Raw genomic sequence first — 48,973 nt, 5'->3', positions numbered from 1 at the left:
CCAACGAACAAGCCTTCGAGCTCCTCGGTTTTAGCAAATGCAATACTATGTACAAGCCCGTGAAGTACACCAAAATGCTCTCTCACTGCAGAAGCAAGAGTATCGATCTCAGCATCCACTGTCACATTGCAAGGCAATACGACGGAATTAGGAATCGTATCCGCCAGTTTGCGTACACGCTCTTCTACTCTTTCATTTTCAAAGGTAAAAGCCAGACGCGCTCCTTGCGCCGCCAAAGACTGGGCGATAGCCCAAGCAATACTTCGATCGTTGGCAACCCCCATAATCAGTATATTTTTACCGTCCAATAGTTGAGTCATACAACAAAAGTCCCCTCTCTTAATAAAATGAGGCTTGTCAACCTTACTTCTTTCTCAAAGTACCCCATTTTTCCTAATATTTCAAGAGAAAACCATTGTCTGAAACTTAAAATAACCATCTCATCGTTTTGCATCAATTTGTCTTGAGTTCACTTAGGGGAGCAGTTCTTACCTACTTACTATAAAGAGTGCATCAAATCTCAAAGGATGCTTGGTTTAACACAGTAACCTCTGCTTGTTGACTTAGATCCTTCATAAGTTTAAATAGAGCCTCATCTTTCTTCTTGGCCTCGATCATAACATCCAACCTCGGAGTAAGAGGAGCTATGGATCTCAGAAAAGCTAGCAGCGCCGGCGCATCAATAAAGTCGGCATGACTTCGAGGATCTTTGTCGTTCTTCGGACTGGACACATGGATTTTGGGTGGCAGTGGTTGATCGGAACCCTGTGCTTTTTCATTACGCCATGTTTGCAAAATGCGCGGCCAAAGCTCAGCAGCATTCCCCTTCCCCTCTTCATGATTCACCTGATGATGGTGGATATCCAGCACCATGGGTGCTCCCACTTCTTCGCATATTTGCAGTGTCTCTAAGGCGGTGAAGGTTTTATCATCATTTTCCAACGTAATTCTATGGCGAATCCGATCGGTAAGGTTAGTGAATCTTTCTATAAATCGCTTCGATGCCGTTGCTTTATTGCCGTAGGTGCCTCCTACATGTATGTTGCATTTAGCCGACTCATCCAGTCCCATAGCCTCCAGCATCCCGACATGTCGATCCAAATCAGCTAAGGAGTTGTGAAGCACTACCTCTCTCGGGGTACTTAACACCGTAAAATGATCCGGATGAAAACTGAGTCGCATAGCATGCTCACGAGCATAGCTTCCGAGTTCAATAAAGCTGTCCCTCAGCACCGGCATCGGGTCCCAGCCCTCAAGCGACTCATGACCAATGAGAGGAATTAGTTTAGAGGAGCATCGATACATAGCGATATCATAAGCGCGGTTATGTTTTAGTAATCTGAGCGTATTATGGATATTTTCCATGGCAATGCGTTCCAGCTTGCGAATCGCAGCTGCCTTATCCCCCAGCTTATTGAAATTTGTGGCCGTCATGGTCTTGGAAGGGGACGCATTGGATACGAGCATCGACATGGCAACATAGCCAAGACGAACGATCATGAGCCTATTCACGCTCCTTGGGAATGAATTCAAGCTACAAGCTAGGTTGCCCTTAACTCGGAGGAGCTATGAGGTTGACGGCTTGACCCATTTTTGGCAGCATGTTTTCTCTTGAATGAACTTATCATGAGACAGTTACCTCTTTGTCCAAAAAGAAAAACATCTCTCCTCATTAAAGGAAAGATGTTCCTATTACAGTATAGATTATGGATGATTCAGGCCAAAAAACATTTCGTGAGCCAAAGCGGTTTGAACTCTTGCTTCTTCCTCCGTTAATCTGCGAACAAGCTCCATTTCGACTTGAGTAACTTCCTCACCTTGAAAGTTGATCTCCGCGATGGACGCTACGATTTTTACGATAGCAATGGCTTTATTCTCAGGTGAATAAGCAATGACCATCTGTCCCGTTGGAAATACGCGAAATCCGCTCTTAACCATTTTGCCCCGACCGTACTCCAAAAGCTCATACAGCTCCTGATCGGATTTGAATTTGCAGACAGAATTGAATTCAGTTTGAAATCCCATACGTGGCCCTCCTGTTCAAGGATAAATGATAATATTGCTTAGCATACTTATTCTACGTCAAAAGAATACTGCAGCCGTTGTTTCTCTGCGTGCCGCTGCAATGCCAACGTAATGAGATCGTCCAGCAGCTGCCTATAGGATTTGCCAGTCTCTTTCCACAACAGAGGGTACATACTGTACGGAGTAAAACCAGGCATCGTATTGATTTCATTAATATATACAAGATTGTCTTCTTTCCTTAAGAAGAAATCTACACGGGACAAGCCTGACCCATCAACAGCCTGAAAAGCGCGGATAGCGAGTTCACGGATATGATCCGATAGCTCCTGCGGAATTTCTGCTGGAATGACCATGGATGATTTTCCATCAATATATTTGGCTTTATAATCATAAAATTCATTGGACGAGACGATTTCGCCTACAACCGATGCTTTAGGATCATCGTTACCCAGCACTGCCACTTCGACTTCACGTGCGTCAATGTTTTCCTCAACAATTACTTTGCGGTCGAACTGGAACGCTGTCTGGATAGCTGCAATCAGTTCATCACGGTTTTGGGCTTTACTGATGCCTACGCTGGAACCAAGATTAGCAGGTTTAACGAAACAAGGATAGCCGATCGAGATTTCGATTTCCATTAAAAAGAACGCTTGGTCCTTTTCCCATTGAGTTTTCGTGAAATGACGGAACACACATTGAGGCAATCCTTCTTGGGCAAACACTTTTTTCATCATGATTTTGTCCATGCCAACGGAAGAAGCTAGTACGCCTGCTCCAGCATAGGCGATATTGGCCATTTCCAACAGCCCTTGAATCGTTCCGTCTTCGCCAAAGGTACCGTGAAGCAGCGGAAGAACGACATCGATTTGTTGCGATGATCCGCCAACTGCTGGTGAAGCCGATGCAACAGAGCTTATCGCTGCCTTGTCTCCAGGCTGAAGAGAGGCGAAGAACGGTTGGAGCGCGAAGGACTGGGCTTGCTCCGCCCCATCCTGAAAGGTCAGTGCTGCAACGTTCGGAACGGGTCCGTTGAGCATTGGCCCGGAGCGCCATTCTCCCTGCTTTGTTATGTAAAAAGGTTGAATTTCGTATTTGTTCATATCGAATGCTTGGATTACGGCCATCGCTGTCAGTAGGGATACTTCGTGCTCCCCCGACTTTCCTCCGTAAACTAAGCCAACGCGAATTTTGTCTTTCATAATAACCTCCGAATGGATATGTCATTCAATGCATAGTAAAATTGCTAATCTCGAGGAACAATATCGTTTACAGGAGATCGGCAATATGAAGAAACTTGTATTGGGTCCGTTCCGTCCAGGCTACTGAATCTTTGTAGCTCCAATAACGGTGGAAACTGTTCGTGGTATGGGCATTCACCAACGGCATGCCGTTCTCGTCCTTAGCCGTGACAATCGTGCTGTGCTGGTAGCGTCCGTTGCCATCCCAGTCATAGCTTATAACGTCCCCAAGCTCCAGCATTTCGGCTTGAGGCACTTCCTCGGCAGCGAGACCGTTGCGATTGATCATTAAATAGCGCTGCAATCCGTGTGCGACTGCCCAGCTATAGCTCCAATGCTCTTGACCGTTGTAACGGCCTTTGTACCACCATCCAGCATCCCTTTTCCCAGTATAGTGCATTGGTGCCCCGCCTGCAAAGAGGCACTGGGATATATAGTTGCTGCAGTCGACTTCAAATTCAATGTAGGCAGGGTTTCCTTTGTCCCACCACGTGTCGGCATATTGTACGGCTTTGGCTCTATCGTAGACTGATTTTCTAGCTCCCGGCTCCAGATAAGGAAGGATATTATAATTCAAATAAGGAATAGATAGTGATTTCGTTCCCCCATGATCGGCGAAATATTCCTCAGGTTCATGGAAACCGTCTTGAATCGATAAATTAGGAAAGAACGGTTCCGAGCGCAGCGATTCAATGTTAACTATGTACCATTTGCCATCCATTTCTTCAAGGTGAACCTGCTCGTATTCTATCCGTTGTTCCTCATGATCCCGGGTTCCAATGGAACCGATCGAGGTTCGGCGAAGCCTTACATTCGCAATGACTTTCCCCGCTTGCTCTTCAGCATGCAAAATGGAGAGGCGGGTTTCGCTTTTGACATAAAAAAAGTTCCGGTCCTGGTCCAAATGCGCCGTTCGAGCCAACCTCTTAATCTGAGCCTGCAAATAGGCTCTATCGATTACAAAAGGCATCAATGGCTCAACAGAATAATCCATATCCATCTGATTTTTGTGATGAACATAATCATAGAGCGTTGTTTTCCATGACATGCGGGCTACCTCCATTTATATGTAATGGCTGACTGAAATCCACCGGACTAGAGCAAACCATAAGAGCTAGAGCTATTACCTCACGTGTAGCTTAAGATCGAGTAGGTGTCTAAGCTAACCATTTAGGGATCTCCAGATAGAGGTATTGGAAGATATTATGGCATTTAGACATTCCATTTTTTGGAGGCTGCCCCGGTATGAACAACAACAAGCCTAGTGCTTTGAATAGTTATCCAAAAGACAGGAGGGACATGCTCTGACGCACCTGTTTATCACTCTCAATATATGAGCAATTGGTGCCAAAAATGATTGAATTTGACCTTTACGTAGGGCCTTTCAGCATGTATACTTAATGTATAGCAATTATGAAATCACGTTTCATCAAGTGAAACATTCTTGGTTTCAGCTTACTTTTAACTACCTAAGGAGGAATAACACTCATGGCTAAAAAAGACCATTATTCGGTCCGCAAAGCGCTTGACGTAAAAGGTAAAACATACCAATACTACAGCCTGCCTGGACTTGAAGAGCAAGGCCTTGGCAACATCTCCCAACTTCCATTCTCCATTAAAGTGCTTCTGGAAGCAGCAGTCCGCCAATTCGACGGAAGAGCTATCACTCCTGAGCATGTTAAGCAAATTGCAAACTGGGCGAAAGAGCGTGAAGAGAAAGAAATTCCTTTCATTCCTGCACGTATCGTTCTTCAAGATTTCACCGGCGTACCGGTTGTCGTTGACTTGGCAGCAATGAGAGACACAATGAAAAAATCCGGCGGAGATCCTAAACGGATTAACCCACTGGTACCAGTTGACTTGGTTATCGACCACTCCGTTATGGTTGATGCATTCGGTACTCCAAGCGCTTTGGACACGAACATCAACATTGAATTCGAACGTAACGAAGAGCGCTACCGTTTCTTGCGTTGGGCGCAAACAGCATTCGATAACTTCCGTGCTGTCCCTCCTTCAACAGGTATCGTTCACCAAGTAAACTTGGAGTACCTGGCTTCCGTAGCAGCTACCAAAGTTGTAGACGGCGAAACAGAAGTATATCCTGACTCTCTCGTAGGTACGGACTCCCACACCACCATGATCAACGGTCTTGGTATCGTAGGTTGGGGCGTTGGCGGTATCGAGGCAGAAGCAGGTATGCTTGGTCAACCTCTATACTTCGTAACACCTGAAGTTATCGGCTTCAAATTGACAGGAACATTGCCAGAAGGCGCAACAGCAACTGACTTGGCTCTGACAGTTACTCAAATGCTTCGTAAAAAAGGCGTTGTAGGTAAATTCGTTGAGTTCTACGGCCCAGGACTAAGCAACATCAGCTTGGCTGACCGTGCTACAGTAGCTAACATGGCTCCTGAGTATGGCGCAACCGTCGGTTTCTTCCCAGTTGACTCCGAGTCCTTGAACTACTTGAGAGGTACTGGCCGCGAAGAAGATCAAATCGCTTTGGTTGAAGCTTACTATAAAGCACAAGGCATGTTCCGTACGGACGAAACGCCAGATCCTGTATTTTCCGATAAAATCGAACTTGACCTTTCCTCCGTTGTACCTAGCTTGGCAGGTCCTAAGCGTCCTCAAGACCGCGTAGAGCTGACAGCTATGAAGGAATCGTTCAACTCAATCGTTCGCACGCCAATTGAAAAAGGCGGATACGGCTTAAGCGACGAAAAAATCGCAGAAGTGGTTGACGTTAAACATCCAAGCGGCGAAGTAACTAAAATGGGTACTGGCGCTGTTGTTATCGCAGCTATCACAAGCTGTACGAACACTTCCAACCCAAGCGTTATGCTAGGAGCAGGTCTTGTTGCTAAAAAAGCGGTAGCTCGCGGTTTGAAAAAACCAGCTTACGTAAAAAGCAGCTTGACTCCAGGTTCCCTTGTTGTTACTGAGTACTTGAAAAATGCAGGCTTGCTGGAATCTCTTGAAGCTTTGGGCTTCCACGTAGCAGGCTATGGCTGTGCAACCTGTATCGGTAACTCCGGTCCATTGCCTGATGAAGTAGGTCAAGCAATTGCCGACAACGATATGACGGTAGCGGCTGTATTGTCCGGTAACCGTAACTTCGAAGGCCGCGTTCACGCTCAAGTAAAAGCTAACTACCTGGCTTCCCCGCCGCTAGTTGTTGCTTATGCTTTGGCAGGAACGGTGAACATCGACCTGGCTAACGATCCAATCGGATACGACCAAGCTAACCAACCGGTTTACTTGAAAGATATTTGGCCATCTAAAGATGAGATCCAAGAAGCGATCTCTACTGCAATGAGCCCTGAGATTTACCGTGATAAATACTCCAACGTATTCCGTGCTAACGAGCGTTGGAATGCGATCGACGTACCGGAAGGCGAGCTGTACGAGTGGGATGAAAAATCCACTTATATCGCTAATCCTCCGTTCTTCGAAAACTTGGGTGCAGGTATCTCCGATGTCTCTGACATCAAAGGTGCAAGAACCCTGGCATTGCTGGCAGATTCCGTAACTACGGACCATATCTCCCCTGCTGGTAACATCAAAGCGGATAGCCCTGCTGGTAAATTCTTGATCGAGCATGGCGTGAAGAAAGAAGATTTCAACTCCTACGGTTCCCGCCGTGGTAACCATGACGTGATGATGCGCGGTACATTCGCGAACATCCGTATTCGTAACCAAGTGGCTCCTGGTACCGAGGGTGGCGTAACAACTTACCTGCCAACGGGTGAAGTGGAATCCATCTATGATGCTTCCATGAAATATCAAGAACAAGGCACTAACCTTGTTGTTATCGCTGGTAAAGAGTATGGAACTGGAAGCTCCCGTGACTGGGCTGCTAAAGGTACATTCCTGCTTGGCGTTAAAGCCGTTATCGCAGAAAGCTTCGAACGTATTCACCGTTCCAACCTCGTGGGCATGGGCGTATTGCCGCTTCAATTCCATGAAGGTCAAGGATGGAAAACGCTCGGTATCACAGGTACTGAAACTTTTGACATCTCTGGCTTGAACAACGATGTACAACCAGGACAAAGTGTCACTGTAACAGCTACACGTGAAGATGGAAGCAGCTTCTCCTTCGAAGTTAGCGTTCGTCTGGACAGCATGGTGGATGTAGACTACTACCGTAACGGCGGTATTCTGCAAACTGTATTGCGTCAAATCATGGCTTAAGTCTCAGCCTAATTTAGCTACAGGAAAAAGCCCCCTTCGGGGCTTTTTTTGCGTGCTAATTTCAGCCCCTCAACAATGGAGGACCTCTGCCTAAATTTTATAAGATTTATTCATTATCCATCTAAAACGGTCGATATAATAGTGAATGTATTTTTTACATATTAGACACCAGAGGAGATCGAAACATATGTGGCTGAAAAAAACGCTAGCTCTATCCGTAGGCAAAAAGCTATACCTCTCTTTTGCCCTGATGCTAGCCCTTTTAATGGTAATGGGATTCACAGGCTTGAATAAAATGGCGCTGGTACAAAACAAAACGGATGAAATTACAAATTCATGGCTTGAAGGCGTAGAAACGATTAATAATATTAACTTTTTGACGGAGCATGTACTCTCCTCGCAGTTCGCCATTATGAGCGAACCGGATTCCAAACAAAAAACGCAGCTCATTCAAAAATCGGACCAATCCTTCGAGTCCATTGATCAAGCTTTCGCTCGGTACCGTACTAGCTTCGTCAGTGAGGAGGATCAAAAGCTGTTCGACTCCCTGGAGAACGAGTGGAAAAATTATCGCAAGGTTTATAATGATGCTATAAACCTCTCATCTGAAGTTAATCTTATTACGGGTTCCGGGAAAAGAGGAGATGAAATCAATGCTATCATCGCTAAGTCCCAGGAGCAGTACTCAAAAATGCAAGAAAAAATAGATCTTCTAGTCAAGCTCAATCATGACGGTGCCATACAGGCTAAAAATGAGAGCCAAGCTATCTATAGTTCGGCCCTAAACGGTTCTCTAGCGATCATTGTTTTATCTGTTTTATTAGGAGCCGGGTTGGCCTTTGTCATTACACGAAATATTTCCAAGCCGGTACGGCTCGTTTCCGCACAGCTGCAAAAAATATCAAGCGGCGATCTGACCATGGAGAAAGTACATATAAAAAATAAAGATGAAATCGGATTGCTGGTCTCTTCTTTAAACCTGATGGTCGATAATCTTAAAGGAACCATTCTGAACATTCAGGATACTTCCTCTATCGTTGCAGCCTCTTCAGAGCAGCTATTAGCAAGCTCGGAGCAAAGCGCACAAGCGAGCAAGCATATTGCCTCATCCATTCAAGAAGTCGCTCACGACGCCGAGAATCAGGTACAGAGCGGAGAGGAATCCAGCCGGGCTATGGAAGAAATGGCTGGCGGCATTCAACGCATTGCAGAAACAAGTTCGGAGGTGTCCGAATTGTCTCTCGAGGCATCGCATCAAGCAGATCAGGGCAATCAATCGATTAAAGACGTCATTCTGCGAATGGAAACAATCAGCGAATCCGTAGGCCAGGCTGGAGAGGACATTAAACAGCTTGCACAGCATTCCGATAGCATTGGGAATATTGTTAGCCTTATTGGAGATATTGCGGCTCAGACCGGCCTTCTGGCCCTTAATGCCGCTATAGAATCAGCAAGAGCCGGTGAGCACGGGCGCGGATTTGCTGTTGTTGCCGGGGAAGTAAAAAAATTAGCGGAGCAATCCACGAGATCCGTTCAGGAAATCAGCAGCATTATTGAGCAAATACAGACGGATACATTGAAAGCTGTCGGCACGATGAACAAAAGCTTGGCAGAAGTTCACGGAGGCATGGATGCGGTGCAAGGCGCCAATCAAAAGTTCCAGCGTATTGTTCAAGCATCTCAAATGGTTTCAGAGAAAATTCAAGAAGTCGCCGCTGCCGCGCAGCAGATGGCGGCAAGTTCGGAAGAGGTGTCGGCGTCTGTTACCGAAATGGGCAGCATCGCCAGACACGCAGCAGCAACTTCCCAAGCGGTTGCTGCATCAACGGAGGAGCAGTTAGCCTCTGTCGATGAAATCGCGTCTTCAGCCCATGCCTTAAGTAAAATAGCGCAGGATTTGGCGGACTCCGTAAGCCAGTTTAAATTGAATCATACCAAGTAATCTCCCTTCGGAGATTGGGGCTTGTAAAGATTTCCCCAAAAATAAAAAAACGCAGCAGCCGATGGAAGCCTATCCACCGCCTGCTGCGTTTTTTCATTTATATAACCATCTTCCCCATGCGTCGAGCGGCTTCCATAAGAACCGGCGCATGCTCCTTCATCTTCTCCACAGTGAGCCGATTGGATGGTCCGCTTACCGCAAGCGCGGCAACCAGACGATGGGCGCCATTCAAGATAGGAACAGCGACCGCCGCAGCACCAGGTTCCCGCTCTTCAACACTCGTTGCGAAGCCGAGCATCTTAGCTTCCTCCAACTGCTGCATAAAAGCTTTTTGATCCAGACCGGTCGGCCATCCCGGGCTTGTAAGCAGTGCCTCCTGGGCATCAGGTTCTGCAAAGGCAACCAGAATCTTACTCGAAGCGCCGACATACAGCGGCATTCTGGCACCGATAGGAGCGACACGACGAATAGCCTGGTTGCTCTGTACAGCTTGTACACGCACACGCTCCAAACGATCGCTGACATAGAGGCTGATCGTCTCGTCGAGCTGGTCACGAAGCCGTTCCATTTCCGGCAAGAAGATTTGTGCAGGATCATCGCTATGCGTCAAATTGGCGGATAACTCCCATATGCGGAAGCCAAGCCGATACTTTTCCGAGGACGGATCACGGATAATGAAGCCCTTGCCTTCCAAGGAAGCCAAAAGCCTATGTACCGTGCTCTTATGCAGAGATACACGTGATGCAATTTCCGTTAAGCTCAAATCCGACGAATCTGCAAAGCAAAGCAATATATCCAACGCGCGCTCTACCGCGCGTACCGTTAATTTGCCATCTTCCATCTGCTATTCCCTCATCTTTCGGTTTCACTTGATGAAACTTAGTTACGTATAGTATAACTCATATCCCTTCGTATCGTAAAGTATATAATTCATCCATTACAGAATTCCAATAAGGAAATGTTCATACTCCTAAAAAAAACAGCCTTGAACCAATTACTCAAGACTGTTCATCATGCATGATTAATACCTATTTGTCGAACGTATTCGAGCGGTATTCTTATCCCTAGCATCTTCATTCTTATCTTCATATTCCGACAACCACAGCATCCCCATAAAAATGGCAAACATAACAACAACCAGAATGGTTCCTTGCAGCAGCCACTCCTGAATCAGACAATAGATGATTAATGGAATACTAAGCATTAATAAGCAATATAACGTCATTCCTACCTTCTTCGCTGTTGTCCGCTTCACCATTTCTCCCCCATTTGCTAATGATTGTTATATTGTATTCATACAAACAAGCTTTAGGACGATAACGGTTCAAGTAATCCAATCTTTCGCGTAGGGTTTACAGACGTTAAATATCATGAAATATTTATCATATTAACCAATATGATGAAAATTATCGTTGCTATTGTTACATCCATATTACAGCTAGTTTACATTTTTCGCGGGCGATTGACGGTCATAGCGTTCCCATTTTACTATATAAATAAGAGTAAAATCATGAATGTCCATCTATTTCTCCATATGGCAAATGAGTTACTCATCACCCAAGTCATCTTAGTCTACAAAGGAGGGATTTCGATGGAACCGAACCCTATGTCTCCTGTTCCTATAACTACTACTGCCGCTCAAATTGAAATCGCTGTCAAGCAGCCCTCCATTGCCAAACGCAGGGTCAAAAGCATCTTGATTATTCTTCTTTCGGTTCTGCTTCTCTTTGTTAGCTTGGTCATGGCTTTTCATGCCTATATTGCTTGGACATTGGCACGACCGCATATTGATCCGCTGCGATCCAACCCAGCCGCCACTATTGGCGTTTCCTATCAGGATATTCAGTTTCCAAGTCTTAACGGCAGCTCCGTTCTCGACGGATGGTATATTCCTGCAGTCGGGTCTAAAGCCTCTACCAAAACGGTAGTTTTCTCTCATGGGTACGGCGGAAACCGTGAAGAAATATGGGTCCCTCTCTATGATTTAGCCAAAGAGCTGCACCAACAAAATTATAATGTCCTTATGTTTGATTATGGTTTTGTACAGCCTAAAGAAAGTGTAACCGGGGGCATTCGTGAATCTCAGGAGCTGCTCGGTGCCGTTAAATATGCAAGAGAGCACGGAGCTGAGCAGGTGTATGTGTGGGGCTTCTCTATGGGAGCGGGAACCGCCTTGCAAGCTGCTTTGCTAAGCGACGACATCGATGGAATGATTCTGGACAGCACGTTCATACTAGAGCCTGATACGGTATATCACAACATGAAGCAGGTTGCCGATCTGCCGAAGTTTCCTACTCAGCCGCTCGTCTATTTATTTTTCCCGTTAATTAACGGGGTGAGCCTTAATCAAATTCCATACAATCAGGTAAAAGAAACAAAGTACAATATCCCTATTTTCTTTATTCACGGCAAGCAAGACTTGAAGGCACCCTATGAAATGGCTCAAGAAATTTTTAATAACCAGCCGCGAAATTCCGGCTCTCAATTGTGGTTATTACCCCAAGATAGTCATGAATTGATCTACAGGGCGCATCCCAAAACGTATTTAAGCCTTACCATGGGCTTCTTAAGGACCTTATCCTCCTCTCATGACCAATTGCAGGCTATGCAAAAATAAGCTGAAGTATAATAAAAACCCCCTCACTTGCGATATTGACAGCAAGGAGGGGGTTTGTGATTTAAGGGTATTATTGTTTAAGAAGCGATAGAAACTCAGCGCGAGCTGCAGGGTCCTTGCGGAACAATCCGCGAACTGCCGAAGTGACCGTCTTGCTGCCTGGTTTCTTGACGCCGCGGGCACACATGCACAAGTGTTCCCCTTCAACGACTACCATGCAGCCATGAGGAGCCAGCTCCTCATCGATGATGTCCGCTATTTCCGATGTAATGCGCTCCTGCACCTGCAATCTGCGGGTGATGGCCTCAACAAGTCGAGCGAACTTGCTAAGTCCGGCGATTCTGCCGCTAGGCACATAGCCGATATGAATTTTTCCGAAGAACGGAGCCATGTGATGCTCACATTGGCTGTAATACACGATATCTTTTACAATAACAAGCTCTTCGTGCTTCTCATCAAACGCTACGCCGAGAATGTCTTTGTAATCGGCTTCATAACCTGCGAAAATTTCCTCGTACATCCGGGTTACCCTAGCGGGGGTATCGAGCAGTCCTTCGCGATCGACGTCTTCACCGATCAGACGCAATATTTCACGGATGTGACCTTCTACTAACGCCCGGTTTTCTGAAACTCGGGTGTTTTTGTATTCTTTTGCCGGCATGCTTGTTTACCCTCCTTAAGAGCCTCGCTGTTTGCGAAGCTTGCTCCGTAAGATATTCCTTAGTGCTTGTACATCTCGCTCTCATCTGTATTCTGTGTATAGTAAAATGAGCATAAGTGCCAGGGCTTCAATAAGCCCTCTTGTTACTTTCTTTTGGTCTTGCCTGCAAAATTCTGGTTTTTCATCATTTGCTGAGCTTTTTGCAGCTGTTGTTTATTCATGTTGTAGCCCATTTTTTTAGCCATTTCTTGAAGCATTTGCGGGTTATTCTGCATGCTTTCTAGCTGTCTGCGCAAATAGTAGACCCCGGCGAAAAATCCCCCCACAGCCCCTACAATTAAAGTTACAATTGGAATAACATAGTTCCACCACATCGTTGCTTTCACCTCATAAGGAAGTTATCATTGTCCATAATAGCAAATACTAGGCATTCATACAAATACATATTTTATCCTCTCATTGACTACATAAGGACCTGGTCAATAAAAACGGTTGTATATTTAGCCAAGTCTACCTCTTTGACATCCAGCTCACGGTCCGCCATATCCGATTTGACCACGCGAATAACTGGACGACCAGGCAGCCCGCGATGTTGTCCTACGACAACTCCAGTTTCCTTATTGGAAAGCTTCACAGACGCTCCGGTAGGGTATACGGATACGGTACGCAAAAAGTGGATGACAATTTCGCGGTCCAGTTGGGTGCCTGCAAGAACCATCATATGCTCACACGCTTCATGCGGCAGCATTCGGCGTCCCTTAGATACATCGAACAACAAATTGTCGTAAGTATTCGCAACAGCGGCAATCTTCGCATAGAGATGGATTTGATCTCCCGGAAGCTGTCTCGGTGTGCCCTCTCCATCCATTCTCTCATGATGCTGAAAGGCTACGTGAGCGATGAGCAGACTTAATTCACGTTTGTTCTTCAGCATCTCAAATCCGCGCCATGTATGATGCTTGCGCAAATCTTCCGATTCGTCATCGGCAATCGCTTCGATTTTACCGATATCGTGAAGCATAGCCCCGATCGCCAGTTCGCGCAATTGCTGGCTAGGCAGCCCCATATGAATGCCGATTAAGACGGACATCATGCATACGTTAAGCGCGTGCACATACATTTCGTTATCCTTGGTTCTGATATCGGACAGCTGGATCAGTACCTCTTTGTTCTTCATGATTTCATCAAGCAGATTGTCAATGCTGCCGTTGATAGCACGTGTATTCACTTCTTTTCCCGAACGGATCGAATCGAACGTTTCGCCCATTCTTTGCATGACGGCACGCTTCGTTTCTTCCGAAACCATGTCGACAATTTCGACATCTTCAAACTGCGGATCTTTGATATAGAGCATTGTGACGCCGATTCTTTTTAAGGTCGTGATCATGTATACCGTGAGCTGTACGCCCTCGGATAGCAGGATGGCACCATTTCCCGAAAAAATCGTCCTGCCTAAATACTGTCCCGGCTCGATGCTGTCGATATGTATGTATCTCATTGTTCTCTCCTAAGAGTTTTCCGAAGGAAAACTTTCTTCGTAAGCGTAGACTGAGTTTTCCGTAGGAAAACTTTAGAGTGTCGAAAACCTGTAAAACTTGAAATATTGCTAGTATAATCCGGTGAGGTATGCCCCTCCATCCGCTGTTGAAACCCTTGAATTTGATTAGACTTTAGTGGTATATTCACAGGTTTCAAAGGCGGACGTAAACTCTTCCGAGGCACACCTCACCTCCCTATATAGCATATTTCCCGAAGAAAACAGGTTCTCTGAAAAACTCCGTTTTCCGTAAGAAAACCTTCTTCAACTAGGGTTTAAAAGTTTCCCATCAGAAAACTTTCTTTCATTATACCGCATAGCCTTCATGCTGCAGTAGATGTATTTTCACATTCAACCCGCCACCATACCCGACCAAGGAGCCGTCTGCGCCAATGACGCGATGGCAGGGAACGATAATCGGGACAGGATTGCGGTTATTAGCACCGCCTACTGCGCGTACGGCTTTCTCGGATTGAATGGCTTGTCCGATATCCTTGTAAGAACATACTCGGCCATAAGGGATTCGCGTTAACGCTTCCCAGACCTTCACTTGAAACGGAGTTCCACGTAAATCCAATGGAATTTCGAATACAGTCCGGTCTCCTGCAAAATATTGCTCCAGCTGATGCACCGTTTCTGTCAGCACAGGTGTATAGGTTCCCTTCCACTGTGTTGTCCCGTACCACCGTTCGGACCACTTCTTCAGCTTCGGCTCCACATCAGCAAATGTACCGAATTCAATATGGCAAAGTCCTCCACCTTCTGCTGCCAACACTAGAGGCCCAATTGGCGATTGGATTTCAATGTAGTTTATGTTCAAGTCGGACATAGGCTTTATTCAACTCCTTTAAGACAACCTCATCTTGTTCCCGCTCCAATGCATGCGATACAGCTTCATGTGCCGCATCGCCACCTATACGGCCGAGTGCCCATGCCGCTGCTCCTCGAATCTCAGGGCGTTCGTCCCGCTGCAGGAGACGGCTCAGAACAGGAACAGCCTCCTGCTCCTTGAAATGGCCCAACGCAAAAATTGCATTGCGCTGGATCGGCTTCTTACCGCGCCATGAGGCCGCGCTTGTACCGAACCGCTCCTTGAACTCACGATTGCTTATTTCAAGCAGCGGAAGCAAAAGCGGCTTCGCCTGTTCAGGATCCGGCTGGAACTCCGGATGATGGTTCCAATTCTTTCCTTTATTCTTCGGACATACGATTTGGCAAGTATCACAGCCGTACAGCCGGTTGCCGATCTTCTCCTTGATCGAGTCGTCTTCTACATGCCCTTTGGTCTGCGTTATGAAGGAGATGCACAGCTGCGAGTTCAATTGCCCCGGACCGACAAGCGCTCCCGTAGGGCAAGCATCGATACAGAGCGTACAATCTCCGCAGCTTTCGGTAACCGGTGAATCCGGCGGCAGCGGCAGGTTCGTTATTATGTCGCCCAAGTATACCCATGAACCGAATTCAGGGGTAATAATGGAGCAATTTTTACCGCTCCAGCCTATTCCGGCACGCTCTGCTACAGCCCGGTCCACCAGAACGCCGGTATCTACCATGCTCTCCATTCTGACGTCAGGAACCCGCTCACGAATCCATGCCTCCAGCCGCTGGAGCCGATTGCGCAGTACATGGTGATAGTCCATCCCCCAAGCAGAGCGGGATAGCATCCCTCTGTACGCTCCTGGCTCCGATCTTGGAACATACGGAAGTTTGGAGGGGTACGCTACCGCAATTGAAATAATCGAACGGGGCCCGGCCAAGGTTAAAGAAGGCTCCGTACGCTTCTCAATGTCTGGCTCCTCAAAGCCGGACTCGAAGCCTTGCTCCCTATGCTTAAGCAAAATCGTTTTTAATTCGACAAAGGGCTCCGCACTTGCGATGCCAATTTTATCAATGCCAAGATGCGACGCTGCCTCCTGCATGTCACGCTTCAGCTGATGCCAGTCCATGTTGCTCCACTCTGCCGCGTCCATCGGCATTGGTCTCACCTCTTTTGCTGTCTATCACAGGTTATAGGTACTTCCATTTGGCTAGAGGCCATACGATCCATTCCGCTCGTCCCTCCACCTGATTCAAAGAAACAGCCCCAAAGCTGCGGCTGTCATAGCTCGCATGGCGATGGCGGTTGTCCCCCATGACGAAAACATGCCCAACTTCCACCTTATACGGATCGAATCGGCCGTCTTCTATCAGCGTGTCCGTATAAGCCTCTTCCGACTCTTCACCGTTCACGAATAACTTACCTTGCTTGATATATACTTCATCGCCTGCAACGGCTACAACTCTTTTTACTAAATACTGGTGCTCCGAATCAATTCCGTCCGGCTCTCTTACGACAACGACATCACCCCGTTTGGGGCTGCCGATCCAAAGAATCGTTTTATTGATAAACAGCCACTCGCCTTCCTCTATGGTAGGCTGCATCGATGCGCCTTTTACCGTGGAAAGATGAAATCCATATTGATGGATCAGCAGAACTATGAGCAGTGCCACAACAACGGATTTCATCCATTCCCAGACTTCGGCTAAGAATCCGGCAGAATGGTCGACCGATAACGAATCGCCAGCCATCTCATGCTCCGTCTTTTTCTGAGAGAACAAGCCCATGCTACGCCTCCGTTCCTTCATCCTTCCACTTTTCCCATTGGCGATAGTAATCAAGCACCCATTCCTCATGAAAAGGCGCTTGGCCTTGTTGGATTCGCAGCAGCAAATCCTGAAGCCCTTGTTTGACTTTAGCATCTACAATAGAGGAGTAATGATAGCAAATTTTATGCCGTTCATACTCTTCTTGGTCTACAATATGCACGGCGCCTCCAGGCATCCGTATGACGTCCAGATCATAGTCTATATAAGTGATGACGTTGCCGTTAACATAAGGAGGAGAAGCGATGTTGCAGTAGTAGCGCACACCGGAATCCTCAAGTAATGCAACAACATTAAACCACTGCTTCGGAATGAAAAAAGATACTCCCGGAATGCGGCTGACCCATTCCTTCCCATCCGCTTCAATAATCTTGGTCTGGCTGTTGATAAGGACCAACATCGACTCCGTTTTATGCGGTTCATGAAGAAGAGATTCGGGTACACGCGCATTTTCCAGCCATGTCCGATGCAAATGCCCATCATGCTTGAAGCTTTTTATTATATAGGAAGAAAATGTCGCCATGAGGTCCAAACCCTTCTATTTTAACGTACGGTCGACCGATGTCCTTCAAAACCGAAATTCACCGGATGTTCGTCATGAAAGCAATCTTTGTTATAGCATAAACTTATGTTCGACGGCTTTCAAGAGCCTTCCCTCAAATGGAGATCGGTTCCCTTAGTTGCCTGCTGAAAACCGTCTATACCAACGGCTTCATAAAAACAAAAAGGCACAGCCTTTGCTTAACGCAAGCGGGCTATGCCGAAGATTTCCGTGCTGTATTCATTGCTCATTCTCGTCGGCGTTCTAGCCGTTCACTATACTCAAGCGATGCGTCGTCCGTGAAAAGTCTTCCGCTTGGTACCCTGCCGATTCATATACCGGTAAAACCATCTCATTGTGCACGTCCACCGTAATCAGGATGCGGCGTACTTTTCTTTGAACAAACCGTTGTCTCATCGATTCGATTAAAGCCTTGCCGATTCCTCTGCGTTGGTATTCCTGGCTGACTGCGATACGGTAATAATAGCCGTTATGGTTGTCAATCGTTCCTACAATGACACCCACCATTTGATCGTTTTCAATAGCGATAAGCACCAATTCACTATCCCACGAAAGCTGTCTGGCAAATGCCTCCATGGTTTCGTCATAACAGGCTTCTGACAATACGTTCTTGAACAGTTCGGTAACGGATACGTAATCGGACAATTGAAAGGAACGAACCAGCATCTTTGAACTCTCCCCGCGGCTTGATATGGTTATATTTAAAAATACGACAAATCTCGCAAAATTCCTTCTAAATTTTCGAGAAAAACTCAATATTTCTTCATAAAATATTAAAAAAGCCTTGAAAGCGCTATTTTTAAAGCGTTTTCATTCGTTTTTCTCCCTATTTCGCCTTTTTTATAGGGTATTTTGTAGCTTAATCTCTATTGACAGAGAAGGAAATAATAAGTATTATCATTGAGAATGATTTTCATTATTATTGTGATTAAGGGGAGATTTGTCTTGTTTTTTACCAAAACCTTCGGTCTGAAAAAACAATCTGTATGGCTTCTATCCTTACTCAGCATGATTCTACTTCTAGCTGGCTGTGGCCAAAGCACTACCAATAAAGATGGCGCAAGCGGAGCTCCCGCTGCATCTACTAGTCAACCGGATAAAGCCGTCAGCACCTCTTACACCGTGCAGCACGCAATGGGAGAAACCAAGATTACCGGCAAGCCGTCAAGGGTCGTTGTTCTGACCAATGAAGGGACTGAAGTGCTGCTGTCGCTTGGCATTAAGCCTGTCGGAGCCGTTAAATCGTGGTCCGGGACTCCTTTCTATGATCATATTAAGAAAGACCTGGAAGGCGTCGAAGTCGTCGGCGATGAAAATCAGCCTAACCTGGAGGCAATCGCCAAGCTTAAGCCCGACTTGATCATCGGTAATAAGCTGCGCCAAGAAAAAGTGTACGCTCAATTGTCGGCTATCGCACCGACCGTATTCTCCGAAAAAATAAATGCCGACTGGCAAAAGAATTTCAAACTTTATGCAGAAGCCTTGAATAAAAAAGCCGAAGGTGACCAACTGCTTAGCAAGCTGGACCAACGTATCGCAGAATTCAAAACCAAAGCCGGCGATAAGCTGAATATGAAGGTATCCCTGGTACGTTTTATTCCTGGCAAAACCCGCCTCTACTTCAATGATACATTCGCAGGTTTCATGCTTAAGAAAATTGGCTTCCAACGGCCTCAAGCACAAAATAAAGAAACGTTCGCAGATGAAATCAATAAAGAACGTATCCCTGATATGGAAGGCGACATTTTGTTCTACTATACTTGGGATAATGACAAGCAAGAAGCGAGTCAAGTCGAGAAGGAATGGACTAACGATCCGCTGTGGAAAAACTTGAACGTAGTGAAGAAAGGCAGCGTATTTAAAGTTAGTGACGACATTTGGAACTCATCCGGCAGTATTATCTCCGCTAATTTAATGATGGATGACTTGGAGAAAATCGTTCTAAAGAAATAAGCCGCATGAAAAAGAGGGACATTGCGCCCAATGTCATTAAGTTAAGGCGCAGGGCCAAAATCAAGAAAAAGAGCAGGCTATCGAAAAGATAGCCTGCTCTTTTTTGTGCGAATTTTCAAATAAGACTTGACAAGTAGTTGAAAGTATGTGGCGAAGCCCCTTGAAAAAACGAGGAGGTTTCGCTAATGGATACGTACGCGAATTCGCTTAAAAAAACGCTGACATCCCTCATACGAGAAATGTCAGCTGCACCAGCACCTTATGTCAAAAATCCTGAAAAGGATTTTACCCGTAAGAAAAAGCTGCCCTTTGAAACGGTTATGCAGCTCCTGATCTCCATGGGAGGCAACAGCATCTATAAGGAACTCTTGGAATCGCAGGGCTATGACGTAAACACTGCAACCACTTCTGCTTTTGTCCAACAAAGAAATAAAATCCTGCCGTCTGCTGTGGAATTCTTGTTTCACGCATTTACGCAATCGTATGCGGATATCAAGTGCTACCGAGGGTATCGATTACTTGCCGTTGACGGCTCGGATTTGCATATCGCAACGGACTCTGAGGAAACGGACACCTATTTTCAAAGTCAACCGAACACGAAAGGCTTTAACCTTCTGCACTTGAACGCAGCCTATGACTTGTGCAACAGACTTTACGTGGATGCCCTTGTTCAGCCACGAAGGTTGTGGAACGAGGGAAGGGCGCTGGCTACTATGGTTGACCGTTCCCCCATCAAGGGCAAAACCATTGTGATTGCCGATCGCGGTTATGAAAGTTACAACAATTTCGCGCATATTGAACGCAAAGGTTGGAACTATGTTATACGGGTAAAGGATTTGGACTCCAATGGTATTCTTTCGGGTTTGCGTTTGCCTACTAGCGGAGCGTTTGATTGGGACGTTCATCTGACCCTCACCAAAAAACAAACCAAAGCGGTTAAGGCTCGTCCCGAGATGTACAAGTTCGTCCCTTCCACGTCTACATTTGATTTTTTGGATTTGCAGGAGAACTTGTTTTACCCGATTTCCTTTCGGGTTGTTCGTTTCGTCTTGCCCAGTGGCGCTTATGAAACCGTCATTACGAATCTTTCTGCCGCTGATTTCCCACCCGATGAAATCAAGTCCATTTATAACATGCGATGGGGCATTGAAACTTCTTTTAGGGCATTAAAATACACCGTCGGTCTGACGCATTTTCACGCAAAGAGACAAGAGTCCATCGTCCAAGAGATTTTCGCAAGAATGATCATGTACAATTTCGCTGAAATGATGACCTCGCACGTCGTCATTTCGAAAATGGATAAACGGCACTCCTACCAAGTCAACTTCACGGTCGCCGTTCATGTTTGTAGACATTTCCTGCGCTCACGGGACGATGAACCCCTGCCCGATGTTGAAGCGCTGATTCGCAAAAACATTTTGCCGATTCGACCCATTCGCCCAGGGCAGAAGAATACGCGCAAAATCCGCTCGAAATCAGTCGTTAGCTTCGTTTATAGAGTAGCATAATTCGGTTCACATGAACATTTTTTAAGCGGATATGCCATCCGCTTTGTTTGCTGTACGCTTTTTTCCTTGCTTGCACAAAAAACAAACGGCATAGGACTTTTTCCCATGCCGTTTCTCGGATTTCATTTGTTTTCCCGATCTTGTCTCTTAGCTTAACTTAATGACATTGACATTGCGCCCTCTTTTTTCATGCCATCCCCTCTATTTACAAATTTCAAATCGTCATGCAGTATTTAATAAGAAGTACTATTTCCACGCATGGGAGTGTATATTTTTTGGATACTGTACTATTAAAGCTAACCAATTCGACGGATCCTGACTTATTACAATTGATCACTCAATTAGATGAATATCTCTTTGGCAAGTATCCAGCGGAAGAAGTATTCGTAGTAGACTTTAAAGATCCAGCCATACATGACGTTGTCTTTGTCACAGCCTATATCGATAATGTCGCTGTTGGGTGCGGGGCCTATCGTCCGTTGGACGAGGAGTCCGCTGAGTTGAAGCGGATCTACGTTGACAACTTATACAGGAAGCGAGGTATTGCTTCCAAAATACTCTCATGGTTGGAACAGGAGGCGCAGCAAGCGGGGTACTCTACGCTGCGACTGGAAACCGGCCCTGAACAGCCTGAATCCATTGCATTATATGAAAAATGCGGCTTTTATCATATCGAGCCGTTCGGGGAGTATGTTCATTGCCCGAGCAGCATTTGCATGGAAAAGAAACTGGGATCGTCCTTCCCTGTTACTCCGACTTTTAAGGAGCGGATCCAATGAGTAAGCATGAAGCAGACAGCAGTCAATTATATCAAACAGAGCTCGAAGATCTGCAGCAAATCGGCGATTTGAAAATCCGGCGGCTCACGCATGATGATGTTGCGGACATAGACAAGCTGATGAAGGACGTCGTGTCACGCCTTCCTTCCCGCACTCTTTTTGCGACGGACGATATCGACTACCTGAACGCTCACATTGAAGATCATGGAGAAATATACGGCGCATGGGCAGATGATCGACTTGTTGCCTATTCCGTGCTTGCGTTCCCAGGCTCCGCCGCCAAAAATTTGGGACGTGAATTTGGTATAGCAGAGGACGAACTGCATCGAGTAGCCGTCTTTGATGCGACTATCGTTCATGAATCGGTTCGAGGGAGGGGCTTGCAGCGATATTTCCACCGATTGCGAGAGCAGCGCGCCCGAGCACGCGGCTTCCTGTATGTATATTCCACCGTTCATCCTGAAAATGAGGCCAGTCGGCGAAATCTCGAAGCTGCCGGTTTCTCCCTTCAATTTACACGTCCTATGTATGGAGGACATCCAAGGTATTGTTATGCCAAGCTCTTAGTATAAACACAAAAAAAACGACAGGGGCCGTTGACCCTTGTCGTTTTTCTTATTGCCTAACGTACGCCAAGCAAAATCTCAATAGTAAGCTGATCGAGCTTCTCATAATTAATGCCTTCCGCACCGATGCCTGCGCGGTCCACTTGATACCCTTTCAACGCTTTCAAGCTTTCAGTGGAGAATTGAATATCGAATCCAGGAAGATCCAGCTTCTTGCCGTTAATTTCTTGCAGCAGTGCTTGGATCTCTTTATCCTCGTTGAATTGTCTTACTTTCTCCTTCAAGATCAAGTAAGTTTTCATATTCCCTTTGGCAAACTCGATAACGCCTTGGCGATCTTCAGTACGCAGCGCGTGAGCATCGAAATGCAGCATGCCTTTATAATTGTAGTCTTCCAACAGCTTGACGAGGAAGAAAGCTTCCTTGATGCCGTCGGAGCCAAAACGCAAGTCTTGGTCGAAGCGTCCCATCTTCTGATCGTTTAAATCAATGTGGAACAGCTTACCCGCATCCAGCGCTTGTGCAACCGCATGATAGAAGTTCAACCCAGCCATACGCTCATGGGCAACCTCAGGGTTAACGCCAACCAACTCCGGATGATCTAATGTAGTGATCAAACCAAGCATAGCTCCAGTAGTCGGCATATAGATGTCAGCGCGCGGCTCATTCGGCTTAGCTTCCAGCGCGAATTTGTAGCCGTAATTTTGCGAAATACTGTATTCGCACAAGTAGTTGATGGCCTCTCTGTAGCGCTTGGTAGCTTCTACTGCATCTTTACCCGCATCTACTTCGGAGCCTTCACGTCCGCCCCACAGAACGAAGGTTTCCGCTCCGAATTCTTTGCCCAAATCCATTGCTTGAATGGTTTTCTGGATCGCGTAAGCGCGTACACGTGGATCGTTCGATGTAAATCCTCCATCCTTGAAGATAGGATCGGTGAAGAGGCTTACTGTCGCCATAGGCACTTTCAGTCCGGTCTCTTCGAGAGCGCGGCGGAATTCACTTACAATGCGGTCTCTTTCCGCAGGAGTAGCATCGATAGGCACAAGGTCATTGTCATGGAAGTTAACGCCGTAGGCACCAAGCTCCGCTAGCATATGAACCGATTCTACCGGGGTAAAGCCTTCACGTACAGGCAAACCGAACGGGTCACGGCCTGAATTGCCTACCGTCCATAATCCAAATGTAAACCGATCTTCTTTTTTAGGAATAAATGAACTCATAAGTGCACCTCCAAGGTACTTTGTTTATTCAATGAACTATGTTTCTGAGAATTAGTTTACCACTGATTGGATAAAAATAAAAGACCTGACGTTGACCTTTTATACCTAAATTTTTTGTATTCAAGAATTGCCTTAAGAAAGAACAAAAGTCGTCTCCCCTCCTTCAGCATGCAGCACTGAATTCATGGAACACGACTATTTTTCACTTGAGCCTCTATTTCACATTTTGAATACGTATCACAGCTGGAACACAGCTCTGTTCTCTCCTACTACAGTTCCACTCCCATTGCTAAAAAACCTTGGGCATAACCTGTACAATTCGTCGATAGTCTGCCTGCGGTCATACCCGACTTGTTCCAAAATGGAGGCCACGATCAACGGCCATTTATCTTCGGATCCATCCATCACCTTGAGGGCAAACGCAAGCCTCTCCTTACGCAGACCAAAGCAATAAACACCTTTTGCTCCTCCCTTGGCTACGATATTATCGTCAGACAACAAAGTCGAGCAGATCATGTCCGTCCCGGCTACCATCTCATAGTTGCGGTTCATTAAAGCCGTTATCTCCTCTACCGCCGCCCTTGTCGCCTTATCACTAATTAACTCAGGACACGCCAGCTTCAGATACGTTAACGCTAAATGATACAGCGGAATAGCAAATACGGGAAAACCGCAGCCGTCAACACCGATATGAATATCTTCCTCAGGGTATTCGGACAGCATAGCTAAGGTTTGAACAATCTCCTGCTGTACAGGGTGATTCGGATCCTCATAGCCGCTCAAGCTGTAGCCCTTACTCTTACAGTAAGCAAGGATACCCAGATGCTTGCCCGAGCAATTATGATATAACCTACTTTCCGGCTTTCCTTGGACTATCAGTTCATTATGTGCTGCTGCGTTCAAAGGATAGGTTGCGTGGCATGCCAGATCTTCCTCAGACAGCCCGATTTTGCTCAGCATGGATTCTACAGCAGTGACATGATAGGCTTCCGCTCGATGTGATGCCGTCATAATCGCAAGCTCTTTTTCGTTAAAAGGATAGCGATTCGCTATGCCGTAGCGAAAGGACGGGATGGCCTGAATCGGCTTCGCCGCTGAGCGCAAATAGGTCATATGCTGCGCATTACCGACTCGATACTTGATTCTGCTTGAATCATCTACACCGCAAATATGCCCGGCATATTCGCATTCAAGCAATCCGCCGCGAAGTTCCTCTACCAATATCTCGCTCTTGCTCATGGGGTTCCTCCCGCGCATTAATTAGTAAAGCTCGCAACGATGTCGGCTGCTGCGCGCAGCCGGGCAGGGTCAATCGGCTTCCACGGACTTGAGTCCACACGAACGCCGGTGCCTAAATGGACCTCCGATACGCCGGATTTGGATATAAAGGAGGCCAGAGATTCAAGCTTCAACCCGCTTCCTGCAAGCAGTGTAATCGATAATTCTTTACAAATCCGATTCATTTGCTGAATCGTCTTAACGGAATCAAGTGCGCTTGGCGTTCCTCCTGATGTAAGTATACGCTTGATCGCCGAATATTTGCCTAATGTACGGAGCGCCTGCTCTTGATCCCTCACCTCGTCAACAGCCCTGTGGAACGTAACAGACATTCCTCCAACCTCCACCAACAGCCTCCCCATCGTCATCTCATCTACCCGGCCATCCGGAGTTAACGCACCAACAACTATACCGGCAGGACCAAGGCTGCGAATGACACGGATATCCGATAGCATTGTTCTTATGTCATCCTCGTCATAGCAAAACGTATTGGCATGAGGACGGACCATCACATGAACGGGAATCGTGACGGAGTCAAGCACCTGTTCGATAAGGCCATAGCTCGGCGTCACGCCTCCCTCTCCTATACCAGAGATCAGTTCGATTCTTCCCGCTCCGTTATTTTGCGCCAATCTGGCATCAGCAACACTCGTTGCTATAACTTCCAATATCACGAGACATCCCTCTTTCTTTGAGGTGTTTGTACGCCCGCATTCTAGCATAATCTTACAATTTTGCATATATGAAGATAAGAGTGTGAGAACGAGCCATCTTCCACCTCATGATTCACGGCTTCATCAGATTGGTTAATGATATAAGTATGCGCCTTCATCCCCCTATGGTTCAGGTATAAAAAGACCGCTGTCGAGAAATGCTAATGCGGGAAATTGACAACAAAGGGAAAGGAGAACGGCCATGACAAGTCAAGACATTCGTCGAATTCACGAGCTAAATGATGTGAAAACATCGGCTTGGACAGGAGAAGAACTGCATTATCATCAACGTGTCATGAGTGATTTGTCCCCCTGGCTAAATGCCCAGGGCACAGCTATGTTGAGTCAGATTATTCATGAGATTCAGAACCGGGATTGATTACCCCTCACTTTTTATACATACATGTTGATTTTATATCAAAAATAGAGGATAATAAGAAACGGAATAAGAAATTACATATTATTAGGAGGTATAACCATGGCACATCAATTACCAGCACTACCTTATGCAAACAACGCATTGGAACCGCATATCGACGAAACTACTATGATGATTCACCACGATCGTCATCACAACACTTATGTAACCAACTTGAACGCAGCGTTGGAAGGTCATGCTGATCTTCAAGCAAAAAGCATTGAAGATCTGATCGCTGATCTGAACAGCGTACCAGAAGCTATCCGTACGGCTGTCCGCAACAACGGCGGCGGTCATGCTAACCACTCCCTGTTCTGGGAAGTTATCGGACCTAACGGCGGCGGCGCTCCAGAAGGTAAATTGGCTGATGCCATCAACAACGAATTGGGCGGCTTCGATAAATTCAAAGAAGATTTCGCTAAAGCGGGTACTACTCGTTTCGGAAGCGGCTGGGCATGGCTCTCCGTTACTCCTCAAGGCAAATTGGTTGTAAGCAGCACTCCTAACCAAGACAGCCCTATCATGGAAGGCAATACGCCAATCCTTGGTATGGACGTATGGGAGCATGCTTACTACTTGAAATATCAAAACAAACGTCCTGACTACATCTCCGCGTTCTGGAATGTTGTTAACTGGGCTGAAGTTGGTAAACGTTACGAAGCTGCAGCAAAATAAGCATTGTACCGTTAGGGAGAGGGGCTCTATAGTCCCTCTCTTTTGACATTTTAGAACTTCTAAATTTCGGGGCTCCCCACAAAGTACCTGAACCAACTTCGAAGCCAAGGCCCCACTTTGTGGGGTTATTTTAGTGTGTTCATGGAATATTCCATAGCATTTTTTTCCTTGATATGAAATAATGAGAACAACGATAAATCGAAGACTTAGGATGAACCACCTGGCCTTTTTTCATTATTCTAGCAAGCATAATCAAATAACCGAGTACAAAGGTGGTATTTAGTCGATGAGACTACTCCCTATCTCAATGGTGCATCCCGGCATGAGGCTCGGCAAATCCATTGTGTCCGAAGAGGGGCAAACGATGTTGAGTACCCACTCGGAGCTTTCCCTCCCTGATATTCGCAAATTAAAGCTGATGGGTTATCAGCAGCTCCATATTGAGGACCCGCGAACGGACGATATTCAAATGTCCGATGCATTACGTGAGGAAACTTCCACTGCCGTTCGACAACAATTGATGCCTGCTTTTCAAAGGCTGCAGCAGTATCGTGATTGGAACAGCGGAGACATGCGCTCCTTATCGCAAGCGGCTCTCAAGAGCATGGCGCTGATTCTGGAAGATTTACAAGAGCAGCACAAGCAATTGCCCGAGGATGATACGATCCGATTAATGTACACCAACAAAAACAGTTTTTCTATCCTTGAGCAGCTATGGCAAAATGCTTTAAATGTTTGTGTATATGCCACTCGAATCGGTATTCTCGATGGATATGGACTGGATGATATCAACGCTTTCGGACTTGGCGCCATGCTGCACGATATCGGTAACACCCAAGTATCCCCCAAGCTGTTATTAAAAACAGCCCCCCTTACACCGCTCGAATACGAGGAAATTCAAAAGCACACAGAGTACGGCTACAAAATAGTTAAAGATGCTCCTGGCATCCCGCTCATATCCGCACACTGCACACTTCAGCATCACGAGAAGATTAATGGAAGCGGTTATCCTGCAGGCTTAACTCAAGCGGGTATTCATCCTTTTGCACAATGGATAGGCTTATTGGACGCCTACGATGCTATGACCAATCCGCGTCCTTACCGGCCGGCCTTTCCACCGGAACACGCACTGGAAAATCTTTTCACAAGAGCTGGAACGCTGTATGATAGAGACAAGGTAGATTCGTTTCGCAGCCGTGCAGCGATTTATCCTGTCGGCTTAAGTGTTCGGTTGAGCACGGGACAAATCGGAATCGTATCGAAACGCAACCTCGGCTTGCAGCACAGACCTGTCGTCCGCATTCTTACCAACGAGCAGGGACAAGATTTGATGCAGCCTGTGGAGATAGATTTATCCAGCCACCCGCACATTAAGATATACCGCATTGGAGAAGATGCGCTAGTACATTAAGTTTGGAAAAGAGATGAGCTTTGTATGCACAATATTGTTCCTCTATTAAAGGAAGTTCCTTTATTTGAAGATCTCACGGTTAGTGAGCTGATGTCCATATCGCCTCTTTTTACGGAACGTAAAATAAAGAAAAATACGGTCTTGTTTCATGAAGGCGACTTGGGGAACGAATTTTTCATCATCGACACCGGTGTCGTCAAAATTTATCGTATCGATTACACGAAGGAAGTCATTCTCAGTTTATTAAGCGAGGAGATTACTTCGGGGAAATGTCGCTAATCCAGCACGAGATGACCCGATCCGCTACGGCAGAAACATTGGCTCCTACGACGATGTATTCCTTAATGCGCTCCGATTTCATCGAATTTCTGGAGAAGTCTCCGAAGCTGTGCCTTAAGCTGCTGGAATCGACCATGGAGCGACTGCGCAACGCCAATGACCAAATTGCCAATCTGACGTTCCTGGATGTGCGGACACGAACCATTAAAGTGATTTCCCGATTAGCGGAGGAACATGGAATTGTTCGTCAGAGTGGAATATTAATCAACATGAAGCTGACCCACCAGCAGCTTGCCAACCTAGCCGGAACCGTGCGTGAGTCGGTAACCAAGGTGCTTCAGGAGCTTCAGGATGATCAGATCATCTCCATCGATAAAAAAATGATTCTCATCAAACGTATGGATGCGTTAAAAGAGCGGATTGTTTAAAACCCGCTCTTTTTTGCAGCTTATTCCATTAAGAACTAGAATCGCCAAAATACCGGTTTAAAATTTTCAAAAAGACGTTGGGGAATGCGTACTGTCCCATCGTATCACGACTGACCCACTGATAGTGGGAAGGCATCAGCTGACCTGCGCTGGAGGGTACTATCGTGGGCTCGAGAGTACAAGCTACAACCTGCATGTCCCAATGGATATGGCTGAACGTATGCTCGGCATGCATGTACCATCTTTCCGGATGAATCCCAATGGTTTCTTCTGACAATTGATCGGTCAATATGGATATCGAAGCGGGAATTGAATCTATCGCAGAGTGCACCTTTTCCGTTGCCGAATATGCGAATGGCACCTCCGTATGCGGCAGCTCCCACATCCGGGCGAGCAGACCTTCCTGCGGCCGCTGCCGAATCAGCACCTGACCTTGATTCGGGCCTGTCCCCTCAATAAGTGCGGCGAGCCGATACTCAGGACGCGGAGGCTTAGCCTTCTTCTTAATGGGCAGCTCCTCCTCCATTCCCGCTTCTCGTGCAGAGCAATGCTCCATAACGGGACAGGTCAGACAGTGCGGCGACCGTGGGGTACAGACCATAGCCCCTAGCTCCATCAAGCCCTGATTAAAATCTCCGGCAGCGCCTTCCGGAATCAGCTCCTTAGCGAGCTTCTCCATAATCCCTCGCGTGCTGACTTTCATAATGTCTTCTTCGATGAGAAAATAACGTGACAGCACCCGCATGACGTTGCCATCTACCGCCGGCTCCGGTTTATTGTACGCAATGCTTAGTACCGCCCCAGCCGTGTAAGGACCGACACCTTTGAGTGTGGAAATTTCCTTAAGTGTATCCGGCACCACACCGCCGTATCGCTCCTGCACTTCCCGTACAGCTCCTTGCAAATTGCGGGCTCTGGAGTAATATCCAAGGCCTTCCCACAGCTTCAGCACATCTTCCTCCGGCGCATTAGCGAGCGCCTCCATCGTCGGAAAACGTTCTGTAAACCGGTGAAAGTACGGTATAACCGTGTCCACCCGGGTTTGCTGCAGCATCACTTCGGAAATCCATATATGATAAGGGTTCTTGCTGCGGCGCCACGGCAGGTCTCGGCGATGCTTACGGTACCATGCCAGCAGTTCTTCGGAAAAGTATTGCTTTTTAAGGTTCGTTTCCATGAGGTCTCCTTCTATTGCCGAACGTTATGGTATAATGATGGCATTTAAAACCATCAGAGGAGTGAGGCAAATGTTAACTCCCGGTGAGCTGGCGGCACGGCTTAACAGGCTCGTTATTTCTATCCTATTAGTAGGACATCAAAAATGCAGCCCCCAGTGGCACCAACTGCCCAGAACGATTCAACACAATTCGGTCTGGCTTATTATTAAAGGGAAAGGTACGTTTACGATTAATGGCACGCATTATCCGGCGGAGCCAGGAAAGTTTTTTTGCTTCAGTCCCGGCATGATCGTAGAACGGCGTACGGATGCCGAGCAGCCGCTCGAATACTACTTCCTCCGATTTCATTATACGGAAACTTTCGAAGAGAAGGAACAGTGGATTTATCGCAGCTCTTCCGAGACTGCATTCCCCCTGGAAGGGATGTATACGGTCAACAATACGCCTCAGCTCATTTATTTGTTCGAGCAGCTGGACATATTGTGGAAGCGCAGAGGGCATATGACCGCTATGCGGAGAAAAATATTGCTGCTGGAGTTTTTCTTAACCCTCATACAGGACTTCCGGGCACAAAAAATAGCCGGCGACACCACGGCCGCCATCGAGTTGACACAGGATCACATGGTCGGCCACTACCAAGAGCCCTTAACCTTGGAGGGACTGGCGCAGATGGCAGGCTTGAGCGTAAGCCATTATTCCCGTTTATTTAAAAAATACATAGGCTACAGCCCTATCGATTACTTGACCCATCTGCGGGTCGACCGTGCCAAGGAGCTGTTGGTGCTGTCCGATTATCGACTGAAGCTGATCGCGAATAGTGTCGGGTACACGGATGAATTTTACTTCAGCCGCATTTTCAAAAAAGTGACCGGTGTCTCGCCACGCGATTATGCGAAAAAGCACCGTTTCGCCCCTTTTATGGACCGGTAAATCGCAAAATATGCTGTCCTAGCGCAAGGTTTGACTTCCCAAGTCGAAAGGTGTACGCTACCCATAAGCACGCCCTTTTCCATTGATTTCAACCGATAAGAGCGTTCAACGGACGGCTTCCGTCATTAGATTAAACCACTCGGGAGGGGGATAACCGGATGAGGAAATTATCTCTTGGGCTCAGTTGGGCCATTTCTTTGCTAATCGTAGCAACATTAGCCGGCTGTGGCAGCTCCGCCAAGCAGGGCGGGGAGCCTTTCGGAGGCAGCAATAAAGCGGCAAGCCAGGGCGAAGCGCTGACAAGCGCACCGGAGCAGGTACAAGCACTCTACAAGCAAAGCTGCATTTCGTGCCATGGCAATAATCTCGAAGGCAAGGTCGGTCCTACGACCAATCTGCAAAAAATCGGCGGGAAGCTGACCAAAGAGCAAATCAGCAAGCAAATTATTAGTGGCGGCAACGGCATGCCGGGCTTCGGCACTAAATTGAAACCGGAGGAAACCGAAGCATTAGCCGAATGGCTTGCAGCAAAAAAATAACGCATAGACCCACTTACATAGCTGGTAACAACTGTATAACCGAACAAACATCCGCAATACGATTCTATCGTGCAGCAGATGTTTTTGTTTTTTACATGCTATTAAATAAAAATATATTGCTTCCTATTCATTTGTCTGCAACATTTCACAGAACATTTCCGTTTTTAGAAGTGAAACAACATTTTGGTAATCGGGGGAATAACATGAAATCGACAGTCAAAAACAAGCTCATTATCGGAGTTGCTACAGTCACTTTGTTAACCGGTTTGACGTACTTCACATCTCTTCACCCGGCTGGTGTCACGCCTGCCTATGCGGAGCAAGTAAGCCCTGCCTACAGCAAAACTATTACCGTTGGAGGCGAAGGCGAGATCAAGGTGACTCCAGACGTGGCCTATATCAATTTGGGAGTTATGACCAAAGCCAACACCGCAAGTGAAGCCCAAACGCTGAACGCGGAGAGCTTCGCAAGCCTGACTACCATGCTGTACGATACGTACAAACTCGATAAGAAAGACGTGAAAACGTCCGGATTCTCCGTGCAGCCGGTTTACAGCTATTCGGATAAGGAACCGAAAATCACCGGATACTCTGCAACCCAAATGGTCCAAGTCACTTATCGTGATATCGAAAAAGTAGGGGCTTTCCTAGATGCGGCATCCGCTGCTGGAGCCAACCAAATTAACGGCGTTCAATTCGATACCGAAAAGCGTCAGGACTATGAGATCCAAGCCATTGACTCCGCGATGAAAAATGCCGAAGCCAAAGCTAAAGCCATTGCCAAAACTATCGGCAAAGAAGTGAAAGGCGTTGTCAACGTGGTTCAAAACGGAAGCTCTGCTAACCCTATTCGCCGTGAATACAGCCCGATGCTTATGAAGACAGCGGATTCCGCTTCTACACCAACGTCCATTGCACCTGGAGAGTTGACCATTACAACAAGTCTTAGCGTTCAGTACGAATTTTAATTACGAATTTTTTAATTATTATAGATGGAATAATAAATCTCTCACTATCCGTTCAGACGGCTGTGAGAGATTTTTATTTGCTTATGTTAGTTTATCCCATAACGCTCTTGAAGCACTCGGAGATGGTGCAGCTCATGACCGATGATGACGCAAGCCAACGCCCTTGCGGAGAACACACTGTCGCTCGCAGTTCCTTGTCTTATCCACGCTTCCTCTGTAAGTGCACTTAACAGGGTAAGAGTGGCTTGACGAACAGCTTTGTAATCCTCAAGCAGGAAAGCTACGGAGCAGTGATCGAATGGTGCACCTTCCATCATCGTATCTTGGTCGTAACCAGGCAGCGGCGTCTTATCTCCTCTTGCAATCCTAAGCAGTCTATAGCTCATAATCCGTTCGTTGTCCGTAATATGTCCCAGTACTTCTTTGACACTCCATTTTCCTTCTGCATAGCGATAGTTCCCTTGTTCTTCCGTTAAATCGCTCAAGATAGCATAGGTATGGTCAAGCTGACTTTTCAAAATTCGGATCAAATCACCCTCATCTGGAACGAGCTTAATATAGGTTCCGAAATAAGGAGCGTACTCATTTGAAGCTGGCCTCAGGTTCATCTCAATACCGCCTTTCCCTCAATAAATTTTTCGAATTAGCAGGCTATTGAACTTAATACCCTTATTCCCATGGGAAGCGTGTAATTAAATGATCGGAAAACTCCTTGCTTTCTTCCCTGCGCGCTTTGCGCATTTCGGCTCGTCTTGTAGCCGTTTGATTCAAACGGCGCTCTTCTTCGGTCTCCGGGATCACCTTAGGCACCTGAATTGGCCTTTTGTTCTCATCCATAGCGACGAACGTGAGGAACGACGTGGCTGCAATCGTTCTTTCTCCCGACTGCAAATCCTCGGTGATGACCTTCACGAATACTTCCATCGAGCTCTTCCCTGTCCAGGTTACAAAAGACTCCAAACAGACTGAATCCGTTGGACGAATCGGCGACAAAAAGTCGACGGAGTCGGTAGAGGCCGTTACTACCGATCTTCGGCAGTGCTTAGATGCGGAAATCGAGGCGATATCGTCAATGTAGGCCATTAACTTGCCTCCGAATAGTGTGTTGTGGTTGTTGACATCCGTGGGAAATATTCTTGATGTCTTGTACGTTCTCGATTCCTTAACAAATCGCTGCTCCATTAGCTTTCCTCCTAATGCGTATAAACGGTTCTTCTTTAATTGGCTGTTTCAACTACCGCATAAGCCATAGCCATTGTCTCCGTATGCGTTATACTCAGATGGATTACAGTTCCGATTGGGAGCTGCAGCCTTTGAATGGCCTCTTCCGATACGCGGCATACCGGTTTGCCCAAAGCGTCGGGCAGCACTTCCATATCCTGCAGCGACACCTGCTTGCCGATACCGCAGCCTAACGCCTTGCTGACGGCTTCTTTGGCGGCAAACCGGCCTGCTACAAATTCGGCTAATCTCCCCTTGCGCTGAGCCGCGAGCTCTCTCTCGGCCTCGGTTAGTATTCGCTGCATAAATCGCTCGCCAGCCGTACTCGCCAGGATGCTCTTCACTCTTGCGATGTCGAGCAAATCCGTGCCAATTCCAATAATCATCAGTAAAGCGTCCTTTTCCAGTCCGGCTTTATGAGGCCCCTTATCGTATGGGCTTCCCGGGTATTTAATCCCATCGTATCCAATATGCATTCCAAACGCAAGACAAGTTTACCAGCGGTGACTTGTCCGTTTTAATAAAACAGACCGAGCAGCAGCTCGGCCTGTTACGTATTAAATCCCAGGAATCTGAGAACGTTTGTGCTCTGTCTTCAGATAATGCTTCTCGAGCTTTTCCTTCGCGGCGGGATCGATTTCCTTACCTTCCAGATAGTTGCTGTTGGCTTCGTAAGTGATGCCAAGCTCTTTCTCGTCGGTTTGACCTTCCCACAAGCCTGCCGTCGGAGCTTTGTCCAGAACGCTTTGAGGTACGCCGAGAGCTGCGGCAAGCTGCCGCACTTGACGTTTATTCAACGAGCTAAGAGGAGTAATGTCCACCGCTCCGTCACCGTATTTGGTATAGAAGCCGGTAATCGCTTCAGATGCATGATCCGTTCCGACGACAAGCAGATTCAGTTCAAATGCCAGCGCATACTGCATGACCATGCGAGTTCTGGCCTTCACGTTTCCTTTGCCTTCGCGGCTTAGATGACGATGCTCCCCAATGGACTTCAAGCCATGCTCTGCTTCCAGCGCAATCTCGTTGACGGCTTCCTCGATATTGGTTTCAATCCGATATTTTAGCTTGAATGCTTCAGCTACAGCGTAGCTGTCCGCAATATCCTCTTGCACTCCATAAGGCTGGAACACACCCAGTGTTTTGTATTCCTTGCCTTTTTCTTGTGTTAGCTCATCTGTGGCCCGAATGCAGAGTCCTGTGGCTACGGCACTATCAATTCCGCCGCTGATGGCGATCAAGAGACCACGGACACCCGATGATACTATGTACTCTTTCAAAAAATCGACGCGTTTGCGGATTTCTTCATCCACATTGATTTCCGGCTTTACGCCCAGCTTTGCGATAATTTCCTGCTGTATGCTCATCGTTTATACACCTCTCCACTCTCTGTTTCCTATAAGTATAGTGAACTGTATTCAGATTGCAAGAACTAAACGTCGTTGAAATTGGACCTACAAAAAACTCCCATCGGCCGCTAATGGTTCCGGTACCGAAGGGAGCTTTTTGGGAAAGCTTCTTATTTACAGTATTGCTCAAATGCACTGATCAAATCATTAGCGATCATATCCGCCGAACGGTCTTCGATTTGATGACGTTGGATGAAATGAACCAATTCACCGTCTTTCAGAAGAGCGATGGACGGGGAAGACGGAGGATAAGGTGCCAAATATTCGCGCGCCTTAGCTGTCGCTTCTTTATCCTGACCAGCGAATACCGTGAACAATTGGTCGGGCTTCACTGCGTTCTGCAGCGCTTGAGCTACGCCTGGTCTACATTGACCGGCAGCACAGCCGCATACAGAGTTAATAACAAGAAGAGCAGTGCCCTTGGAATTCTCGATGTTTTCCACAACCTCTTCAGGCGTGCGCAGTTCAGTGATTCCGTGACGAGTCAACTCATCTCTCATCGGTTGAACCATATCTTTCATGTATGACTCAAATGACATGGACATTTACTTCCACTCCTTTACCTACATAAGGATTTACAAACTTTCGTATGTCTCATTATACATCGGTAAGGTAGGAAAGCAAAGTACCTGAATAAAAGTTTGAGCATTCATTTATGGTTATTCTGATTTATCCGTGTTCACTTGCTCGCTGCTCTCTGTCTCGCTGCCCAAAGGAGTAGTATAGACCGGGTAAGCCACATTTTTATCCGGGTGGGCAAAATTACCGGTTTGCGGGACGATGCCCTTCTCGAAATAATCCTTGTTCTCCTCAGTCTGGAACCCAATATCCTTGAATGGATGCACCCACTCGTCACCCGACATGACAGCAGGATCCACTTCCTTCGACCAATTTTCCAATGGAGACTCATCTGATTCATAGTCATGATCCCCGATTACAACACCCTGAGAGTTCACAAAGGGATCTCTCGGCCCTCTCCCCTCCAGGAATTGAGGCAAAAAGTTAATCTCAAAAGGGTCCAGTTCACTTTGATCTCCTGACTGTGCAGAAACGGGACGACTAGGATTAGGCTTTTCTTTGTCATTTGAACTCACGCTTGACCACTCCTTTACTTCTGCATCCTAAATAAGGTTTCTAAACCGAAGGACGGTTTGGGCCATCCAGCTTTTTATCTCGTATCTCTTCATTTGCCGCTTCAGGGCTATTGTTTTGTTGCGATTGAATTTGCTGTTCTTTAGAGTTGATTGTTCGATTCTTCGCCATTGTTACCACTCCCTTCCCTTTTATTATGCTTCCTCGCATGGAATTAACTCAAAGCTTCAAAAATTGGAACGTGAACGACTGCTTGCTAAGTACCTGAAATTGATAGCCTTGCTGCTTCAAATAAGCTATGACCTCGGGGAGCGCTTCAACCGTCGTAGTTTTAACGTCCATGTCGTGCATGAGCACAATAATCTGATTTTTGCCGGCGCTGTTGCCTTTAACAGCATTAACAATTTCCTCTTTAGGTTGTACAACGGCAGCTGCGTCGGTAGAACTGACATTCCAGTCAAAATATTGATATCCATTTTTCGACATTTCCCGGGTAATAGCATTCATCACGCTTCGACCTCCGAACCGCCAGCTTAGCCGATTATTCGACCCACCAGGAAAACGGATCAAATCGGATTCTATCCCTACCTTTTCTCGTAGAAATCGGCTCAGCTTGTCTGCATCCGCTTTAAAAGCTTCCACTGAGGCATAAATACGCTGGTAGTTATGTGAAAACGTATGATTGCCCAGCGTATGCCCTAATTGCACAGTATGCTTAAGCGGCGCAAGGTATTTTTCAGCAGCGTGTCCGGTTACAAAAAAGGTTGCCTTCACATCATGTTCACTTAAAATTTGTAAAATCCGCTCTGTATTGCGAGACGGGCCGTCATCAAATGTCAAATAAGCCACTTTTCTCGGCTTCCCGGCCTTATCCTTAACCTGATTTACCGGGATCTCCACCTTATGCTCCAGCGGTTCAGTGTAACTCCCTTTTAGTTTAAGCTTCGTTGTTACGCGTTCATCTTCTTTATCCTCGTAATCTTGTTGTGGAATTGCCGCAGGTTCAGTCAGTAAAAGCTCGGACGATGACGGTGTCGTATGGGTAGTGTGCTCCGCCGTGTATCCTTCATTAGAGCTGTGATACGTATTTGAGGCAAGATACGGCAGCCCTACGGTCCAAATCAATGAAAATACAATGCATCCAGCTAAAATAGACCACATCAGACCGTTCCCTTGCTTCATGACAATCCCTCCAAATTCCGACATCATAAGGTTATTATGGCTCTTCTCCGATAGACAAAGCCCGTGGAATTAATGGATGGAATGGGATATAAATGAAATTAGCTTCTTGTTGTTGAAGCCCCCGGTCCTTTGCATTAGCCTGTAAAAAGCGTACAATGAGAAAAACGCGTTTAGCGGAAGTTTTATCGCCATTAGAAAATTATTCTGGATGCAAGGAGCTTCAATCATTATGTCTTATAATGTTATCGTTATTGGAGGCGGCCCTTCCGGCCTCATGTCCTGTATTGCAGCGGCTTCCCACGGGGCTAAGGTGCTGCTGATCGATAAGGGGGATAAGCTCGGGCGCAAGCTCGGCATTTCTGGGGGCGGAAGATGCAATGTAACCAACGCGAAAGAGTTGGACGAGCTGATTCGACATATCCCCGGCAACGGGCGTTTCTTATACAGCGCATTCGCGCATTTCAGCAACAAGGATATCATGGCGTTCTTCGAAGGGCTCGGCATTCGGCTTAAGGAAGAAGACCGCGGGCGCATGTTTCCGGTATCTGACAAAGCCAAGACAGTGGTCGATGCGTTAGTAAGCAAGGTTCGCAGCCTTGGCGTAGATATCCGGGTGAACAGCCCGGTTCGTCGTGTGCTTTATTCCGGAGATCGTGTCGAGGGTGTTGAACTGATGGACGGACGCCGTATTGAGGCCGAGTCCGTTGTTATAGCTACCGGCGGTAAATCGGTACCGCATACAGGCTCTACGGGAGACGGCTACGCTTGGGCGGAAGCGGGAGGCCACACAATCACAGAGCTGTACCCAACCGAAGTACCGATCACGTCCAAAGAGCCTTTTATCCGCAGCAAGGAGCTGCAAGGACTGTCCCTACGCGATATTACTTTATCGGTGTGGAACCCGAAGGGGAAGAAGCTGATCGAACATGAAGGAGACATGATATTTACCCACTTCGGTCTGTCCGGTCCCGCCGTATTGCGATGCAGCCAGTTTGTCGTCAAAGCATTGAAGCAGTTCAATGTCCCGACCGTGCGGATGACATTGGACTTATTTCCCGAGATGAGTGTAGACGAAGTGTACAACCATACGCTTTCGTTGTCCAAAGCAGATCCCAAGAAGCAAATTAAGAACGTGCTAAAAAGCGCCGTCTCGGAGCGACTGCTGCCCATCTTGTTAAATAAAGCAGGGATTGCTGAGGACGTCACCTATGACAATATTCCCAAGCAGCCCTGGATGGAACTTGCCAAGCTGTTGAAGGCCTTTCCAATCGAGGTGAATGGCACTCTGTCTATTGAAGAAGCTTTTGTTACTGGCGGTGGAGTGAACTTAAAGGAAATCGATCCGAAAACGATGCAGTCCAAGCTCGTCTCGCGCCTGTTCTTTTGCGGGGAAATTCTTGATATACATGGCTACACGGGCGGCTATAACATTACCGCGGCTTTTACGACGGGGTATACGGCGGGTATGAGTGCAGCCGAAGAACATTCATGAGATGCTTCAGTGAGAGGTACTAGGGCTTTGGCTAAGTCTTAATAGGTCTATTATCCGTGTTCTTACTAATTTTTCAGAAGCGAGTTGGACACGGACATGCCAGCTTTCCGACGGAATATAGTTACACTTGAGTGGTTGTTCCATGACTATATAGAACATTGAGAGCATCACTTAAGACAAGTTTTTACTATCGAACGCTGTAATATCAAAAAGGATGGCAATGGTGCCATCCTTTTTGTTACTCCATCAATCCTTATGTTACAAACAAGCTTTCGCTCCTTACACGAGATTACTCCTTGTTCCCTAACTACTTCGGCATCCGATTAGCAGCCGAGAAGTACTCAGGACTTGTCCCATCCGCGAAGCGAATTGCTTCTTTCGCCTTGGAGAAGTCGTTGCCGACGACAAACATCTCATCGGCGTTTACCCGCTCCAATGTCAGGAATGTATTTGTGCCGCTCTCGGCCTTGCAGCCCTCGACAGATAGCTCCTGCACATCTTTAAGCTCCACGGTGCTCGCGCCCTCTTTGGCTGCCTTACCACGGAAGCCTTTGAGAGAAAGCTGCTCAATATGCTCCCCGTACAATGCATTAGACCAATGCTCGTTCGGCTTGCCGTCCCACACGACCTCCACATCGTCGAACGATACGTTCTTCGCATGACGACAGAACACGGCCGGAATATGGTGCGGAAATACGCCGCGTGCCGACGGTTGAGTGTCGAACAGTCCACCCGGGTAGCCACTTTTCACTCGCATAGTATGCTTGAGTCCACGTATTGAGATATTCTCAATGACGCTCTCTTCTGAGCCTTCCAGATAGACGCCGCCCTCTGATTCCACCATAATGTGGTCGAAGCGGATATTGCGGATTTTACCCGGTGCGTGCTGTGCGCCATTGCGGCGTTCTGCCGTAATAAAGATTGGCTCCCCTTTACCCCACCAACGGAGCTCCCTCTGGGTCTCTTCCGCATCGCTAAACAATCTCGTCTCGATAATGATGTTCGAGAACAAAATATTTTCTACCGTTGCGCCATCCCGAACCCATAAACCGAGACCCCGGTTGGAATTGCGGATGACGCAGTTTTGCACGACAATATTGCGGATATCCGCGTGGGTTTCCGTCCCGATTTTCACACCGGAATCATGGGTGACCAATGTACAATTAGTAACCGTTATATTCTCGCAAGCTCCGTAGCGCTCCGCACCGTTCTTCGTCGTTTTCACCACGATACAGTCGTCACCTGTCTCGATATGGCAGTCGGAAATATGCACATCCTTGCAGCAATCCGGATCGATACCGTCGTTGTTAGGACCGCGCTGCTGTCCCAAAATCTTAATCCCGTTAATATTAACCCGATTGCATCCGGTCATATGAAGTCCCCAAGAGGAAGCACGGAATAGGGTCACATCCCGGAACAGAACATCGGTACAGCCTTCAAAGTCGATCAGCTTAGGGCGAAAACCGCCTAGTGGAAGCAAAACATAATCGCTTACGCCATCCTCAGGCTCGAGGAAATGCTCTCCGCGACCATCAATAGTGCCAAGACCGGTGATCGATACCTTCTCAGCGTGCCGTGCGCAGATCAGCGCATTCTTACCTTGGCCTTCGCTATAAAATAAATCCTCGGCCCCAGCCGTCTTTGGCGCTACGAAATCCTGCTCCTCCATGCTGCTCACAATGCGTGCTGCCGGTTCCAGATGCAGATTGACATACGATTTGATCATCAGTGTTCCAGACAAATATTCTCCCTTAGGCACGACAACCATGCCCCCACCCTGTTCAAAGCAATGATCAATCGCTGCTTGAATACTGGCTGTATCTTTAGTGACTCCGTCTCCTACAGCACCAAAATCTCTAATGCTCACTATCATGCCGTTTCATCTCCTTTAAATGCGCTCATTATGCTCGTCTCCACAGTAATAGGCAAAGACCGGCTCTATATGCTTAAAGTACAAATGCCCGTCCTCCCAAGCCTGGAAATGCAAGTCCATTCGGGAATCATTCCAGTTCTCGGGCGTACCTTTCGTATTCAATTTTTTTGGAGCCACTGGCTCTTCGACGACCTTCGGGAATTCCTGATAACCGAATAACAGATTTTCGTGCATTGCAATGATTTCGTATTTTTCTCCCAGAAAGGCACGTTCCTCTTGCAACTGGTAATGATAATAAATGTAGCTGGCCATCATCTCCGGCTTCAGATGCGCGACTCTGCCTGCCCGCCGTTCTACCGGGGCTTTGCGAATCCAATGCTCGTAGCTGACCGGCTCGTTAAAATGGAACACATCAACCATCGGAATCCATTGTCTCTTATAGGCTTGTCCAGGCCAGTCCTCCAAAAAGGGAGCCGCTCCTTGGAATATTTCATCGGGGTGTACCTCTTCATGAATGCACTCATAATATAGAAAAACGTTCCGCATCCATCGGAAGGCAGCAATCGTCATCAAAACGCCTTCATCTACAAGCCTTCTCGCTGTCGGTGACTCCAGCATATGCTGTAGCCCTGCCTCTTCCTGCCCCTCTCTGAGCTGCGCACGAAAAATCATTCTTTTCACATTCATCTGCTCCATTCCCTTCGTGTCTTGTAGAGAATTACTCCTTCATCGATCAAGCTTATTCTTCTTATTGATACTATGTTTTTCATTTTCCATCAACAGGACATTTATGCAGCTGGGCCGATTGCCCTTGACTTTTATTGCTCCACTGCTCCTTTTTTGCAAAAAAGAGCCGCCGACAGCCTTCTACATAGGCGTCAACGACTCTTAACGTCGAAAATACAATTATTTCCTTGCAGATGCGACGACATCCTTAGGGACAGGACATGGATAAGGGAGGGCTGATTAACAAGTGCCGGAGTACGGTTCAATATGAACATGGACATTCTCGATATGATGCTTCTTGTTCATTCGTCGTTCGATTTCGTCGCTAATATGGTGGCTTTGCTCAACGCTCAACTCAGCGCTAACCTCTACAACGACATCGAGCAGTACGCTGCTCCCGTGTACTCGAGCCTTAATGTCCTTGATTCCTTTGACACCGGGAGTATCCCGAACCGTCTGACGAAACACGGTCAGCTTCTCTTCATCAAAACCGTCCGTTAACGCATGGGTCGCATCATAGAAAATGTCCCAAGCCGTTTTGCAAATGACAATACCCACCGCAAATGCGGCAACGGCATCAAGTACAGGCATCCCCATACGCGCTCCAAAAATACCGATCGCTGCGCCAATACTAACCAGTGCATCCGACCGATTGTCGTAAGCTGCGGCCATCAGAGACTGATTGTTGATTTTGCGGGCAAGACGACTGTTATATAAGTAGACGAACCACATGCAAACCGCGCATACCAAGGCAATCCATGCCGCGATCATATCCGGAGGCTGTGCCTTATCTTCAAAAAAGCTCTGCCCTGCCTGAATAAGCACCTGAATACCTGCCGCAAACATAATAAAGGAGGCGACCATGGAGGCAATGGTTTCTGCACGCATATGTCCGTATGGATGATCGTGGTCGGGCGGCTTGCGGGAAATACGCAGACCAATAAGTACGGCAAGCGATACTATAATGTCGGTAGTATTGTTAATACCATCCGCAGATAGCGCCTCTGAGCCTGTTATGTAGCCCATGCTGATTTTAAAAGCGGATAATATAATGTAAGCAACGATACTGACCCATGCGCCTCTCTCACCCTGCTTCAGATTATCGTATGTGTCCACAACTCGCTCTCCTCCAGCTCTTGTTTCGGAATAACTAATTGTATAACCGAAACCCATCATAGCAAACGAAACTTGTGTGGGTCTAGAGAAACAGTGTTTTCCTAGCAACGAAAAATAGGGACAGCGCAACTTTGTTTTCCGCGGCAAATGTTTTTCACCCCAGCTAAGTTCAATTGCTTCAAGCACGAAACACGAAAAAAATAAACAGCAGCCCCCGCTCTTGCGGCAGACCGCTGCTCTTTGTCATGCATTGCACTATGTATAACGAAAGCTCCTATAACCGTACACCAGCATCAAAATGATTGTAGCCGTCAGAGGAGGGATCAAACACGGGAGTCCCATTGCCCTCATCCGACTGGCCTGCCCCTACCCCGGGAAAGCTATTGGCATTTGTCGTAGACGCTTCCTCTTGGTCTTCGTTGACCAAATGGGCTGGAATCGAAATATAGTCGGCTTCGTTATAGGCCATCGCGTATGTATCACTTTCCGTTCCAGCTCCCTCCACTTCCTTCAGCCTTCCGCCATGAGCCTGAGCAATCTCGAGCGCCGATGTCAGCTCGCTGCCGTCCACTTCGATGTGCAAGGTGGGCAGCTTCATTTCGCTGTGCAAACCGCTATGATACCCCAGCTCCTCCAATGTTTCTCGAGCCAGCTGCGCCGATTGCTCATTGTCAAACTCAAAATAGATAGGTACTCCTGTCATCCGTTTCGTTCCTTTCATGAAAAAGAAATGGTTTGCCTTATATTCCCCGCGGACACGCCAAACTATTCCTTTTTATATAAATAGACATAGGTCTTGGGCCGGCCGCATAGATTGGTTACAAAACGAATAAGGCATGACCATCCTTCTATTAGGAAAGAGGTGTGAGCATTGACCCCAATAAATGATGATGAGAAAGGCTACTTTGCTGCGGATGCCCCTGCTCCTGCAGACCCGGCAGATATCAATCAAAACAAATGGATTGCAGTGGTCTCTTATATTATATTTTTCATTCCGCTGCTTGCCGCCAAGCAATCCCGCTTCGCTATGTATCATGGCAATCAAGGACTCGTGCTGCTTCTGTTCAGCATTGTTTGCAATATCGTGCTTGGTTTCATCCCCTTTATCGGCTGGATCCTCCTGCCTATTGCTAATCTCGCTACGCTGGTTTTAGTTATTATTGGGATTATTCAGGCGGCGAACGGTCAGATAAAGCCGCTTCCGGTGATCGGCAGCATATCTATTATTAAAGTGCCTTAAGTTAAAAAAAATGAATGCCTTTGTCTAATCCCATACTTAGTGCGTGGGGAGGGAATTGGGTATGGGATTCCGATCGCTGTTGAAGCTCGTGTTCCTTGAATGACTATTCTCGGGGTGGAACACGTTCTTCAAAGGCGAACGCTATCGCTTCTCCACCCCACACCCATTCCCTCTTCTGTTCTACTGTTAGATCATCTCTTACTTTCAAACATAATGCCAAAAAAGCCGATTCCGTGCACAAACGGAGTCGGCTTACTATATTTAAGGCGATTAACTAATTTACCCCTACGGCGTACGATTCTTGCAGTGGAAGAGACAAGCATTCGACCAGTTTCCCTTGGCGGAATATGCAGCGATATTCTCTGCTTGCCTCGTAGTTCAGCATAGGAGGCAGGAAGTGACGGACATGCCCCGCGATACCCTGATTATCCGGGTGAATAACCCACTCAATAGGCTTAACCGCTAGTATTCCCTCGTCCGTCTCGACCGGTTTGTCGAAGTCGCTAGCCCTTCCATCGGGCATATCGGCTATATAAACATACATCCCACTGCTAGGATGACCATCCACTTCCCACGTTACGATGCCTCCGAAATGCGCATCAGCCAATGCAATTCCTGTCTCCTCGCGTACTTCCCTAAGGACGCTCGCATACGGTGATTCCTCCGGCTCCAGCTTGCCTCCAACTCCATTCCAGAGCCCGAGCAAGGGTGATTTATGCCGGTTCAGCATCAACAACCGCTCCCCTTCACGGATAAAGCAAAGATTATACTTAAGCCTCATAGTGTCTATCCCTTCATTCTCTATTTAACGCCCGCCATAGGCAAGTTTCTCTGCCAATGTAATTGCCAATGATCCAGCTAGTGTCCTCTTGTTTGACCACTCATGCAGAGGCATGGAAATACTGACCGCTCCGCTAATTTCTCCACTAGGTTGCTTGATTGGAGCTGCAATGCAGCAAAACCCCATAACAGCCTCCTGCTCATCAAAGGCAATTCCCTCTCGCTTTGCTTGCTGCACCTGCTTCTTCAGGTTCTCGCTTGAAATCTCGGTATAAGGAGTCAGCTGGGGCAGAGCTGTTCCAGGCGGGTATAATCGCATCCAAGAATCCTCATCCAGCGCTGTAAGCATCATCTTCCCAAGCCCGGTTGCATGAGCTGGAAAGCGTGAACCCGGTCCGGAAATCACCTGTACCGGAGTCGGAGCCGTCTCCTTCGCCAAGTAGACAACCTCCTTCCCCTCCAGCTTCGCCAGTTGCACGGATTCCCCAATCTTCCTCATGATCGCTGGGGCTTCCCGCTTGAACAGATCGATCAAATCGAACTGCTGAAAATACGCACTGCCTAGCCACCCCAAGTATCCACCCAAGCCATACGAATCCGTTTTGTCCTTTTCAATCCAACCTAGCTCCTCCATCGTCTGAAGCAGTGAGAACATAGTGCTCTTGCTTATACTTGTCCGTTGACACAAATCACTGAGCTTGAGCCTACCCCGTTCCTGGGCGATCTCGTGCAGCACACTGTGAGCCCGATCCAACGCAGGGACCCAGTATTTTTTATCCATGGTTCGCCTTGCCTCCATACGATTCATTATATTAATGCACTAAAGCATTTCGAAATACGGAACCCTGTTTTGTTTTATTTTCCATATTTTATCACCTATAGTTTAGAAGGGTCAACGGCCGTTACTTAAAAAGAAACGGCATTGCAGCAGGTCGACATTTTAAAATAAAATGTTTACCTTGGAGTCCCCGAATTTACATATTATGTTTGTCAATTGACCATTGTTTTGTTATCATTGACAAAGTACTTAATGATGTGTAATGATAGGGTTAGAAAATATCACTTTACCGCTTGAAAGCCAAAAAGCTTCGAAGTAGCGAAGCATTATAAGGTGGCCAGCACCGCCCGCCGTACGGTTTCTTTGCCGGGCTGACTCCGCCACAAAGAGAAAAGGAGCACATGATTATGACAAGAAATTTGAATCACAAAATTTTGGACTGCACGATTCGTGACGGAGGTCTCGTCAACAATTGGGATTTTAGCGTGAAAATGGTACAGGATATGTATGCGGGCTTAAGTGAAGCTGGCGTCGAATATATGGAAATCGGTTATAAGAACTCCGCCAAATTGCTTAAAGGTGCCGATGCAGGCCCATGGCGCTTTTTGAACGAGGACTTTTTGAAGGAAGTTATTCATACCAAAACCGATACGAAGCTATCTGCTTTGGTTGATATCGGTCGTGTGGACGAGAACGACATTTTACCGCGTGAGCAAAGCCAGCTTGATTTGATCCGCGTAGCAACTTATATCAAAGATGTAGATAAAGCGCTGGAGCTGGTTCGCAAATTCAACAGCTACGGCTATGAGACAAGCATCAACATTATGGCTCTGTCCCACGTTATGGAGAACGAGCTGACCGAAGCTTTCGAGGAAATTAACAAAAGCCCGGTTGACGTTGTGTACATCGTAGATTCCTACGGCAGCATGGACTACAGCGATATCGATTACCTCGTTGCCAAGTTCCAGCGTTTGCTTCCTGAGAAGCAATTGGGTCTTCATATGCATAACAACATGCAGTTGGCATTCTCCAACACAATCATGGGAGCTAGCAAAGGCGTTCAATTCCTGGATTCTTCCGTATTCGGCATGGGCCGTGCGGCAGGTAACTGTCCTACTGAGCTTCTTGTAAGCCACCTGAAAAATCCAAAATACGAAGTTCGTCCTGTGCTTGACCTGATCGAGAATCACTTGATTCCTATGCGTGAGAAAGTGGAATGGGGATACATCGTTCCTTACATGATCGCCGGCGTATTGAACGAGCATCCACGTGCAGCTATGGCACTTCGTGCAAGCGGAGAGAAAGACAAGTATGTTGAGTTCTACGATAAGCTGACTTCTCCGGAAGTTATGCCTACTAATCATCATTCCGACTAAGTTTGCAAAACTAGTTACTTAAGACGGCTGCCTGGTGCGGCCGTCTTTTTGCTGTTATTCACACACAGTGCACAGGTCACTATGTAACCCTCCCTATTTTTACCATTCCTTTCAGGATGATTAAGCCGATTGCTCCCATATTTTGTGGATATGATATAGCTAGTAACAACAAATCGATCAGCTTACTAAGGAGGCACTTAGATGAACAATAAAGTGTGGATACGGGCCGCTCTCATGACGCTAATGGTCGGGGGAAGCTTGAGCTTGACGCATCCAACCTCAGCAAATCCAGCTGCCAGCTCCGCCCCCTCGGAGACGGAGCAAATGATGAATTACGATGAAGAGGCAGCAGCGGAGCAAGCTGAATTACAGAAGCAAGCAAAGATTACGAAAGATCAAAGCGTCATCATCGCAAAGAAGAAGGTAGCGGGAAAAGTCCAGGAGGTTATGCTTGATATTGAGGATGGAACAGTCGTCTATAACGTAGTCATTGAAGACAAACACTCGCAAATGATGGAAGTCAAAGTCGACGCCAGCACCGGGAAAATCATTGCTGTTGAACAATCCGATAATGATATGGAAACGGTTGAAGATATGGAATAATGCTTTTAAGCCTTCCGCTTTTTATGGCGGAAGGTTTTTCTTTTAGCCTAACCCCCTTACCATGCAACCTCCACCAAACGGGGGAAGTTATTTCACGTGAGTAAAGCTTATTTGCTATAATTTGAGAACAAGGAGCATATAACACTGTGCTCCGACTCATTATCCTATTTACCATTACTCTCGAGTAAAGAGGTGTTTATTCATGCAGCCATCCCTTATCCGCAAAATTCCCAAGCAGCTACTAAACCCTGCCAGCGGTTATTTGACCGAATACAGCCATACGCTGAATCCTTACACGGGATGCGCTTTTTCCTGCTCATACTGTTATGTGAGGGAAATGCCAGTAGCCAAGTTCCGTGCGGAATCCTGGGGTACTTGGGTCGATATTAAGGAAGGAGCTGCTGCGCTCCTGGCCAAGGAACTGCTCAAAGCTCGTCGTAAAGGACCGGTGACGATCTTCATGTCTTCAAGTACGGATCCTTACCAGCCTGTTGAGTATCGCGAACAGCTCACCCGCTCCCTGCTTGAAGTCATGGTGCAGGAACAGCCGGACTTCCTGCTCGTTCAGACACGAAGCCCCCTTGTTACCCGGGATATAGACCTGCTGCTCCAAATGAAGGACCGAGTACGCATCAGCATGACAGTCGAAACCGATCTGGAACCGGTACGACGGGCTTTTACCCCTGCAGCTCCACCTTTGGCTGCAAGAATGAAGGCATTGAAGCAGCTTACTGACCAAGGACTGGATGTACAGGCTGCGATATCCCCTGTGCTGCCATCCTCTGATCAGTTCGCTGAACGACTGGCGGAAGTGGTAGATCGCGTGTGTATTGATGACTTCTTCATGGGTGACGGCAGCTTAGGAAAGCGAACCGAACGACTCGGCATTCGTCGTATTTACGAGCAGTTAGGCATGTCGGAGTGGTATGATCGAAGCGCCTACCAGCGTGTGCTAAGCGATTTAAGGGCTCACTTCCCTACGAACCGGGTCTATGTCAGCCAAGCGGGATTCTTGCCATGAGGGTTTATCCGCCAATCGTCTTATTTAACATAGCTAATGAATAGCCCAGCAAAAACGCCCTTGTAAAACTACGGCCAAGCCGTAGCATACAGGAGCGTTTTTTCGTTTTTATCCTACTAAGAAGGATTATCCTTTAACAGAACCAACCAAAGCGCCTTTGGCGAAATACTTTTGCAGGAATGGATATACAATCAAAATCGGAAGGGTCGAAACAACGATTACAGCCATCTTGATCGTTTGCTCAGGCGGCTTAATGAAGTCGTTGCCCGTATCCGCAGCCATACCACTCGCTGCAATAACAATTTGACGCAGCAGCACTTGAATCGGCCATTTCGACGCATCGTTAATGTACATAATAGCACTGAAATAGGAATTCCAGTAGTTTACCGCGTAGAACAAAGAAATGGTGGCCAAAGATGGCAGTGACAAAGGCAGAACGATTTTGAACAAAATTCCGAAATCTCCGCAGCCGTCAATCTTTGCGGATTCTTCCAGACCATCCGGCAAGTTTTGGAAAAAGCTGCGCAGAATGATCAGGTTAAATGCGCTGATCGCACTAGGCAAAATCATTGCCAAGTAGCTGTCAACCAGACCCATGCTTTTTACAACGAGGAAGGAAGGAATCAAGCCGCCGCTGAACAGCATGGTGAACACGATCATCAGGTTAACGGTTTTACGGCCATCGAGATCTCTTCTTGTCAGCCCGTAAGCCATCAACGACGTTAGGAACATACTGATCAGCGTACCTCCCGCGGTAACGCCAATGGACACTGCCAACGCCTTAAAGAGAGTTCCCGTT

At 47.1% G+C, this 48,973-nt stretch carries 53 protein-coding genes and 1 pseudogene (2 of these 54 running past the window's edge); 20 read left to right on the top strand and 34 right to left on the bottom strand.

Going from position 1 to position 48,973, the window contains the following annotated elements:
• From fabI to QMA13_RS02725, 5 genes are all read right to left on the bottom strand, one after another.
• Positions 1–320, bottom strand: the start of a protein-coding gene (gene fabI / locus QMA13_RS02745) for an enoyl-ACP reductase FabI (protein WP_282939392.1). Its footprint begins 451 nt before the window's first position; only the first 320 of its 771 coding nucleotides appear in the window; the start codon lies at positions 318–320; the stop codon falls past the left edge of the window.
• A 193-nt stretch (positions 321–513) separates the two neighbouring features.
• Positions 514–1,500, bottom strand: a complete 987-nt coding sequence (uvsE, locus tag QMA13_RS02740) for a UV DNA damage repair endonuclease UvsE (protein ID WP_282939391.1) — start codon at positions 1,498–1,500, stop codon at positions 514–516.
• A gap of 204 nt (positions 1,501–1,704) precedes the next feature.
• Positions 1,705–2,025, bottom strand: coding sequence for a hypothetical protein (locus QMA13_RS02735; protein ID WP_282939390.1), 321 nt, complete (start codon positions 2,023–2,025; stop codon positions 1,705–1,707).
• A 47-nt stretch (positions 2,026–2,072) separates the two neighbouring features.
• Complete coding sequence (locus QMA13_RS02730) at positions 2,073–3,224, bottom strand: D-alanine--D-alanine ligase (RefSeq protein WP_282939388.1); 1,152 nt, start codon at positions 3,222–3,224, stop codon at positions 2,073–2,075.
• 67 nt (positions 3,225–3,291) lie between these two features.
• Positions 3,292–4,311 carry an amidase domain-containing protein gene (locus QMA13_RS02725; RefSeq protein WP_282939386.1) on the bottom strand — a complete coding sequence of 340 codons (1,020 nt, stop codon included), beginning with the start codon at positions 4,309–4,311 and terminating at the stop codon, positions 3,292–3,294.
• A 440-nt stretch (positions 4,312–4,751) separates the two neighbouring features.
• On the opposite strand from QMA13_RS02725, the gene acnA reads away from it, so the two are divergent.
• Both acnA and QMA13_RS02715 read left to right on the top strand, forming a co-directional pair.
• The gene (acnA, locus tag QMA13_RS02720) at positions 4,752–7,457 is read left to right on the top strand and encodes an aconitate hydratase AcnA (RefSeq protein ID WP_282939384.1); all 2,706 of its coding nucleotides are present in this window, start codon (positions 4,752–4,754) and stop codon (positions 7,455–7,457) included.
• Positions 7,458–7,644: 187 nt separating this feature from the next.
• On the top strand, positions 7,645–9,399 hold the full coding sequence (locus tag QMA13_RS02715; RefSeq protein ID WP_282939382.1) for a methyl-accepting chemotaxis protein: 1,755 nt from the start codon (positions 7,645–7,647) through the stop codon (positions 9,397–9,399).
• A 97-nt stretch (positions 9,400–9,496) separates the two neighbouring features.
• On the opposite strand, the gene QMA13_RS02710 is transcribed toward QMA13_RS02715, so the two are convergent.
• Both QMA13_RS02710 and QMA13_RS02705 read right to left on the bottom strand, forming a co-directional pair.
• On the bottom strand, positions 9,497–10,240 hold the full coding sequence (locus QMA13_RS02710) for an IclR family transcriptional regulator (protein WP_282939380.1): 744 nt from the start codon (positions 10,238–10,240) through the stop codon (positions 9,497–9,499).
• Between the two features lie 180 nt (positions 10,241–10,420).
• On the bottom strand, positions 10,421–10,624 hold the full coding sequence (locus QMA13_RS02705; RefSeq protein WP_282939378.1) for a hypothetical protein: 204 nt from the start codon (positions 10,622–10,624) through the stop codon (positions 10,421–10,423).
• A gap of 366 nt (positions 10,625–10,990) precedes the next feature.
• Here QMA13_RS02705 and QMA13_RS02700 point away from each other — a divergent pair, with 366 nt between their 5' ends.
• Positions 10,991–12,016 carry an alpha/beta hydrolase gene (locus tag QMA13_RS02700; RefSeq protein ID WP_282939376.1) on the top strand — a complete coding sequence of 342 codons (1,026 nt, stop codon included), beginning with the start codon at positions 10,991–10,993 and terminating at the stop codon, positions 12,014–12,016.
• Between the two features lie 70 nt (positions 12,017–12,086).
• On the opposite strand, the gene folE is transcribed toward QMA13_RS02700, so the two are convergent.
• The 8 genes from folE to QMA13_RS02660 form a co-directional block, all read right to left on the bottom strand.
• On the bottom strand, positions 12,087–12,677 hold the full coding sequence (gene folE, locus QMA13_RS02695) for a GTP cyclohydrolase I FolE (RefSeq protein WP_282939374.1): 591 nt from the start codon (positions 12,675–12,677) through the stop codon (positions 12,087–12,089).
• A gap of 143 nt (positions 12,678–12,820) precedes the next feature.
• Positions 12,821–13,051, bottom strand: a complete 231-nt coding sequence (locus tag QMA13_RS02690; protein WP_282939372.1) for a YneF family protein — start codon at positions 13,049–13,051, stop codon at positions 12,821–12,823.
• Between the two features lie 89 nt (positions 13,052–13,140).
• Entirely contained in the window at positions 13,141–14,175 is a 1,035-nt protein-coding gene (locus tag QMA13_RS02685) for an HD-GYP domain-containing protein (protein WP_282939370.1), read from the bottom strand.
• 346 nt (positions 14,176–14,521) lie between these two features.
• Positions 14,522–15,043 carry a methylated-DNA--[protein]-cysteine S-methyltransferase gene (locus QMA13_RS02680; RefSeq protein ID WP_282939369.1) on the bottom strand — a complete coding sequence of 174 codons (522 nt, stop codon included), beginning with the start codon at positions 15,041–15,043 and terminating at the stop codon, positions 14,522–14,524.
• Positions 15,015–16,184, bottom strand: coding sequence for a tRNA epoxyqueuosine(34) reductase QueG (gene queG / locus QMA13_RS02675; protein WP_481858199.1), 1,170 nt, complete (start codon positions 16,182–16,184; stop codon positions 15,015–15,017). The genes QMA13_RS02680 and queG overlap by 29 nt, the downstream gene beginning before the upstream one ends.
• Before the next feature lie 37 nt (positions 16,185–16,221).
• Positions 16,222–16,818 carry a signal peptidase I gene (gene lepB / locus QMA13_RS02670; protein ID WP_282939366.1) on the bottom strand — a complete coding sequence of 199 codons (597 nt, stop codon included), beginning with the start codon at positions 16,816–16,818 and terminating at the stop codon, positions 16,222–16,224.
• 1 nt (position 16,819) lies between these two features.
• Positions 16,820–17,380 (bottom strand): DUF402 domain-containing protein, encoded by a 561-nt coding sequence (locus QMA13_RS02665; RefSeq protein ID WP_282939364.1) that lies wholly within the window; start codon positions 17,378–17,380, stop codon positions 16,820–16,822.
• Between the two features lie 282 nt (positions 17,381–17,662).
• Positions 17,663–18,085 carry a GNAT family N-acetyltransferase gene (locus tag QMA13_RS02660; protein WP_282939362.1) on the bottom strand — a complete coding sequence of 141 codons (423 nt, stop codon included), beginning with the start codon at positions 18,083–18,085 and terminating at the stop codon, positions 17,663–17,665.
• Between the two features lie 342 nt (positions 18,086–18,427).
• Here QMA13_RS02660 and QMA13_RS02655 point away from each other — a divergent pair, with 342 nt between their 5' ends.
• The 4 genes from QMA13_RS02655 (at position 18,428) to QMA13_RS02640 (ending at position 22,231) form a co-directional block, all read left to right on the top strand.
• Positions 18,428–19,372 (top strand): ABC transporter substrate-binding protein, encoded by a 945-nt coding sequence (locus QMA13_RS02655; RefSeq protein ID WP_282943220.1) that lies wholly within the window; start codon positions 18,428–18,430, stop codon positions 19,370–19,372.
• Between the two features lie 185 nt (positions 19,373–19,557).
• Positions 19,558–20,880, top strand: a complete 1,323-nt coding sequence (locus tag QMA13_RS02650) for an IS4 family transposase (protein WP_282939361.1) — start codon at positions 19,558–19,560, stop codon at positions 20,878–20,880.
• 275 nt (positions 20,881–21,155) lie between these two features.
• Positions 21,156–21,659, top strand: a complete 504-nt coding sequence (locus QMA13_RS02645; protein WP_282939359.1) for a GNAT family N-acetyltransferase — start codon at positions 21,156–21,158, stop codon at positions 21,657–21,659.
• Positions 21,656–22,231 carry a GNAT family N-acetyltransferase gene (locus QMA13_RS02640; RefSeq protein ID WP_282939358.1) on the top strand — a complete coding sequence of 192 codons (576 nt, stop codon included), beginning with the start codon at positions 21,656–21,658 and terminating at the stop codon, positions 22,229–22,231. Before QMA13_RS02645 ends, QMA13_RS02640 begins: the two co-directional genes overlap by 4 nt.
• Before the next feature lie 50 nt (positions 22,232–22,281).
• On the opposite strand, the gene xylA is transcribed toward QMA13_RS02640, so the two are convergent.
• From xylA to QMA13_RS02625, 3 genes are all read right to left on the bottom strand, one after another.
• The gene (xylA, locus tag QMA13_RS02635) at positions 22,282–23,448 is read right to left on the bottom strand and encodes a xylose isomerase (protein ID WP_282939357.1); all 1,167 of its coding nucleotides are present in this window, start codon (positions 23,446–23,448) and stop codon (positions 22,282–22,284) included.
• A 237-nt stretch (positions 23,449–23,685) separates the two neighbouring features.
• Positions 23,686–24,687: an asparaginase gene (locus QMA13_RS02630; RefSeq protein WP_282939356.1), complete on the bottom strand. Its 1,002-nt coding sequence runs from the start codon at positions 24,685–24,687 to the stop codon at positions 23,686–23,688.
• Between the two features lie 17 nt (positions 24,688–24,704).
• Positions 24,705–25,400, bottom strand: a complete 696-nt coding sequence (locus tag QMA13_RS02625; RefSeq protein WP_282939355.1) for a copper homeostasis protein CutC — start codon at positions 25,398–25,400, stop codon at positions 24,705–24,707.
• A gap of 241 nt (positions 25,401–25,641) precedes the next feature.
• Here QMA13_RS02625 and QMA13_RS02620 point away from each other — a divergent pair, with 241 nt between their 5' ends.
• From QMA13_RS02620 to QMA13_RS02600, 5 genes and pseudogenes are all read left to right on the top strand, one after another.
• The gene (locus tag QMA13_RS02620; RefSeq protein WP_282939354.1) at positions 25,642–25,818 is read left to right on the top strand and encodes a hypothetical protein; all 177 of its coding nucleotides are present in this window, start codon (positions 25,642–25,644) and stop codon (positions 25,816–25,818) included.
• 99 nt (positions 25,819–25,917) lie between these two features.
• The gene (locus QMA13_RS02615) at positions 25,918–26,532 is read left to right on the top strand and encodes a superoxide dismutase (RefSeq protein ID WP_282939353.1); all 615 of its coding nucleotides are present in this window, start codon (positions 25,918–25,920) and stop codon (positions 26,530–26,532) included.
• A gap of 286 nt (positions 26,533–26,818) precedes the next feature.
• Entirely contained in the window at positions 26,819–27,943 is a 1,125-nt protein-coding gene (locus QMA13_RS02610) for an HD-GYP domain-containing protein (RefSeq protein WP_282939352.1), read from the top strand.
• Positions 27,944–27,967: 24 nt separating this feature from the next.
• A pseudogene (locus QMA13_RS02605) lies at positions 27,968–28,260 on the top strand (cyclic nucleotide-binding domain-containing protein); the annotation flags it as partial.
• Positions 28,234–28,650 carry a Crp/Fnr family transcriptional regulator gene (locus QMA13_RS02600; RefSeq protein WP_481858198.1) on the top strand — a complete coding sequence of 139 codons (417 nt, stop codon included), beginning with the start codon at positions 28,234–28,236 and terminating at the stop codon, positions 28,648–28,650. The pseudogene QMA13_RS02605 and the gene QMA13_RS02600, both read left to right, overlap by 27 nt.
• Before the next feature lie 28 nt (positions 28,651–28,678).
• On the opposite strand, the gene mutY is transcribed toward QMA13_RS02600, so the two are convergent.
• Entirely contained in the window at positions 28,679–29,827 is a 1,149-nt protein-coding gene (gene mutY / locus QMA13_RS02595) for an A/G-specific adenine glycosylase (protein WP_282939349.1), read from the bottom strand.
• Between the two features lie 70 nt (positions 29,828–29,897).
• On the opposite strand from mutY, the gene QMA13_RS02590 reads away from it, so the two are divergent.
• The 3 genes from QMA13_RS02590 (at position 29,898) to QMA13_RS02580 (ending at position 32,265) form a co-directional block, all read left to right on the top strand.
• A complete protein-coding gene (locus QMA13_RS02590) occupies positions 29,898–30,758 on the top strand; it encodes a helix-turn-helix domain-containing protein (protein ID WP_282939348.1) in 861 nt (286 codons plus the stop codon).
• 158 nt (positions 30,759–30,916) lie between these two features.
• The gene (locus QMA13_RS02585) at positions 30,917–31,297 is read left to right on the top strand and encodes a c-type cytochrome (protein ID WP_282939346.1); all 381 of its coding nucleotides are present in this window, start codon (positions 30,917–30,919) and stop codon (positions 31,295–31,297) included.
• Positions 31,298–31,500: 203 nt separating this feature from the next.
• Positions 31,501–32,265 (top strand): SIMPL domain-containing protein, encoded by a 765-nt coding sequence (locus tag QMA13_RS02580; protein WP_282939345.1) that lies wholly within the window; start codon positions 31,501–31,503, stop codon positions 32,263–32,265.
• Positions 32,266–32,351: 86 nt separating this feature from the next.
• Here the strand turns inward: QMA13_RS02580 and QMA13_RS02575 are convergent, their stop codons facing one another.
• The 8 genes from QMA13_RS02575 to QMA13_RS02540 all read right to left on the bottom strand — a co-directional run bounded on the left by QMA13_RS02575 (position 32,352) and on the right by QMA13_RS02540 (position 37,169).
• A complete protein-coding gene (locus QMA13_RS02575) occupies positions 32,352–32,873 on the bottom strand; it encodes a DinB family protein (protein WP_282939344.1) in 522 nt (173 codons plus the stop codon).
• 61 nt (positions 32,874–32,934) lie between these two features.
• Positions 32,935–33,447, bottom strand: coding sequence for an acyl-CoA thioesterase (locus tag QMA13_RS02570; protein ID WP_282939343.1), 513 nt, complete (start codon positions 33,445–33,447; stop codon positions 32,935–32,937).
• Between the two features lie 35 nt (positions 33,448–33,482).
• Positions 33,483–33,872: a holo-ACP synthase gene (acpS, locus tag QMA13_RS02565; protein ID WP_282943219.1), complete on the bottom strand. Its 390-nt coding sequence runs from the start codon at positions 33,870–33,872 to the stop codon at positions 33,483–33,485.
• Positions 33,873–34,043: 171 nt separating this feature from the next.
• Entirely contained in the window at positions 34,044–34,853 is an 810-nt protein-coding gene (gene nadE / locus QMA13_RS02560; protein ID WP_282939342.1) for an NAD(+) synthase, read from the bottom strand.
• 152 nt (positions 34,854–35,005) lie between these two features.
• Complete coding sequence (locus QMA13_RS02555) at positions 35,006–35,440, bottom strand: BrxA/BrxB family bacilliredoxin (RefSeq protein WP_282939341.1); 435 nt, start codon at positions 35,438–35,440, stop codon at positions 35,006–35,008.
• A gap of 114 nt (positions 35,441–35,554) precedes the next feature.
• A complete protein-coding gene (locus QMA13_RS02550) occupies positions 35,555–35,989 on the bottom strand; it encodes a DUF3905 domain-containing protein (RefSeq protein ID WP_481858125.1) in 435 nt (144 codons plus the stop codon).
• Positions 35,990–36,029: 40 nt separating this feature from the next.
• The gene (locus tag QMA13_RS02545) at positions 36,030–36,158 is read right to left on the bottom strand and encodes a hypothetical protein (RefSeq protein ID WP_282939339.1); all 129 of its coding nucleotides are present in this window, start codon (positions 36,156–36,158) and stop codon (positions 36,030–36,032) included.
• 48 nt (positions 36,159–36,206) lie between these two features.
• Entirely contained in the window at positions 36,207–37,169 is a 963-nt protein-coding gene (locus tag QMA13_RS02540) for a polysaccharide deacetylase family protein (RefSeq protein WP_282939338.1), read from the bottom strand.
• A 229-nt stretch (positions 37,170–37,398) separates the two neighbouring features.
• Here QMA13_RS02540 and QMA13_RS02535 point away from each other — a divergent pair, with 229 nt between their 5' ends.
• On the top strand, positions 37,399–38,661 hold the full coding sequence (locus QMA13_RS02535; protein WP_282939337.1) for a BaiN/RdsA family NAD(P)/FAD-dependent oxidoreductase: 1,263 nt from the start codon (positions 37,399–37,401) through the stop codon (positions 38,659–38,661).
• 307 nt (positions 38,662–38,968) lie between these two features.
• On the opposite strand, the gene QMA13_RS02530 is transcribed toward QMA13_RS02535, so the two are convergent.
• The 4 genes from QMA13_RS02530 to QMA13_RS02515 all read right to left on the bottom strand — a co-directional run bounded on the left by QMA13_RS02530 (position 38,969) and on the right by QMA13_RS02515 (position 43,097).
• Positions 38,969–40,534, bottom strand: a complete 1,566-nt coding sequence (locus QMA13_RS02530; RefSeq protein ID WP_282939335.1) for a glycoside hydrolase family 28 protein — start codon at positions 40,532–40,534, stop codon at positions 38,969–38,971.
• A gap of 15 nt (positions 40,535–40,549) precedes the next feature.
• On the bottom strand, positions 40,550–41,206 hold the full coding sequence (locus QMA13_RS02525; RefSeq protein WP_282939333.1) for a hypothetical protein: 657 nt from the start codon (positions 41,204–41,206) through the stop codon (positions 40,550–40,552).
• A 294-nt stretch (positions 41,207–41,500) separates the two neighbouring features.
• Positions 41,501–42,376 (bottom strand): cation diffusion facilitator family transporter, encoded by an 876-nt coding sequence (locus QMA13_RS02520; RefSeq protein WP_282939332.1) that lies wholly within the window; start codon positions 42,374–42,376, stop codon positions 41,501–41,503.
• A gap of 274 nt (positions 42,377–42,650) precedes the next feature.
• Positions 42,651–43,097 carry a hypothetical protein gene (locus QMA13_RS02515; RefSeq protein WP_282939330.1) on the bottom strand — a complete coding sequence of 149 codons (447 nt, stop codon included), beginning with the start codon at positions 43,095–43,097 and terminating at the stop codon, positions 42,651–42,653.
• A 150-nt stretch (positions 43,098–43,247) separates the two neighbouring features.
• Between QMA13_RS02515 and QMA13_RS02510 the strand changes: the two genes are divergently transcribed.
• Positions 43,248–43,616, top strand: a complete 369-nt coding sequence (locus tag QMA13_RS02510; RefSeq protein ID WP_481858124.1) for a DUF4870 domain-containing protein — start codon at positions 43,248–43,250, stop codon at positions 43,614–43,616.
• 274 nt (positions 43,617–43,890) lie between these two features.
• Here QMA13_RS02510 and QMA13_RS02505 read toward each other — a convergent pair whose 3' ends face one another.
• The gene (locus QMA13_RS02505; RefSeq protein WP_282939328.1) at positions 43,891–44,397 is read right to left on the bottom strand and encodes an NUDIX hydrolase; all 507 of its coding nucleotides are present in this window, start codon (positions 44,395–44,397) and stop codon (positions 43,891–43,893) included.
• 24 nt (positions 44,398–44,421) lie between these two features.
• On the bottom strand, positions 44,422–45,177 hold the full coding sequence (locus QMA13_RS02500; protein ID WP_282939327.1) for an IclR family transcriptional regulator: 756 nt from the start codon (positions 45,175–45,177) through the stop codon (positions 44,422–44,424).
• A 404-nt stretch (positions 45,178–45,581) separates the two neighbouring features.
• Between QMA13_RS02500 and QMA13_RS02495 the strand changes: the two genes are divergently transcribed.
• The 3 genes from QMA13_RS02495 (at position 45,582) to QMA13_RS02485 (ending at position 48,174) form a co-directional block, all read left to right on the top strand.
• Positions 45,582–46,550, top strand: coding sequence for an aldolase catalytic domain-containing protein (locus QMA13_RS02495; RefSeq protein WP_282939326.1), 969 nt, complete (start codon positions 45,582–45,584; stop codon positions 46,548–46,550).
• 201 nt (positions 46,551–46,751) lie between these two features.
• Positions 46,752–47,153 (top strand): PepSY domain-containing protein, encoded by a 402-nt coding sequence (locus QMA13_RS02490; RefSeq protein ID WP_282939324.1) that lies wholly within the window; start codon positions 46,752–46,754, stop codon positions 47,151–47,153.
• Between the two features lie 202 nt (positions 47,154–47,355).
• The gene (locus tag QMA13_RS02485; RefSeq protein WP_282939322.1) at positions 47,356–48,174 is read left to right on the top strand and encodes an SPL family radical SAM protein; all 819 of its coding nucleotides are present in this window, start codon (positions 47,356–47,358) and stop codon (positions 48,172–48,174) included.
• Between the two features lie 126 nt (positions 48,175–48,300).
• Here QMA13_RS02485 and QMA13_RS02480 read toward each other — a convergent pair whose 3' ends face one another.
• Positions 48,301–48,973, bottom strand: partial view of a carbohydrate ABC transporter permease gene (locus tag QMA13_RS02480; RefSeq protein WP_282939320.1) — the 3' portion only. Its footprint extends 200 nt past the window's final position; 673 of the gene's 873 nt are visible here — the last part of the coding sequence; its start codon lies off the right edge, out of view — the gene reads right to left on this strand; its stop codon occupies positions 48,301–48,303.

The organism is Paenibacillus sp. RC67, from assembly GCF_030020805.1.
Classification (GTDB): domain Bacteria; phylum Bacillota; class Bacilli; order Paenibacillales; family NBRC-103111; genus Paenibacillus_S.
Note: the sequence above shows the minus strand (reverse complement) of the source record. Positions and strands in the feature narration are given on the sequence as shown.

What these genes read in the sequence shown, in the direction of transcription:
- uvsE (WP_282939391.1), bottom strand. Translation starts at nt 1,500, where the DNA reads ATGATCGTTCGTCTTGGCTATGTTGCCATGTCGATGCTCGTATCCAAT.
- QMA13_RS02735 (WP_282939390.1), bottom strand. Translation starts at nt 2,025, where the DNA reads ATGGGATTTCAAACTGAATTCAATTCTGTCTGCAAATTCAAATCCGAT.
- QMA13_RS02730 (WP_282939388.1), bottom strand. Translation starts at nt 3,224, where the DNA reads ATGAAAGACAAAATTCGCGTTGGCTTAGTTTACGGAGGAAAGTCGGGG.
- QMA13_RS02725 (WP_282939386.1), bottom strand. Translation starts at nt 4,311, where the DNA reads ATGTCATGGAAAACAACGCTCTATGATTATGTTCATCACAAAAATCAG.
- acnA (WP_282939384.1), top strand. Translation starts at nt 4,752, where the DNA reads ATGGCTAAAAAAGACCATTATTCGGTCCGCAAAGCGCTTGACGTAAAA.
- QMA13_RS02715 (WP_282939382.1), top strand. Translation starts at nt 7,645, where the DNA reads ATGTGGCTGAAAAAAACGCTAGCTCTATCCGTAGGCAAAAAGCTATAC.
- QMA13_RS02710 (WP_282939380.1), bottom strand. Translation starts at nt 10,240, where the DNA reads ATGGAAGATGGCAAATTAACGGTACGCGCGGTAGAGCGCGCGTTGGAT.
- QMA13_RS02705 (WP_282939378.1), bottom strand. Translation starts at nt 10,624, where the DNA reads ATGACGTTATATTGCTTATTAATGCTTAGTATTCCATTAATCATCTAT.
- QMA13_RS02700 (WP_282939376.1), top strand. Translation starts at nt 10,991, where the DNA reads ATGGAACCGAACCCTATGTCTCCTGTTCCTATAACTACTACTGCCGCT.
- folE (WP_282939374.1), bottom strand. Translation starts at nt 12,677, where the DNA reads ATGCCGGCAAAAGAATACAAAAACACCCGAGTTTCAGAAAACCGGGCG.
- QMA13_RS02690 (WP_282939372.1), bottom strand. Translation starts at nt 13,051, where the DNA reads ATGTGGTGGAACTATGTTATTCCAATTGTAACTTTAATTGTAGGGGCT.
- QMA13_RS02685 (WP_282939370.1), bottom strand. Translation starts at nt 14,175, where the DNA reads ATGAGATACATACATATCGACAGCATCGAGCCGGGACAGTATTTAGGC.
- QMA13_RS02680 (WP_282939369.1), bottom strand. Translation starts at nt 15,043, where the DNA reads ATGTCCGACTTGAACATAAACTACATTGAAATCCAATCGCCAATTGGG.
- queG (WP_481858199.1), bottom strand. Translation starts at nt 16,184, where the DNA reads ATGGACGCGGCAGAGTGGAGCAACATGGACTGGCATCAGCTGAAGCGT.
- lepB (WP_282939366.1), bottom strand. Translation starts at nt 16,818, where the DNA reads ATGGGCTTGTTCTCTCAGAAAAAGACGGAGCATGAGATGGCTGGCGAT.
- QMA13_RS02665 (WP_282939364.1), bottom strand. Translation starts at nt 17,380, where the DNA reads ATGGCGACATTTTCTTCCTATATAATAAAAAGCTTCAAGCATGATGGG.
- QMA13_RS02660 (WP_282939362.1), bottom strand. Translation starts at nt 18,085, where the DNA reads ATGCTGGTTCGTTCCTTTCAATTGTCCGATTACGTATCCGTTACCGAA.
- QMA13_RS02655 (WP_282943220.1), top strand. Translation starts at nt 18,428, where the DNA reads ATGATTCTACTTCTAGCTGGCTGTGGCCAAAGCACTACCAATAAAGAT.
- QMA13_RS02650 (WP_282939361.1), top strand. Translation starts at nt 19,558, where the DNA reads ATGGATACGTACGCGAATTCGCTTAAAAAAACGCTGACATCCCTCATA.
- QMA13_RS02640 (WP_282939358.1), top strand. Translation starts at nt 21,656, where the DNA reads ATGAGTAAGCATGAAGCAGACAGCAGTCAATTATATCAAACAGAGCTC.
- xylA (WP_282939357.1), bottom strand. Translation starts at nt 23,448, where the DNA reads ATGAGTTCATTTATTCCTAAAAAAGAAGATCGGTTTACATTTGGATTA.
- QMA13_RS02630 (WP_282939356.1), bottom strand. Translation starts at nt 24,687, where the DNA reads ATGAGCAAGAGCGAGATATTGGTAGAGGAACTTCGCGGCGGATTGCTT.
- QMA13_RS02620 (WP_282939354.1), top strand. Translation starts at nt 25,642, where the DNA reads ATGACAAGTCAAGACATTCGTCGAATTCACGAGCTAAATGATGTGAAA.
- QMA13_RS02615 (WP_282939353.1), top strand. Translation starts at nt 25,918, where the DNA reads ATGGCACATCAATTACCAGCACTACCTTATGCAAACAACGCATTGGAA.
- QMA13_RS02610 (WP_282939352.1), top strand. Translation starts at nt 26,819, where the DNA reads ATGAGACTACTCCCTATCTCAATGGTGCATCCCGGCATGAGGCTCGGC.
- QMA13_RS02600 (WP_481858198.1), top strand. Translation starts at nt 28,234, where the DNA reads ATGACCCGATCCGCTACGGCAGAAACATTGGCTCCTACGACGATGTAT.
- mutY (WP_282939349.1), bottom strand. Translation starts at nt 29,827, where the DNA reads ATGGAAACGAACCTTAAAAAGCAATACTTTTCCGAAGAACTGCTGGCA.
- QMA13_RS02590 (WP_282939348.1), top strand. Translation starts at nt 29,898, where the DNA reads ATGTTAACTCCCGGTGAGCTGGCGGCACGGCTTAACAGGCTCGTTATT.
- QMA13_RS02585 (WP_282939346.1), top strand. Translation starts at nt 30,917, where the DNA reads ATGAGGAAATTATCTCTTGGGCTCAGTTGGGCCATTTCTTTGCTAATC.
- QMA13_RS02580 (WP_282939345.1), top strand. Translation starts at nt 31,501, where the DNA reads ATGAAATCGACAGTCAAAAACAAGCTCATTATCGGAGTTGCTACAGTC.
- QMA13_RS02575 (WP_282939344.1), bottom strand. Translation starts at nt 32,873, where the DNA reads ATGAACCTGAGGCCAGCTTCAAATGAGTACGCTCCTTATTTCGGAACC.
- QMA13_RS02570 (WP_282939343.1), bottom strand. Translation starts at nt 33,447, where the DNA reads ATGGAGCAGCGATTTGTTAAGGAATCGAGAACGTACAAGACATCAAGA.
- acpS (WP_282943219.1), bottom strand. Translation starts at nt 33,872, where the DNA reads ATGATTATTGGAATTGGCACGGATTTGCTCGACATCGCAAGAGTGAAG.
- nadE (WP_282939342.1), bottom strand. Translation starts at nt 34,853, where the DNA reads ATGAGCATACAGCAGGAAATTATCGCAAAGCTGGGCGTAAAGCCGGAA.
- QMA13_RS02555 (WP_282939341.1), bottom strand. Translation starts at nt 35,440, where the DNA reads ATGTCCATGTCATTTGAGTCATACATGAAAGATATGGTTCAACCGATG.
- QMA13_RS02545 (WP_282939339.1), bottom strand. Translation starts at nt 36,158, where the DNA reads ATGGCGAAGAATCGAACAATCAACTCTAAAGAACAGCAAATTCAATCG.
- QMA13_RS02540 (WP_282939338.1), bottom strand. Translation starts at nt 37,169, where the DNA reads ATGAAGCAAGGGAACGGTCTGATGTGGTCTATTTTAGCTGGATGCATT.
- QMA13_RS02535 (WP_282939337.1), top strand. Translation starts at nt 37,399, where the DNA reads ATGTCTTATAATGTTATCGTTATTGGAGGCGGCCCTTCCGGCCTCATG.
- QMA13_RS02530 (WP_282939335.1), bottom strand. Translation starts at nt 40,534, where the DNA reads ATGATAGTGAGCATTAGAGATTTTGGTGCTGTAGGAGACGGAGTCACT.
- QMA13_RS02525 (WP_282939333.1), bottom strand. Translation starts at nt 41,206, where the DNA reads ATGATTTTTCGTGCGCAGCTCAGAGAGGGGCAGGAAGAGGCAGGGCTA.
- QMA13_RS02515 (WP_282939330.1), bottom strand. Translation starts at nt 43,097, where the DNA reads ATGAAAGGAACGAAACGGATGACAGGAGTACCTATCTATTTTGAGTTT.
- QMA13_RS02505 (WP_282939328.1), bottom strand. Translation starts at nt 44,397, where the DNA reads ATGAGGCTTAAGTATAATCTTTGCTTTATCCGTGAAGGGGAGCGGTTG.
- QMA13_RS02500 (WP_282939327.1), bottom strand. Translation starts at nt 45,177, where the DNA reads ATGGATAAAAAATACTGGGTCCCTGCGTTGGATCGGGCTCACAGTGTG.
- QMA13_RS02495 (WP_282939326.1), top strand. Translation starts at nt 45,582, where the DNA reads ATGACAAGAAATTTGAATCACAAAATTTTGGACTGCACGATTCGTGAC.
- QMA13_RS02490 (WP_282939324.1), top strand. Translation starts at nt 46,752, where the DNA reads ATGAACAATAAAGTGTGGATACGGGCCGCTCTCATGACGCTAATGGTC.
- QMA13_RS02485 (WP_282939322.1), top strand. Translation starts at nt 47,356, where the DNA reads ATGCAGCCATCCCTTATCCGCAAAATTCCCAAGCAGCTACTAAACCCT.